Raw genomic sequence first — 52,631 nt, forward strand, 5'->3', positions numbered from 1 at the left:
ATTTATAAAAAAGACAATTTCTATATTATTTCAATAGAAATTGTCTTTTTTTCACTTATCCAAGAACTTTATGTCCCAGACTCTTATTTGTGTTATTTATCTTTATTGAAATTATGACTTACTTCATCTTTGGCATTCTCAGATTTTTGTTTAACATTGTTTGTAACATTATTTGAATGTCCTTCAACATTGTTTTTAGAAGGTTGATGAGTATTGTCAATTTTTTGTTGATTACTCAATGTTTCATTTTTATTAGTTACGCTTTTATCTTTATTTTTGTGCTTTTTCTTCTTCTCGTTAGTAGTTTTATTTAATTTTTCACCACGTTTTAAGAAGTACTGAACTGCACCCATCATAAGAACAAAATAAAGGATTAATCGTAATACAACAATAATTACTTGTGCTACATACAGAATGACTGTAGCAACTTTTTGAGACATGTTTCCAGTTGTTACAGAAAGAATTGTACCAAGTGGTTGAGTAATGATAATAATAATTAAATTGATTAAAAGAACAGCTATAAAGAATTTAAACCAAGTTTTATGGCCATTTCTAATACCTCTAAAGCCATCTTTAAAGTGAGACATGGCACTATAGTTAGATTCTCTTACTAATGAAACAGTATAATTAATCATTAAAATGAAAAAGAACCATGATACGATTGATGTAATTAATCCAATAATAATTAAAATAATGATTTGAATTGTTAGTAAAATGGCAATTGCATTATCAGATGAACTTACAGCTGACTGTAATGATGTAAATAAAGGTGTTAATGCTAAATTAAATAAATAATTTAATGCCATTATGATTAAGTACATCACTATAAATAAGCCAATTGAGATTAATGATAAAATTAAACTCTTACCATATTTACCTTTTTTGAATGCAACAAATAAGTCATTGAAATGAACATCTTCTCTTGAAATTGCTTTTGCAATAACATTAATTGCACCTGCTAGTAATTGATAACCTGCAAATATAAAGAATAATAATCCCAATAATAAAGCCAGGATCATAATAATTAAATACGGACCCGATGATTGTTGTAATTGCGCTGCTAGCTGCATTTGCATGAAATATTGCATAAAGAAAGTTCTAGCAACAGCAAAAACCGCAAATACTACAATGAAACTAACGATACTAAACAAAATCGTCTTAAGAATTTGCGGTTTAGCATTTTTTAATGCCAAACTATGATATTTGAACAAATATAAGCACTCCTTTACTTTAATATAAATACAATATCAAAATTTATACTTTTTTTAAAATAATATCTAACATATTTGAAGATTAAGTGTTAAAATATGCTAATGATTAAATTTTGAAAGGAGATATCATCATGAAATTCGCGATTATTACAGATGTGCATGGTAATTTCGATGCATTACAAACTGTCTTAGATGATATTGATAATAGAGAAGACATCGATAAAATTTACAATCTCGGGGACAATATCGGAATTGGTCATGAAACAAATAAAGTACTCGATACAATATTTGATCGTGATGATATGGAAATTATAGCTGGTAATCATGATGAAGCGGTTATGTCATTAGTAAATAACACGCCTTATCCTGAAGATTTGAAGGATAAATTTTATGAGCATCATCAATGGATAGAGAGTCATATGGATGAAGATTACTATGACCAGCTTAATTTATTACCTAGATATATCGAAAAAACTATTTGTGGAAAAAAATTACTATTCATTCATTATGAAATTGAGAATCAAAAATTGGAGACTGGTATTGAAGGACAGCCGTTTAGTCCAATTACTGAAAATAGTAAAGAAAATATTATTGAATTATTTAAAGATAAAGATGCTGATTTGATTGCATTTGGCCATAATCATCAAATGCATTTATATGATGATAATAAAACAATTTATTTTAATCCTGGCGCAGTAGGTTTAAACAATGGAGCCAATGCCGTGTACGGTATTGTAACGATTAATGATAACGAGTTTTCAATCGAAAGAATTAAGCTACCTTATGATAATGAAGAATATTTACAAGGGTTCGATGAAAAACAAGTGCCAGCGAAGCAACTCATTTTTGAACATTTTTTATAAGTTGTAAAAAATAGGGGTTAGACAGAATTCAATTCGAATTCAACGTCTAACCCCTGATTAATTTTTAATAGGTTATACTAATGTGAGTGTTGATGCATAAATCCAGAACATAAAATTGATTCGTCATGTTGATGTTTTGGTGTTTCTAATTGAATCGTCATATGTTGTATATTAAGATGTGCTAATTCATGTTCTATTTGTTTAAGTAATTGCTCACAAGCCTCTATCGTAAGTGATTTATCTACAACTGCATGACAACTTAATGCATTCATATCATTAGAAATAGTCCAAACATGATAATCATGAACATTTTGTATTTCCTCATGACCCATTATTGTATAGATGACTTGTTCTAAATCTATGTCAGAGGGCGTTCCTTCCATTAAAATATTAATAGATGATTTCGTAATTCCGTATGCACTTTTCAAAATTAGCAGTGAAACCACTATACTCGCAATTGGATCTGCAATTGTAAAATTAAATGTCCATATGAGTATTGAGGCAATAATTGCACCAACAGATCCTAATAAATCTCCTAGTACGTGTATAAACGCACCACGCATATTTAAATTGTGATTGGTATCTCCGCCTTTAAACATAATAAGTGCTACTACGATATTAACTATTAAGCCTATTAAACTAATAATAAACATTTCTGTTGATTGAACTTCGGGTGGTGCAAAAAATCTTTTAATTGCTTCAACGATAATAACTATACTAATAACAAATAAAGTGACGCCATTAAACAATGCAGCTAAAACTTCGAAACGTTTATAACCAAATGTTTTACTAGATGTGGCATTCTTTTCAGCATAAATAAATGCAACAAGGGCAACACCTAGAGAAACTGTGTCGCTGAACATATGTAGTCCATCAGATAATAATGCTAAACTATTAGCAATAAAGCCACCTACAATTTCTATCACCATGAAAAGCCCAATAATAATAAAGGAAATGGCTAAAATTTTTTTATTATTAGTGTGTACATGTGAATGGTTGTGTGAATGTGTATGAGAATGATTAGTCATTTGAAACTTCACCTCTTAGATGTTTCGTATGATGAATGGCTTGTTTCAATAGGGTTGAAACATGTTGATCATCAATCGAATAGATTTTTGATTGACCTTGTCTTAAGGATTTAACAAGTCTAGCTTGTTTAAGAATTTTAAGTTGATGAGAAACATTAGACTGGCTCAAGTTTAGCGTATGTGTAATATGACCAACGCTAGATTCCTCTTGCTCTAACAATAATAGAATTCTTAATCTATTTGTATCACTTAGTGCTTTAAAAATTTCAGTAGTCTGTAATAAGGTAGCATCTTCGTTCCAATTGCTTAAAGATACATTCAAATAAATCACCTCTTAAATATATGAATATATGTTCATATATTAATTTAATATACATGATTGACTATGTCAAAAATGACTTACGTTTTAATTTTTATTTAAGTGGTAAATTGATGGAAGTAGTAATATTAAGGAGGACGATTTGAATGAGTTTATTAGTTATAGGTGCTAACGGTGGAGTAGGTTCTAAATTAGTAAAGCAACTTAAAGAAGATCAGGTAGATTTTACAGCTGGTGTACGTAAAAACGAACAAATTGAAACATTAAAGCAAGATAATATTGAAGCAACTTTAGTTGATGTAGAAAAAGATAGTATTGAAGACTTAACTGAAACATTTAACGGTTATGATAAAGTTTTATTTACTGTGGGTTCTGGTGGCAGTACAGGTGCTGACAAAACGATTATTGTAGATTTAGATGGTGCCATTAAGACAATTGAAGCTAGTAAACAAGCCAATGTTAAACATTATATTATGGTGTCAACGTATGATGCTCGTCGTGAAGCATTTGATCCAAGCGGTGATTTAAAACCATATACAATTGCTAAGCACTATGCTGATGAACACTTAAAAAATTCTGGATTAAATTATACGATTGTTCATCCAGGTGCGTTAGAAGATAAAGAAGGAACTTCTAAAATAGAGACTGATTTATACTTTGATGGAAAAGGTTCTATACATAGAGAAGATGTGGCATCTGTGTTAAAAGAGGTTGCTTTATCTGAGAATAAATTCATTAATAAAGAATTCCAAGTTATTACAGGTAATCAAACAATAAGCGAAGCATTGTCTTCATTTGAATAAATGAGTTGTTTAAAGATAATCATTGAGTTAAAAAATGCTTTCATTAAACTTTAACTAATAGTAATTATTTCAGTTGTGGTGGGATAATGAATTCTAATTGAATTCTATCCCACTTCTTTATGTGTTTTATCATTTAAATAATTTCTATTAAAATAGAGATAAAGTTGATATAATAAAGATACGAATGGTAACACATGTGATGTTGAATAATTATTTTGAATATAATTACACTTTTACATAATTAACGTTTAAGTTTTATACATATAAATCAGATATTATCATTTACTTTAGAAATAGAGAATATAGCCTTTAATGGTTTTAGGGGGTGCAACTATGCCATTATTTTTAAAGCCTATTTTTTTCGAGAAAATTTGGGGCGGTAATAAATTAACTCAATTCAATTATGATATACCTAGTGAATCCACAGGAGAATGTTGGGGGATTTCTGCACACCCAAATGGAAAGAGTATGATCCTTAACGGGCCTTATGCTGGACAAACATTAGACCAAGTTTGGACGCAACATAGAGAATTGTTCGGTGATTTTCCAAGCAAAGATTTTCCGTTATTGTGCAAAATAGTTGATGCGAATGAGCCGCTATCGATTCATGTTCACCCAGATGATTCTTATGCTTATGAATTTGAAAATGGGCAATATGGCAAATCAGAATGTTGGTATATTATTGATGCAGAAGAAGATGCTGAAGTTTTAATTGGTACTACGGTTAACTCTAAAGAAGAACTGGAAAATCAGATTAACCAAGATAATTTATTGGAATCTTTAAAAAGAGTTAAAGTACAACCTGGGGAATTTTATTTTATTCCTGCTGGTACTATACATTCAATCGGTTCAGGTATAACTGTATATGAAACAATGCAATCTTCAGATATTACATATAGATTATATGATTATAATAGACAACGTGAAAATAGTTCTTCATTAGATGTTGATAAAGCATTAGATGTTATTCAATATTCTCAAGAACTACCTAGTATCGTTCCTGAAAATGAAATTATTGAAAATCATAAATGTAGTCACATTGTGTCTAATGATTTCTTTACAATGGTTAAATGGGAAGTTAGTGGGACATTAAATTATATGAAACCTAGAGAATTTTGTCTTGTTTCAGTTTTAAATGGTGATGGACAAATTATTATTGATGGAGAAATCTTCAAGATTCAAAAAGGTTCCAATTTTGTGCTGACTTCAGAAGACTTAGATAGTGTCTTTGAAGGAGACTTTACACTAATCATTAGTTATATTTGATTTTTATTGTTCGTGTTATAAATGATTCATTGTATTAAAGAGGAGTGTGAATATTGAAACAGTTTTTATATATCTCTTTAGTATGTGGTGTGATAGCTGGGGCAGGTGTCTTTTTCAATATGCCACAATATCCTTCACTTGTTATTCCTAGAGTTGTTGCTATATTAGGTATTATAAGTGCAATTATTACCATTAAAGATAAAGATTTAAGTGGATTACTAAAACTTGGTGGCATCATGATCAATCTAATGCCATTATTAGGTAGTTTACTAGCACCTCATTAAATTAATGCATAGGGGAATATTTAGAATTATTAATAATGGATTCTGAATGTTCCCCTTTTTAGCAACTTATTAAATTGAGATAAAATACTAAAAAAATTAAACATAAATAACGACGATATGTTAAGATTTATAGCATAACTTACTAAACATAGCATTTAATTAAAATACAATGAAATCAATTAAAATACATAATAACTTTCGAGAATTAATTTAAAGGAGACCCACAATGGAAGAAGAAGTAAATTACTTTTGGCTTAACTGTGGCTATACTAGATGGAATCACAATGAACCGTTAGTAGGTCAAACAACATTATTTGAATCTGGAGCTCAATTCAACCCTACTCAAGGTTTTAGAGCCTTCAAAAAGGCTAAGACAGGGGATCAAGTTATATTTTATCAAGTCCAAACAGATACTGGATTACTTGGTATTGGAGAAATTATTAGTGTTCAAACAGGTGCTCAAAATAAAATTAGAGTTGAATTTAAATTTAATGAACTATTAAAACCACTTACTACTGATTATTTAAAACGTAGTGAAACGCTTGATTTTCGCATGAATAATATGCGTGAAACATTAATTAATCAATTAACTAAAGAAGAGTATGATTTAATTGTTTCTCTAGGTAAAGGTGAAGAGAAACTTCCACGTTATTTCTTCCTTTCTGAAACTGAGTCATTTGAATCAGGAGAATATTATACTATTTATACTCATACGTATAACGGCATTAAACGTAATGGATATCATTTTTACAATCAGTTAGAAATAGGAGATAATCTTATCTTCTATAATAAATATGAAGATCAGTCAGTGGTAGGTATTGGAGAAGTTTCTCGACATATTCATGAGAAACCACCTATTCCTGGGAGAACAAATAGTACTGCCATTGAAATATATTATGATAAGCATATTACTCCAGTGACATTAGGTGCATTAAATAAACATCCTAAATTAAAAAATCTTTATTTTTTACAAGAAAATGCGAAACAGGCCATCGCAAGCATGAGTCAAACTCAATACGATGCTATTATTGAAATGAGTAATAATGATGGTGTGAAAACACCTTTTGAAACAATTAAAAAAACTGAAATTGATTCAGCAAGTCATGATGATTCAATAAAACCTTTTATATTGTTGGTTGTAGAACAACGAGAAGAAGGATTGAAAGCGGCAAATAATTTATTACAAAAGACAAATGCAAATCCTGTAATAACTAGTGGACATCCGGATTTTACAGAGGACATGTTATATGGTAAATATTTACCAAATGAAACTGGTGCCTTATACTATCGCGAAGGTTTTATCACTCAATTAATGCCTAAAAATGATAAAAGTTATTTAGTCATTGATAATTTTAATAGAATTGATCCTGACATTTTCCAAACATACATCAATGTGTTAGAAGGATATGAAGTAACTTTACCTAGATATAATAAAGAGGGACAAATGGTAAAATGGTCAAGAGAAAAAGATTCATTCTATCATTTTAATCCGAACTGGCATATTATTGGTGTAACTTACGACCGTCTAGAAGATATAAAACGCAAATATTCAAATCAATTTCTTAAATATACAAGAATTGTAAAAGTAAATCATGAATAACTTAAGATAACTAAACCTGAGACGTTTTACTATGTCTCAGGTTTTTAATTTTATTATTATGGCTTTAATATTTTATATCAAATTTAAAACATTCATAGTTAAAGGCATGCTATGCTATGGACATTTTTAGTGTTTAATGTAAGGCATAGCATGGAATATTAATAATAAGACTTAGAGGAAGGTGAAAGAAATGCCTATTATTTATTACGATGGTAATTGTGTTTATTGTTATAACTATTGCATTTGGTTAATACAGAATGGACTTCCTAAGAGTTATGAATTCGCAACTTTAAAAGGGGAAGCAGGGCAACACTTATTTGAACAACATCCAGAAGCATTAAATAAAAACAGCGTGATTTTACAACGTGGTCAACATTTAGAGTTTAAATCCAATGCGATTGCTAGTCTTATCATGACTACAACGAAATACAAGTGGTTAGGATTGTTAATTAAAGTTATTCCACGTCAAATAAGAGATCTAGCGTATAATTTATTTGCAAATAATCGAAATAGGATGTGGAAGACGCATTGGCATAATCCAAATGAATATGAAAAATCCTTTTTCATAGATGATAAACGCATCTAATTGATAAAATATTATCATAATTGATAATGAGTGGTTTGTTAGTAAATATATATATTATTTTAGTTGCTGATGCAAATTACTTTTCAAATACTGTTATATAAGTTTTAATAGTTAATAAGAAAAGGTAGTTATAAAAATTAGTGATAAAAAAGTTAAGCATAACTATTTACAGATTATAATCATTATAATATAATAATAATTGTAATAAAGAGAAAACAATTTAGAAGTACAAGGAGAGAATATAATGAGTCAACAAGATGTAGTAAAAGAATTAAATCAACAAGTTGCAAACTGGACAGTAGCATATACTAAATTGCACAATTTCCATTGGTATGTTAAAGGACCTAATTTCTTCTCATTACATGAGAAGTTCGAAGAGTTATACAATGAAGCTAGTCAATATGTAGATGACTTAGCAGAACGTATTTTAGCAATTGGTGGAAATCCAGTAGGTACATTGAAAGAAAGTCTTGAAATTTCTATCGTTGATGAAGCGGGTAAAAATTACTCAGCTGAACAAATGGTTGAAGCCTTCTCTAATGATTTAACTCATATCTCAGAGCAATTAGTTAAATCTATAGAAGTAGCTGGAGAAGCTGGCGATGATGTTTCAGAAGATATGTTCATCGGTATGAAAAATTCTGTTGATAAACACAATTGGATGTTCAAATCATATTTAGTTTAATTAATATATAAAAAGGTGCTTGAGATTTCATTATCGTCTCAAGCACCTTTTATTATCTATTAGAATTTGATATTACTCGGCGATTTCCAATGCTATTTCCATCATTTGAGTAAATGAATTTTGTCTTTCTTCAGCTGTAGTTGCTTCGTCTCTTAGAATATGGTCACTAACTGTAAAAATACCTAACGCTTTTTTACCAGCATTAATTGCATTCAAGTATAAACCTGCTGATTCCATTTCTATACCCAATATACCCATTTTTTGCCAATTATCATTGAATGTTTTATCAGCATTGTAGAATGTATCTGAAGATAAAACATTACCTACATGGCTTACTGCTCCTATTTCATCTGCTACATTTTTAGCTTTAGTGATGAGTTCATAGTCAGCTATTGGAGCAAAGTGACCAGGTATATTAAATTGATCAACATAATTAGAATTTGTAGATGCTGCTTGAGCAATAATGACATCATATAAATTTACATTCTCTTGTAATGCGCCACATGAACCTACGCGAATAATAGTATCAACATCAAAGAAATTATATAACTCATAAGAATAAATACCGATACTTGGTATTCCCATCCCTGATCCCATTACAGAAACTTCTTTTCCTTTATATGTACCTGTGTAACCAAACATATTTCTAACTTCATTAAATTGTTCAACATTTTCTAAAAAGTTATCAGCAATATATTTTGCACGTAATGGATCGCCAGGCATTAAAACAGTCTTTGCGATTTTTGTTCCGTTAGGTTGAATATGAGGTGTGCCATTTGTCATTAATATCTTCTCCTTATCATGATTGTTAAGATTAAGATAACATTTGTTTAACTTTTTTGCGAATTTTTGTACTATAGAAATGAGAGGACTATATTAATTTAAATAGTTAATATTCCAATTAGATGGAATATCATTTAAATTTAACAACATATTGGAGGAAACTACTATGAATTATGCTAAATTTATTGATCACACATTATTGAAACCTGAATCTACACGTCAACAAATCGATCAAATTATTGATGAAGCCAAAGAGTATAACTTTAAATCTATTTGTGTAAATCCTACACATGTAAAATATGCAGCAGAACGATTAAATGATTCTGGTGTATTGGTTTGTACCGTTATAGGTTTCCCACTTGGTGCTACTACAACTGCTACTAAAATCTTTGAAACTGAAGATGCCATAAAAAATGGCGCAACTGAACTTGATATGGTTATCAATATCGGCGCACTTAAAGATGGAAGATTTGAAGATGTTCAAAAAGACATTGAGGGCGTAGTTGGAGCAGCAAATGGAAAAACAGTAAAAGTGATTATTGAAACTGTGCTTTTATCAGATGAAGAAAAAGTTAAAGCAAGTGAATTAGCGAAAGCAGCTGGTGCTGATTTCGTTAAAACATCAACTGGTTTTGCTGGGGGAGGCGCTACACCTGAAGATGTGAAATTAATGAAAGATACAGTGGGAGACGAATTAGAGGTTAAAGCATCAGGTGGCGTTCGCAGTTTGGAAGATTTCAACAAAATGATTGATGCAGGTGCTACGCGTATAGGTGCGAGTGCAGGTGTTCAAATTATTCAAGGCTTAGAGTCAGATTCTGATTATTAATAATGCAATTAACGTAACAGCACACAGATACAACAGCTTATTTTGAGAGGGGTTCAGAATTATGAGAATGGTAGATATTATTGAAAAAAAACGCGATGGTAAATCATTATCAAAAGAAGAAATTGAATTCTTTATCAAAGGTTACACGAATGGGGATATTCCAGATTATCAGGCATCGAGTTTAGCTATGGCTATCTTTTTCCAAGATATGAATGACGAAGAGCGTGCAGCATTAACTATGGCAATGGTTAATTCAGGTGATGTGATTGACTTATCAAAAATCAATGGTATTAAAGTTGATAAGCATTCAACAGGAGGCGTTGGTGATACCACTACATTAGTATTAGCGCCTCTAGTGGCAGCAGTGGGTGTCCCAGTAGCCAAAATGAGTGGTCGTGGCTTAGGACATACGGGTGGAACAATTGATAAATTAGAATCAATCAAAGGATTTCACGTTGAAATCTCTGAAGAGGATTTCATTAAACTTGTTAATGAAAATCAAGTTGCTGTTATTGGACAGTCAGGTAATTTAACTCCAGCTGATAAGAAACTTTATGCATTGAGAGATGTAACAGGGACAGTTAACTCAATTCCTTTAATTGCATCATCTATTATGAGTAAAAAAATTGCTGCGGGTGCTGATGCTATCGTCTTAGATGTTAAAACTGGTAACGGTGCTTTCATGAAAACATTAGAGGACGCTGAAGCGTTAGCACATGCTATGGTTAGTATAGGGAATAATGTAGGTAGAAATACAATGGCTATTATTTCTGACATGAGCCAACCACTTGGTCGAGCAATTGGTAATGCTTTAGAATTGAAAGAAGCTATTGATACATTAAATGGTAAAGGACCAGAAGATTTAACTGAACTTGTATTAACACTCGGTTCTCAAATGGTAGTTCTAGCTAATAGAGCAAATACACTTGAGGAAGCACGTCAATTATTAAATGAAGCAATTGAAAATGGTTCAGCTTTAGAAAAATTCAAAACATTTTTAGAGAATCAAGGTGGCGATGCCTCAGTAGTTGATGCGCCTGAATTATTACCAACAGCAACATATCAAATCGAGTATAAAGCTCAATCAAGTGGCGTAGTTTCAGAACTTATTGCTAATGAAATTGGTGTTGCTTCAATGATGTTAGGTGCAGGGAGACAAACTAAAGAGGATGAAATAGATTTAAGTGTTGGGATTGTATTAAACAAGAAAGTAGGAGACGTTGTTAAAGAGGGAGAATCTTTATTAACCATTCACAGTAATCGTGAAAATGTTGACGACGTTATTAAGAAACTTGATGAAAGTATTGAAATTCAAGCACAAGCAACAACACCAACATTAATTCATAAAATAATTACAGAGTAGGAGTGTTAAATATGACTACACCATTCAAAAGAGTACATTTAATTGTTATGGATTCAGTAGGTATCGGTGAAGCACCTGATGCTGCAGCTTTCAATGATGAAGGATCTCATACATTAAAGCATACATTAGAAGGATTTAACCAAACGCTACCTAATTTGGAAAAATTAGGATTGGGTAATATTGAAGAATTACCTGTGGTCAATAAAGTTGAACAACCAGGTGCTTTCTATACTAAACTTAGTGAAGCTTCCGTGGGTAAAGATACCATGACAGGACATTGGGAAATCATGGGTTTAAATATCATGCAACCATTTAAAGTATATCCAAACGGATTTCCTGATGAGTTAATACAAGAGATTGAAGAAATGACAGGTCGTAAAGTTGTAGCAAATAAGCCCGCTTCAGGGACAGCCATTATTGATGAATTAGGTGAGCATCAAATGAAAACTGGGGACTTAATCGTCTATACTAGCGCTGACCCAGTACTTCAAATTGCTGCACATGAAGATATTATCCCTCTTGAAGAATTATATGATATTTGTGAAAAGGTTCGAGAATTAACTAAAGATCCTAAATACTTAATTGGTCGCGTAATTGCACGTCCGTATGTAGGTGAACCTGGAAACTTTACACGTACTTCTAATCGACATGATTACGCGCTAAAACCATTTGGCAAAACTGTTATGAATACATTAAAAGATAATAACTATGATGTTATTGCTATTGGAAAAATTAATGATATTTATGATGGTGAAGGTGTAACTGAAGCAATAAGAACAAAAAATAATATGGATGGTATGGATCAATTAATAAATGTCGTAAAAAAAGATTTTAATGGCATTAGTTTTTTAAATTTAGTTGATTTCGATGCATTATACGGCCATCGTAGAGACAAAGAAGGTTATGCACAAGCTATTAAAGATTTCGACGAGCGATTACCTGAATTAATCGACAATCTTCAAGAAGATGATTTAGTTATTATCACGGCTGATCACGGAAATGACCCTATTGCCGATGGTACTGATCATACTAGAGAGTATATCCCAGTACTTATGTTTAGCCCTAAAATTGATAAATACCATGAATTATCAGGAGACAGTACGTTTAGTTCAATCGGTGCGACCATTGCAGATAATTTCAATGTGGAATTACCTGAATTTGGTAAGAGTTATTTGAATGAAATGGGAGTTGAACATTAATGAAAGTATTGCGTTATTTATTAGGTTTAGCTTTTGGAACAGCTGGCGTTCTACATTTTACAAATGAACGCTCATTTAGAAATATTGTTCCAGAATACTTACCATTACGTAAAACAGCTGTTTTGGTAACAGGTATATTTGAAATTTTCTTTGGCATTATGTTGTTATTAAAACGTCCTGCTAATTGGTTAAAAACAGGTATAAATCTTTTCTTACTAGCTGTATTACCGGCAAATATATATATGGCACGAAAAGAATTACCTTTAGGTGATAAACAAGTACCTAAATGGGCATTATACTCAAGACTACCAATGCAATTTGTTTTAATTGCACTAGTAAAAAAATTATAAAAGAGAAAAGTAAAACCACCAATACTTAAATATACTTAAGTATTGGTGGTTTTTATTTTAAATATGAAATTTATTTACCTTCACCAAAAATATCTGACCATTGATTGCGTTTATCTAAAAATGCTTGCGCAATTTCTTTTGCACCTTCAAGTGAATGACTTGCTGCCCAACCGCATTGTACTTCATTGCAAGCGGGTATCTCAGTAGCTTCTAAAACATCATTTAGTGTTTTTTCAATTATATTTAACACATCTTCATAGTCGTCATGATTAATAAATGAAACATAAAAACCAGTTTGACAACCCATTGGACTTAAATCAACAACTTTATCAGTATGATTTCTAATGTTTTCAGCCATTAAATGCTCTAGTGAGTGTAACCCAGGCATTTCCATGTGCTCTTTGTTAGGTTGTTTAAAGCGAATGTCATACTTTTTAATAACATCACCATTTAAGCCTTCCATTGTACCAGCTAAACGGACGAAAGGTGCAACAACTTTAGTGTGATCAAGATTAAAACTTTCAACGTTCATTTTAGTCATGATAAATCCTCCTATATTAAATAAGCTTAATTATTAAGTTAACGATTTGATTGTATCAATAGTTAAGGGTATTTACAATTTTCAAAATTATAGTTAAACAAAGTGAACTGTGAGAAAATTTCGTAAATATAAGGTTAATTAATGACAACAATCTTTAAATCCGATAAAATAAGTAATAATTAATTGAGAAACGATATGGTTACAATATCCAAAATATTTTTAAAGATTTTTACAATAATAAGGGAGTTATGATTTATGAGTAATAAACAAGGAATTTTAGATTATATAGAGAATAATAAATATGATTATGTTGAAATTAGTCATAGAATACATGAACGCCCTGAATTAGGCAATGAAGAAATTTTCGCGTCTAGAACGCTTATAGATAAATTGAAAGAGAATGATTTCGATATAGAAACGGATATTGCTGGACACGCTACTGGATTTATAGCTACATATGATTCTGGACAAGAAGGCCCAGTTATTGGCTATTTAGCTGAATATGATGCATTGCCAGGCCTAGGTCATGCGTGTGGTCATAATATTATTGGAACTGCTAGTGTACTTGCGGGTTCAGCATTGAAACAAGTTATAGACCGCATCGGTGGTAAAGTTGTCGTGCTCGGTTGTCCTGCAGAAGAAGGTGGCGAAAATGGTAGTGCAAAAGCTTCATATGTTAAGGCTGGTATTATCGATGATATCGATATAGCATTAATGATTCATCCAGGTAATGCAACTTATCCAACCATTGATACACTAGCGGTGGATGTATTAGATATAAAATTTTATGGCAAAAGTGCACATGCTTCTGAAAATGCTGACGAAGCTTTAAACGCATTAGATGCAATGATTTCATATTTTAACGGTGTAGCACAATTAAGACAGCACATTAAAAAAAGTCAACGCGTACATGGTGTTATCTTAGACGGAGGAAAAGCTGCAAATATTATACCCGATTTTACACATGCTCGATTCTATACACGTGCAACCACTCGAAAAGAACTAGATATTTTAACAGAAAAAGTTAATCAAATTGCTAGTGGTGCTGCAATTCAAACAGGTTGCGATTATGAATTTGGCCCTATACAAAATGGTGTGAACGAATTTATTAAGACACCTAAATTAGATGAATTGTTTGAGAAGTACGCGCTCGAAGTTGGTGAAGATGTAAGTCATGATGATTTTGGTTTTGGATCAACAGATACGGGTAATGTCAGTCATATAGTACCTACGATTCATCCTCATGTGAAGATAGGATCTAGAAACTTAGTTGGTCATACACATAGATTTAGAGAGGCTGCGGCAAGTGTACATGGTGATCAAGCGTTAATTCATGGTGCGAAAATCATAGCATTAATGGGGTTAGAACTAATTGAAAATAAGGGAATGTTTGATGAAATTGTTCAACAGCACTCTCATATAAAGGGGCAGTCAAAATGACGATAAATGAAAAAGGTCTAAAATTAACTTTAAGTGACTTATATAATGAAAATATTGTGTATAACTCGAGACCATCTTATGTTTCAAATCCATGGTTAAAGCCTGAGGAACATCAATCTAATTTCTTAACTGGTCGTGAAATGCTTATTGCAGATTCAATGCCAATGATTGTACATGAAGCAAGTATTACTGAAAAATTAGATCAATTATTTAATCTTGTTGGAAAAAAAGTTCCCACAAATACGTATCAATTTAAAAACCATGAAACATATGAAGCACTATTAAATCGAATTGTTAAAGAAGAAGGTAAAGATATATATTTTCAATATATTCATAGTGAAGATGTTGTTTCAGATAAATGCTACGCTGTAGATAAAGAGACCTTTGTAGCTTTAAACAATAAAGCACGAATACCAGAATGGACGAATCATAAATATTTGCCAGAGCGAGAAATTGTATCGATAAATGATTTTAAAGCGCGCATAAAAGAATGGGATTTCCCTTTTGTAATTAAACCAGGTGATGACTTACCAACAGCTGGTGGATACGGTGTAATGATTTGCTATGATGAAGAGGACTTAGCTAAAGCAACCCAACGTATTTTAGAAGCAAGTGATGCAACGGATAATTTAATAATTGAACAAAAAATTGAAGCGGTAAAGAATTATTGTGTTCAGTATGCTTATTCTGAAGAAATAGGTGTGACTTATTTAGGCACTGCATATCAAATCACTGATAAATATGGATTTTATGCTGGAAATGAAAATGTACATGATGTCCCTCAACAAGTCATTGATGCAGGAAGAGAAATTATGGAAAATGGTGTAAAGCTGGGTTTCTTTGGTGTAGCTGGTTTTGATTTACTATTAGATAAAAACGATGATGTTTTTGCCATCGATTTAAACTTTAGACAAAATGGCTCTACAAGCATGTTATTATTACAAGAAGAATTAAATTCATCATATCAGAAATTTTATAGCTACTTCTCTAATGGTGATAATGAACATTTCTTTAATACAATTTTAAAATTTGTCAAAAAGGGCGTATTATATCCATTATCTTATTATGATGGTGATTGGTTTGGAAAGAATGCAGTTAACTCTCGTTTTGGTTGTATATGGACTGGAGATTCAAAAGAAGCCATAGAGAAAATTGAAAAATCCTTTTTAGCTGAATTAGATAAAAATTAATTTACCCTAATCAATATCCATGGATAGGTATATAGCAATAATTTTAAAAAGTATAATTTCAATTCTTATCATTTAAATGAATCAAAAGATATTAATTCAATATAGTTATAGCTCAATGCGTCAATTTGGGAGCAAGACATGGCATTCATCAAGAATACAGTCTTGGTCCCTTATTTTTTAGTATAGAAATTTGACGACATAAGTATTGTCATTTAGTATTTTAATAGTTGCAAATTAGAAATGGAGGGTTATGCATTGTCTTATAAGAATGAGGCGTACTTTAAAGATGTACTGATTAATGAAGTGTTTTATGTTGCTAACAAAAATAAAAAGCTAGTCAGACTAAATAGTAATAACCAAGATTATGTTGGCGTTTGGACTCAAGAAGGACAAGCGGAAGACTATTTAAAACATGCGTCAATCGATTATGACCGTGTGCTAAAAATTGATATTGATACATTCGTTACATATGAATTGGATGACTTATTTGATGAGGATGATCAAGTTATCATTAATCAAACATCACAAGAAACTGGTCAAATTGTAAAAGTCGTAAAAATGACTGATGAATTAATGTCAGAGTTGGATAAAATTCGTATTAAAGAGTTTGTAAAAGATGTTGCCAAAGAAGACCAAGTATTTGGTTTATCAAAACATGATGAAAATCATTTTATATTGATTAGTGATGATAGTGAAGAAAAACCTCAAATCATGCCGGTTTGGAGCTTGAAAAATAGAGCACTCAAAGTTCGTGATGAAGATTTTGAGGAATGTGAATTAATTGAAATTGAAGGTAGTGTATTTAGCGAATGGTTAGATAAGTTACGTGATAATGACCAAGTTGTCGCAATTGATTTGAAACCTGGTGTGGTAGGAACAGTCATTTCTGCACAAAAATTATCAAATGAATTAACTTTTTAATTTGAAGCACGTAACATTTAGTGAAATTTTGTCTTTATATATACATTATTAAATAGTCGATGTTAAATCTGTCGATGCAGTTGAGATTTAGATGAATTGTTAAACCCTTAATCACATCTTTTGGTGATTAAGGGTTTTTTATAAATATTAAAAGTATTTAATTTAAATAAATTGCGCCAAGTGCTCCTGAAAAAGCACCATTCTCAATGTAATATGGTTTGAAACCACGTAATACCGTATAATCTTCAATTACTTCACGTAAAAGTGGATTATTGTTGAAAGAAGACCCGATATATACAACATTCTCAGTTTTATTTTCACGAGCAACGGTTATGGCCATAGTAGTTATTACTTCACCAACGACTCCAACCACTGATGCTAATTTATTAGCTGGTGAAAAATCTACGTCTAAATTATGTAAGACGTTTCCAAAGTTAGCAGCTGTTAATTCACCTGGAATAGGTGGTTCGGTATCTTTGTAAATATGCTTAACTTTAAGATCAATCGTATCTCTATCTCCAGATTGAGCTAGATTTGTAAGTGCTTCATAATCTGTAATTTGTGATAATAAGTATCCCAGTCCTTGAATCATACCTCCACCAGTACCCACACCGCCTACACGACGTTGTTGTTTGCCATCGAAATAATGTAACGAAGTGCCTGTACCGACATTAGCGAATATATATTCGTCAATATGATGACCTTGCTCTTTAAGAAGCATACCCAAACCTTTAGATGATGCATCGAATTCAACAAATATAGTTGCATCCACATTTAAATTTTCAGCAATAACACCTGCATTTCCGCCAGTAAGACTGATTGATTCAAAAGTGTTTGCGTTTAACCATGCAATTACCTCTGAAATGTTTGTAGTAAGTTTTGTTTCATACGAACGTCCTTGTTGAGATTCTTGGACGATTTTTATTAGCGTACCACCGGCATCTATACCGACTTTCATTCTAGTTCACCTCGTGATTTTATATGTCATATTTATAGTAAAGCAAATTAGCTAAATTTCAATAGATTATTTTTAAATTGTAAAAATTTAAAACAATTGTAGCTAATTAAAGTAGATTTTATTTTGATAAGTGTAAAAAAACAATTATAATAAAATTGATTAATTAAAAGAGGCATAGGGGTTAGTGGTTATGACTATAAAAAAGCAATTTGAAAATATAACGATTCAAGAATTTGAAGAAAAGTATAGACAGGATGTAGTTAACTTTGAATTAAGTGAGAGACAACAAATATACTCATCCTTGCCGAAATCAGTATTAGACGATGCACTTACAGATGAGAATAGAGTGGCTAACATTGCTATTAATGAGTATGGTGATGTTGTTGGTTTCTTTGTATTACATCAATATTATCAACATGAAGGGTATGATACACCTGAAAATGTCGTATATGTAAGATCATTATCAATAAATGAGAATTTTCAAGGAAATGGGTATGGAACTACGATGATGATGTATTTACCTCAATATGTACAAGATTTATTCCCTGATTTCAATCACTTGTATCTGGTTGTCGATGCTGAAAATAAAGGTGCTTGGAATGTGTATGAACGTGCTGGTTTTATGCACACTGCTACTAAAGAAGAAGGTCCTATTGGTAAAGAACGCTTATATTATTTGGACTTAGATTCAAAACATGTGTCTTCACTACGATTAACGGAAAATGAAGCATCAAGTATTTCATCTTATAGTGTTGTTGATTTACTTAAAGATAACCAAAAAGTAGGTTTTATAGCACTTGAAAAAACGGATAATCGAATTAATATTGTTGCTATTGAAGTGTATAAAGAACAACGAAAAGAAGGTATCGCTGAAAGTGCATTAAGACAAATTCCTACATATGTACGAAAGCATTTCAAGCAAGCTAAAACGATTATGATTACGTTATTTGGTGAAAACAATGAATTAAAATCATTATGTGTAAATAGTGGTTTTGTAGAAATTGACCAGTCAGATGATTTAATTATTTTCGAGAAATATGTAAATTACTAAGATAATCGTAATTGCGAAATCGTGTATTGTCATTTATAATTTATTTTTGTTACTATTAATTAATGAAATCCAACGATATAATTAAAAAATTCTTCGAAAGGAAGATTAGCTATAATGAAAATCCAAGATTATACTAAAGAAATGGTTGATGAAAAGTCATTTATCGATATGGCTTATACGTTATTAAATGATAAAGGTGCAACGATGAATTTATACGATATCATCGATGAATTCAAAGATTTAGGTGGTTATGAATTTGAAGAGATTGAAAATCGTGTAGTTCAGTTCTATACAGACTTAAATACAGATGGACGTTTTTTAAACGTTGGTGAAAATCAATGGGGATTACGTGATTGGTATTCTGTAGACGATATTGAAGAAAAAATCGCACCTACAATTCAAAAATTCGATATTCTTGATGATGAAGATGAAGAAGATAAAAATCTTAAATTATTGGGTGATGACGAAATGGATGATGACGATGACATTCCAGCCCAAACGGATGATCAAGAAACTTTAGACGACCCTGAAGATGAACAAGTAGAAGACGAGATTAGTGAATCAGATTTAGTAATTGAAGATGACGAAGATGATGAACTCGACGAAGAAGACGAGGACGAATTCGAAGACTAAGAAGATTTTAAAACTAAATTTTAGTTTTAATTGACTTTTACTTAAAAAATGATAGAATTTTATTCGGGCTCCTTTAAATAGGACACGTGTATAAATCATATACGCTCCCCTTACAGATATGTGAGAGGGAGCGATTTTTTTATTTTTCAAAAGTGATTATTTAAAATTAATAAATAGGTAAGGAAGCATCCCTTTATAAATTAGGAGGTCAGGAAATGACAAAATTTATTTTTGTAACGGGCGGAGTAGTATCATCATTAGGAAAAGGTATCACAGCCGCTTCTCTAGGTAGATTGTTAAAAGATAGAGGCTTAAAAGTAACAATTCAAAAATTTGATCCATATTTAAATGTTGACCCAGGAACTATGAGTCCGTATCAACATGGAGAAGTATTTGTTACAGATGATGGTGCTGAAACTGACTTAGATTTAGGACACTATGAGCGTTTTATTGATATTAATTTAAATAAATATTCAAATGTTACAGCTGGGAAAGTTTATTCACATGTACTCAAGAAAGAACGTCGTGGTGATTATTTAGGTGGAACAGTTCAAGTTATTCCACATATTACTAATGAAATTAAAGAACGTTTATTACTTGCTGGTGAGAGTACAAACGCAGATGTAGTTATTACTGAAATCGGTGGTACAACTGGTGACATTGAATCACTTCCATTTATCGAAGCAATTAGACAGATTAGAAGTGATTTAGGTCGTGAAAACGTAATGTATGTACATTGTACATTGCTTCCATACATTAAAGCTGCTGGTGAAATGAAAACAAAACCAACACAACACAGTGTTAAGGAACTACGTGGTTTAGGTATTCAGCCAGATTTAATTGTAGTGCGTACAGAATATGAAATGACACAAGATTTAAAAGATAAAATTGCATTATTCTGTGATATTAATAAAGAGAGCGTTATAGAATGTAGAGACGCATCATCTTTATATGAAATTCCATTACAATTAAGTGCACAGGATATGGATGATATTGTTATCAAGCGATTAGATTTAGATGCTAAATATGAAACTCAATTAGATGAATGGCAATATTTACTAGATACTGTTAATTCACTTGATGGTACAATCACGATTGGATTAGTAGGTAAATATGTTAGCTTACAAGATGCATACTTATCTGTTGTAGAGTCATTGAAACATGCTGGCTACCCATTGAAGAAAGACGTTGTAGTTAAGTGGATTGATTCTGGCGAAGTTAATGATAATAATGTTGAAGACTATTTAAAAGATGTAGATGGCATTCTCGTGCCAGGTGGTTTTGGATTTAGAGCAAGCGAGGGTAAAATTGCTGCAATTAAATACGCTCGTGAAAATAATGTTCCATACTTTGGTATTTGCTTAGGTATGCAATTAGCGACTGTTGAGTTTGCACGCAATGTACTAGGTTTAGAGGAAGCACACTCAGCAGAACTTAATCCTAGCACACCTTATCCAATTATTGATTTATTGCCTGAGCAAAAGGATATTGAAGATTTAGGTGGCACGTTACGTTTAGGATTATATCCATGTAAAATCAAAGAAAACACATTAGCACATCAAATTTATGACGCAGTTAATATTGAGGAAAGACACCGTCATAGATATGAATTTAATAATGAATTTAGAGAACAATTAGAAGCTAATGGTATGGTGTTTTCTGGTACTAGTCCAGATGGACGATTAGTAGAAATGGTAGAAATTCCAGAGAATGACTTCTATATCGCATGTCAGTTCCATCCTGAATTCTTATCAAGACCTAATAGACCTCAGCCTATTTTTAAATCGTTTGTAGAAGCGGCCTATAAACATCAAAATAAATAATATAATAAATCAACCCTTACGTACTGAAATGGTGACGTAAGGGTTGATTTTATAATGAATATTGATATATGACATTACAACTCTAAATCTCGTGTCATTTCAATCATTTGAGTGTAAATTTCATAGTATATGTAATTAAAAGATATCGTATGAGGTTGAACCACTTTATCATAATCTTCAGTGTAAACGATTGGTCTAGGGGTAGCTAGATTGATGAAATGTATAAAGTGTTCTGGTATTTCTGAATCTTTGGGTCGATTACAAATTAAGACAACATCAATATCATTATCTACTAATGTTTGTACATCTTTAGCTACTTCTTCAGTGTAATATGGTGAAAAGAGTAACACGCGATCTGTTGAATCTATATCATCAAATGTTGTGAGCGTGGATAATAATTTACTAGATTTAAGGTGCTCTTCACTTTCTATAACAAAAGGCTCGAAAAATTTCAAATCGCCATAGCCTTTAATGTATACATAACCTTCGCCACCGATTGCTTGTATTAGACATTGAGCAGCCATTTGAATATCTAAAGCTTGATCTTCTAACCGATTAAATATACCCGTTAATTGAGTTTGTAATATTTTAGACATGTTGTTCCTCCGTTTCATATGTATTGTAAATAAACTCAAACTTATGTGCAATGAAACCGTTCATATATTGAAATATTAATAATTTAGTATTTAATAGTAAAAGTTTATTTTAAATCAAGCATGCATTCACATGCAATTCAAAAAAATATCTGATATAATGATTTTAAAAATTGTGCAGTTGCACACAAGGAGGAACTTTCATGCCATTAGTTTCAATGAAAGAAATGTTAATCGATGCGAAAGAAAATGGTTATGCGGTTGGTCAATACAACTTAAATAACTTAGAATTTACTCAAGCTATTTTAGAAGCTTCACAAGAAGAGAACGCGCCAGTTATCTTAGGTGTTTCAGAAGGTGCTGCACGTTATATGAGTGGTTTCTATACAGTAGTTAAAATGGTTGAAGGTTTAATTCATGACTTAAACATTACTGTACCTGTAGCTATTCACTTAGACCATGGTTCAAGCTTTGAAAAATGTAAAGAAGCGATTGATGCTGGATTCACTTCAGTAATGATTGATGCTTCTCATAGTCCTTTTGAAGAAAATATCGAAATCACTTCAAAAGTTGTAGAGTATGCTCATCAACATGGTGTATCAGTAGAAGCTGAATTAGGAACAGTTGGCGGACAAGAAGATGATGTTGTAGGTGGCATTATTTATGCTGACCCTAAAGAATGCCAAGAATTAGTTGAAAGAACTGGCATTGATACTTTAGCTCCAGCATTAGGTTCAGTTCACGGGCCATATAAAGGTGAACCTAAATTAGGATTTAAAGAAATGGAAGAAATTGGTGCATCAACTGGTTTACCATTAGTTTTACATGGTGGTACTGGTATCCCAACTAAAGACATTCAAAAAGCAATCCCTTATGGTACTGCTAAAATTAATGTTAATACTGAAAACCAAATTGCTTCAGCTAAAGCAGTAAGAGAAGTATTAAATAATGATCAAGATGTATATGATCCACGTAAATATTTAGGACCTGCTCGTGAAGCGATTAAAGAAACAGTTAAAGGTAAAATTAGAGAATTTGGTACATCTAATCGTGCTAAATAAATAATGTAATTGAAGATGTTTTGAACTAGGAGTGAAACGTTAAGTCGTTTCACTCTTTTTCTTTATAATTTGAGTATTCATATTTAAATATTTTTCAAAAATGATTTATAATATTTGTATATATAATTCTCGAATTAGTTTTATAAAGTTTGAATCGATAATTTTAATAATTGCAATTATCATTAATTCGTAATAATTTATGTTTTACAAATAAAGAATATGTATTTTATAATGCTACTAATGTATTATTTTAAATAAATGAGAAACAAAGGAGATAAACTTATGACTCAAGAGGTAATAAAAATTCGCGGTGGTCAAACACTAAAGGGAGACGTTACGATAAGTGGTGCCAAAAATAGTGCGGTAGCAATTATCCCAGCAACATTATTAGCTCAAGGCCAAGTTAAATTAGATGGCTTACCACAAATTTCCGATGTAGAGACGCTAGTTAGTTTATTGGAAGATTTAAATATTAAAACCCATTTAAATGGAAAAACTTTAGAAGTAGATACTTCAGAAATTGAAAATGCACCACTGCCTAACAACAAAGTTGAATCTCTTAGAGCATCTTATTACATGATGGGAGCAATGTTAGGGCGTTTTAAAAAATGTGTAATAGGTTTACCTGGTGGTTGTCCATTAGGGCCACGTCCAATTGATCAACATATTAAAGGTTTTAAAGCATTAGGAGCAGAAATAGATGAATCAAATGATACATCTATGAAAATTGAAGCTAAAGAACTACATGGTGCTAATATCTTCTTAGATATGGTTAGTGTAGGCGCAACAATCAACATTATGTTGGCAGCTGTTCATGCAACTGGTCAAACAGTCATTGAAAATGCAGCTAAAGAACCTGAAGTTGTAGATGTTGCTAATTTCTTGAACAGTCTTGGCGCAGATATTAAAGGGGCAGGGACAAGTACGTTAAAAATTAATGGTGTTGATAGCTTACATGGTTCTGAATATCAAATTATCCCTGATCGTATTGAAGCAGGGACATACATGTGTATAGCGGCAGCAGTTGGAGAAGAAATTACTATTAATAATATTGTTCCAAAACATGTTGAAGCACTTACTGTTAAATTAAAAGAACTTGGTGTAGACATTCAAGTAGATGGTGATGCTGAAAAAGCAATCATCAAACGCAAATCATCTTATAAAAATGTAGATATTAAAACATTAGTATACCCTGGGTTTGCAACAGATTTACAACAACCAATCACGCCTTTATTGTTTATGGCAGATGGCCCTTCATTTGTAACAGAAACAATATATCCTGCGCGATTTAGACATGTCGATGAGTTAAAAAATATGGGTGCTAATATTGAAGCCGATATGGAAACTGGAACTGCTACAATTAAACCATCATCACTTAATGGTGCTGAAGTATATGCAAGTGATTTGCGTGCAGGTGCATGTTTAATTATTGCAGGTCTTTTAGCTGAAGGCGTTACTACAATTTATAACGTTAGACATATTTATAGAGGCTATACTGACATTGTTAAGCATTTAAAAGAATTAGGTGCAAATATTTGGACTGAAGAAGTCTAAAGGTATTGATAAGTTAATATTGGCAGTTTCAACTCTCGACATATTAGCTTTTTCTGGTATAATAATTATATTAGATACTAATAAGATTTTGGCTTATAGATATCATTAAAGCCTATACAATGTTTATATTTATAAGCGATTTTTAGTACCTACAATCTAAAGAAGTTTTGAATAGAGGTGAAGACAATGGAAATCTGTCCATATCTTGAAGAAACCTTTAAAATTGTTGGTAGAAGTTGGAACGGTTTAATCATTAATTATCTATCACGATGCACTGATTATACTGCGCACTTTTCCGATATGAAAAGGGATTTAAAGACCATTACACCACGTGCATTAAGTATTAAATTAACTGATTTAGGTGAATGGGGATTAGTTGAAAAGAAAGTAGTCTCAACTAGTCCAGTTTCAATCATTTATGAATTGACTGATAAAGGTAAAGCTTTAGCAGAAGCTTTAAAACCCATTGAAAAATGGGCTCAAGAACATGTAACACTTGAAGAAGTTAAATCTAAATAATATAATAAAGAGTTTTGTGCCTTATATTGAATGAATAATGACTTTTATAATTGTTCATCATTGCCAGGTGCAAAACTCTTTTGCTATTTCATACTAAGATGGTATGTTTAATTTTCAATGAAAAAAGGTACACAAATTATATAACGATTCTTAAGGAGTGAAGAATTGATGAGAAATTATACTCAACAATATATAAATGGCGAATGGATTGATAGCGATAGTAATGAAACGATTGAAGTAATCAATCCAGCAACTGAAGAAGTTATTGGTAAAGTAGCTAAAGGCAATTCTAATGATGTGGAAAAAGCAGTAGAAGCTGCAAATAACGTTTATTTAGAATTTCGTCATAGCTCAGTGAAAGAAAGAAAAGAACTATTAGATAAAATTGTAGAAGAATATAAAAATAGAAAACAAGATATTATAGAAGCCATAACGGATGAATTAGGTGCACCTTTAACATTATCTGAGAATGTCCACTACCAAATGGGACTAAATCATTTTGAAGAGGCAAGTAGAGCACTAGATTCTTTCGAATTTGAAGAAAGACGTGGAGATGCATTAGTTACTAAAGAGGCAATTGGTGTTTCAGGATTAGTAACACCTTGGAATTTCCCAACTAATCAAACTTCATTGAAATTGGCAGCCGCATTTGCAGCAGGTAGTCCTGTAGTTCTAAAACCTTCAGAAGAAACACCATTTGCTGCAGTTATTTTAGCTGAAATATTTGATAAAGTAGGCGTACCAAAAGGTGTATTTAATCTTGTTAATGGTGACGGCGAAGGTGTAGGTAATCCACTAAGTGAACATCCAAAAGTTAGAATGATGTCATTTACTGGTTCAGGACGCACGGGTTCAAAAATAATGGAAAAAGCTTCTAAAGATTTCAAAAAAGTATCACTTGAATTAGGTGGTAAATCACCTTATATCGTATTAGATGATGTTGATGTTAAAGAAGCAGCGAAAGCAACTACTGGCAAAGTAGTTAATAACACAGGTCAAGTATGTACTGCAGGTACTCGTATTTTAATTCCTGAAAGCAAAAAAGAAGACTTCTTAACTGCACTTAAAGAAGAATTTAGTAAAGTTAAAGTTGGAGATCCACGAGAAGAAGGTACTCAAGTTGGACCGATTATTAGTAAGAAACAATTTGATACAGTCCAATCATATATTGATAAAGGTATTGAAGAAGGTGCAGAGTTATTTTACGGTGGTCCTGGTAAACCTGAAGGATTAAATACTGGTTATTTCGCGAGACCAACTATTTTTATCAATGTAGACAATGACATGACAATTGCTCAAGAAGAAATCTTTGGACCAGTTGCTTCTGTAATCACATATAATAATTTAGATGAAGCAATCAAAATTGCTAATGATACTAAATATGGATTAGCAGGATATGTAATAGGTAAAGATAAAGAAACACTTCAAAAAGTAGCTCGTTCAATTGAAGCAGGTAGAATTGAAATCAATGAAGCTGGCAACCAACCAGATTTACCATTTGGTGGATATAAACAATCTGGAATTGGTCGTGAGTGGGGCGATTATGGTATAGAAGAATTCTTAGAAGTGAAATCAATTGCTGGTTATTTCAGTTAATTTAAAAAATTAATTTATATATTATTTATAACAGTTCATGGAATATTTTTAGTTCCATGAGCTGTTTTATTTTTGGAAATTTAATAAAATCGTTTTGTATTTAAATTGAAAATTTGCTATATTAATTCTAGTATTCAAGACTTTTAATATTATTTTATGAGATATCTCAAATAGATTTAGTGAGTTCTTGAAATGAAACTATTTAAAATATCTCTTTTCTAATCAAATTGAAGTCTTTATAAATATATAAGAAATGGGTGCAATTTATGCCTGAAAAAGTACGTACATCTCCACAGTATGAGTCGTTTCATGAATTGTATAAAAATTACACAACGAAAGAATTAACACAAAAAGCAAAAACATTAAAACTTACTAATTATAGTAAATTGAATAAGAGTGAATTAGTTTTAGCTATCATGGAAGCCCAAATGGAAAAAGATGGTAACTATTACATGGAGGGTGTCTTAGATGATATCCAGCCTGATGGTTATGGGTTCCTAAGAACAGTCAACTATTCAAAAGGTGAAAAAGATATTTATATATCTGCAAGTCAAATACGACGTTTCGAAATTAAACGTGGTGATAAAGTAACCGGAAAAGTTCGTAAACCTAAAGATAATGAAAAATATTATGGTTTATTGCAAGTTGACTTTGTTAATGATGAGAATGCTGAAGTTGTAAAAAAACGCCCTCACTTTCAAGCTTTAACGCCTCTCTATCCTGAGGAAAGAATCGTTTTAGAAACAGATCCCCAAAATTATTCAACACGTATAATGGATTTAGTTACGCCTATTGGTCTAGGTCAACGTGGACTTATTGTTGCACCTCCTAAAGCGGGTAAAACGTCTTTATTAAAAGAAATTGCAAATGCGATTAGTAAAAATAAACCTGATGCAAAATTATTTATTTTATTAGTTGGGGAACGTCCGGAAGAAGTAACTGATATTGAAAGATCTGTTGAATCTGCTGAAGTAGTGCACTCGACTTTTGATGAGCCACCAGAACACCATGTTAAAGTAGCTGAATTATTATTAGAACGTGCTAAACGATTAGTTGAGATTGGTCAAGATGTTATTATTCTGATGGACTCAATTACTCGATTGGCAAGAGCGTATAACTTAGTTATACCGCCAAGTGGAAGAACATTATCAGGTGGTCTTGATCCTGCTTCATTACACAAACCTAAAGCATTCTTTGGTGCTGCACGTAACATTGAAGCAGGAGGAAGTTTAACGATATTAGCCACTGCATTAGTTGAAACTGGATCACGCATGGACGATATGATTTATGAAGAATTCAAAGGAACGGGAAATATGGAACTTCATCTTGATCGTAAATTATCTGAACGTCGAATTTTCCCTGCGATTGATATTGGAAGAAGTTCTACGCGTAAAGAAGAATTACTAATTAGTAAATCTGAACTTGATTCACTATGGCAGTTAAGAAACATGTTCACAGACTCTACAGATTTCACAGAAAGATTTATTAGAAAATTAAAACGCTCTAAAAGTAATAAAGAATTTTTCCAACAGTTGCAAAAGGCTGCTGAAGAAAGTACAAAAACAGGAAAACCGATTATTTAACGAATGTCAGTTTGAGGGTTGCGTTTTAATCTAATAACTATTATAATTACCAAGTATTGGGTAAAAAACTCACAAATAACTCTGTTCCAGATGGTTCAGGGCAAAGGAGCTGAAAATTAATGAGACAAGGAATCCATCCTGATTATCACAAAGTTATCTTTTTAGATACAACTACTAACTTTAAATTTTTAAGTGGTTCAACTAAAACATCTTCAGAAACAATGGAATGGGAAGATGGTAATGAATACCCAGTTATTCGTTTAGATGTATCTTCTGATTCACACCCATTCTACACAGGACGTCAAAAATTCGCTGCTGCGGATGGTCGTGTGGAACGTTTCAACAAAAAGTTTGGTCTCAAATCAAACAACAACTAATTATAAGTTTAAACTGTCTGCCTAATCTATTTTATATAGAAATGCGTAGACAGTTTTTTTAAATTTAAGTAGTATTTAAAGAGATATTTATAATACATAGAAATATGATATAATTAAGCGATTATGTTTTTGTAAAAGGTGGAACTTATAATGTATGAAACTTACCATTCCGGTTGGATTGAATGCATTACTGGAAGTATGTTTAGCGGTAAGTCAGAAGAACTAATTCGTAGACTAAGAAGAGGGATATACGCTAAACAAAAAGTAGTAGTGTTTAAACCAGCGATTGATGATCGTTATCATAAAGAAAAAGTTGTTTCTCATGACGGTAATGAATTAGAAGCAATTAATATTTCTACTTCAAGAGATATATTATTACAGGATTTGTCTCATGTTGATGTCATTGGTATTGATGAGATTCAATTTTTCGATAAAGAAATTGTAAATATAGTGGAGAAGCTTGCTGAAAATGGCCATCGAGTAGTGGTTGCAGGCTTAGATATGGATTTCAGAGGGGAACCATTCGAACCCATGCCACAAATCATGGCGGTAAGTGAACAAGTTACTAAATTACAGGCTGTATGTGCAGTATGTGGTTCATCATCAAGTAGAACACAACGCTTAATCGATGGACAGCCAGCTAAAGTAGATGATCCTATCATTTTAGTTGGGGCGAATGAAAGTTATGAACCGAGATGTCGTGCACATCATATCGTAGCACCAAGTACAAGTGACGAGGAGGAAATGTAGTGTTTGATCAATTAGATATCGTTGAAGAAAGATATGAACAACTCAATGAAATGTTAAGTGACCCTGAGATTGTTAATGATTCAGATAAGTTACGTAAATATTCAAAAGAACAAGCTGATTTACAAAAAACAGTTGATGTATATAGAGATTATAAAAGTAAAAAAGAAGAAATTGCTGAAATTGATGAAATGTTAAATGAAACAGAAGATAAAGAAGAAATTGAAATGTTGAAAGAGGAAAGTGCTAGTTTGAAAAGTGCGATTCCTGAGTTGGAAGAACAACTTAAATTTTTATTAATTCCAAAAGACCCTAATGATGAGAAAGACGTTATCGTTGAAATCAGAGCAGCAGCAGGTGGAGATGAAGCGGCAATCTTCGCTGGCGATTTACTAAGAATGTATAGTAAGTATGCAGAATCTCAAAACTTTAAAACTGAAATTGTTGAAGCGGCTGAAAGTGACCATGGTGGTTATAAAGAAATTAGTTTCTCAGTTTCAGGTAGCGGTGCTTATAGTAAATTAAAATTTGAAAATGGTGCACACCGAGTTCAACGTGTACCTGAAACAGAATCAGGTGGACGAATTCATACTTCAACAGCGACAGTTGCTGTTCTTCCTGAAGTTGAAGATGTTGAGATTGAAATCCGTAATGAAGATTTGAAAATAGACACATATCGCTCAAGTGGTGCTGGTGGTCAGCACGTTAATACAACTGACTCAGCTGTTCGTATCACTCACTTACCTACTGGTGTTATTGCAACTTCTTCTGAAAAATCTCAAATTCAAAACCGTGAAAAAGCGTTGAAAGTTTTAAAAGCACGTTTATATGATATGAAATTACAGGAAGAACAACAAAAATATGCAGCACAACGTAAATCAGCAGTGGGTACAGGAGATAGATCTGAAAGAGTTAGAACATATAACTATCCTCAAAGCCGTGTAACTGACCATAGAATAGGATTAACTTTACAAAAGTTAGATCAAATTATGGAAGGTAAATTAGATGAAATTATTGATGCATTAACTTTATCTGAACAAACTGAGAAGTTGAAAGAACTAAACAATGGTGAACTTTAAAGAACAATTAGATTATGCGATTAAACAAGCTGTAGATAAGGGTTATGAACAATCGAGAGCAGAATGGTTGATGCTTGATTTATTTGGGTGGTCAAGAACTGATTATTTAATTCACATGTATGATGACATGTCAAAAGCAGAAGAAATCAAGTTTTCACTCGCGACTGAACGGATGCTTTTAGGTGAACCTATACAATATATTGTTGGTTTTCAATCTTTCTATGGCTATCAATTTCAAGTTAATGAACATTGTTTAATTCCACGTCCTGAAACGGAGGAAGTGATGTTGCATTTTCTTGAAAATTGTAAATCAAGTGCTACAATCGCTGATATTGGAACTGGCAGTGGTGTTTTAGCTATTACTTTAAAAAAGTTGAATAAAGATTTCACTGTTTATGCAACAGACATTGTTCAAGAGACCTTAGAAGTTGCATCAGATAATGCACATTATCATGAGGTAGCTGTAACTTTTTTAAAAGGCAATGCATTGAAACCTTTCATACAAAATAATATAAAATTGGATGGTATTGTTTCTAATCCACCATATATCGATGTCGATGAGATGGAAATGATGGAGAACATAGTTGTTAAGTATGAACCTCATAAAGCATTGTTTGCAGAGAATAAGGGTTTCGCTATTTATGAATTAATCCTTAATGATTTGCCTAAAGTTTTAAATAAAGATGCTTATGTCACCTTCGAAATTGGTTATAACCAAGGTGAAAGGTTAAAAAATATTATTTTAGAAAAGTATCCAAAACTTGATGTTAAAGTTATTAAAGATATAAACGGTAATGAAAGAATAGTGTCATTTAAATGGTAAAACTCAAAGTTACTTATCTGATAAAATTTAGATGAGTAACTTTTCATATATATGAATAAAACAATAATGAAGGAGTGAGCTTGATGAAAACTGAGATATGGGATATGCGTGATTATCAAAAATCGCCATTAGATTATCCAGAATTGGAAAATATAAAACAGGTATATAATGATGGTGGGTTAATTGCAATTCCAACAGAGACTGTTTACGGATTGGGTGCAGATGCTCGAAACCAATATGCAGTTTCAAACATATATCAAGCTAAAGGACGTCCTTCTGACAATCCATTAATTGTACATATACATGATAAATCTCAGCTTGATCAAATTGTTTCTCATTTGCCTGAAGAAGCCAAATGTTTGATGGATGAGTTTTGGCCTGGACCTATTTCATTTATTTTACCTTTAAGACAGGGTTATCTTTGTGAGAAAGTAACAGGTGGCTTACAATCAATTGCGGTAAGAATGCCAAGTCATCCAATAGGAAGAGCTATACTTCAATACATTGATATACCTATCGCTGCCCCTAGTGCTAATGTAAGTGGGCGACCTTCTCCTACAACCTTTCAACACGTTTTTAATGATTTAAATGGCAAAATTGACGGTATAGTCAATGGTGATCAAAGTGAAGAAGGATTAGAAAGCACTGTGCTAGATTGTACACAGTTTCCTTTCAGAATAGCAAGACCAGGATCAATAACACAAGCAATGCTTAATGATGTTTTTCCAGGAAGCGTTGAGGAATATCATTATGACGTCAATAGCCAACCAATAGCACCTGGAATGAAGTATAAGCACTATGCCCCTGATACACCAGTAACGATGCTAATGCATCTTAGTAAACCTATTAAAACAATTAAAGAATGGAGTAAAACAGCTTTTATTTTACCGGAAACTTTGAAGCAGTATGCTCCAAGTGATGCACTATTCATTAAACTTTGTAAAGATGAAAAAGATATAAGACAAGCTAATCATAACTTGTATCAAATACTTCATAGTATTGATGAAAATCCATCAATAGATCAAGCATATATTTATGCTTTTGATAAAACAGATGAATCTGAAGCAATAATGAATCGGATTATTAAAGCTACAGGTAATCACATTGTTCGAGGTGATAACTTATGAGAATAACATTTGTATGTACTGGAAACACTTGCCGAAGTCCAATAGCCGAAAGTATCGCGAAGAAAATGCTTGTAGATGACACAATTAATTCTAGAGGACTGTTCGCGATTGATGGTCAATCCGTATCACCAGAGTCATTAGAAGTCATTATGGAGCATAATTTGCCTGAACCTACTGTAGCTAAGCAATTTAGTGAGAAAGATTTGAATAGTGACTTAATTTTAACGATGACAGATATGCATAAACAACAACTGGTTTCTCATTATGGTGACAATGGTCGCATTTATCAACTCAGTGAATATGTTGGAGAAATAGGTGACATTGTTGATCCTTTTGGTGGTAGCATAGATACTTACCGTCAAACGTTTGAACAACTTCTGTATTTGATAGGTAAGTTACGTACAAATTCATAAGCCAAATATTATACAATTAGTATATGTTAAGCTTTAAATAAGTTATAATGAAGAAGTATAGCTAGTTTGCTATGCTTCTTTTTAATTATGTATTTAAGGTGGAGATTTTAATGCAAGAACTTAAAACTTTGCTTGATGAACTTAAATCGCAATCATTTTTCAATGAAAATGAAATTTGTGTGATAGGATGTTCGACTTCTGAAGTTATAGGACAGAAGATTGGTTCTGTAGGGTCAATGGAAGTTGCTGAAGCGATCTTTAATGCATTAGAAGAAGTGAAACAAGATACTGGTGTTTCTTTTGCATTCCAAGGTTGTGAACACATTAATAGAGCAGTCACAATTGAACGTGAAGATTTCAACCCTCTAACTATGGAAGAAGTCACTGTTGTTCCCGATGTTCACGCAGGAGGTAGTCTTGCTACATATGCTTATAAGCATATGAATGACCCAATCGTAGTTGAACATATTTCTGTACCTAAAGGTATTGATATAGGTCAAACATTAATTGGAATGCATATTAAACACGTTTGTGTACCGGTTAGGACAAGTGTCAAACAGGTTGGTGAAGCAATTGTAACGATAGCAACCTCAAGACCTAAGAAAATCGGTGGTGAACGAGCTAAATACGAATAAGCTTGAAAGCGTAGGAGGGGATTTTTATGTCTTATATCCAAAATCAAGATAAAGCTGTCTATGAAGCGATTCAAAATGAATACAATAGACAAAATAACAACATTGAATTAATAGCATCTGAAAATTTTGTATCTGAAGCGGTAATGGAAGCACAAGGTTCTGTAATGACTAATAAATATGCTGAAGGCTATCCTGGTCGTCGTTATTATGGTGGTTGTGATTATGTAGACGTTACTGAAACAATTGCTATCGAACGAGCTAAAGCATTATTTGGTGCTGAACATGTAAATGTGCAACCACATTCAGGTTCTCAAGCAAACATGGCAGTTTATCTTGTCGCTCTAGAGATGGGTGATACTGTTTTAGGAATGAATTTAAGTCATGGTGGTCACTTAACACACGGGTCACCAGTTAATTTTAGTGGTAAATTCTATAACTTTGTTGACTATGGTGTAGATAAGGAAACTGAAAAAATTGACTATGAAGTGGTGCGTCAATTAGCACATGAACATAAACCGAAATTAATAGTTGCAGGTACATCAGCATATTCTAGACAACTGGATTTTAAAAAGTTTAAAGAAATCGCTGATGAAGTTGGTGCTAAATTAATGGTTGATATGGCCCATATCGCTGGTTTAGTAGCAGCAGGTTTACATCCAAATCCTGTTGAACATGCAGACTTTGTCACTACAACTACTCATAAAACATTACGTGGCCCACGTGGAGGCTTAATTCTTTGTAAAGAAGAGTATAAGAAAGATATAGATAAAACAATATTCCCTGGAATTCAAGGTGGCCCTTTAGAGCATGTCATTGCAGCTAAAGCAGTTGCGTTTGGTGAAGCGCTTGAGCAAGATTTTAAAGTTTATCAAGAACAAGTAATTAAAAACGCTAAAGTACTTTCACAAACATTGCAAGAAGAAGGCTTTAGAATTGTTTCAGGAGGGACTGATAATCATTTACTTTCTGTAGATGTTAAAAATTCAGTTAATGTTACTGGTAAAGAAGCTGAAGCGACTTTAGATTCTATTGGAATAACATGTAATAAAAATACAATCCCATTTGATCAAGAAAAAGCTTTCGTAACAAGTGGTATACGTTTAGGTACACCTGCAGTGACTACGAGAGGCTTTGATGAGGAAGCGTTTAAAGAAGTAGGTCGTATTATTAGCTTAGCACTAAAAAATCCTAATAATGATACTAAATTAAAAGAGGCAAGAGAAAGAGTAAGTCGTTTAACTGCTAAATATCCGCTATATGAATAATTTATAAAATTTTGGAGGAAATATAAATGAGTAAAGTACATGTATTTGATCACCCACTAATTCAACACAAATTAAGTTACATCCGTGATATGAATACGGGAACTAAAGAATTTAGAGAACTTGTTGATGAAGTAGGCATGTTAATGGCGTATGAAGTTACTAGAGATTTAGAACTACAAGATGTAGAAATTAAAACGCCAGTAACAACAATGACTGCAAAAAGATTAGCTGGTAAAAAATTAGCTATCGTTCCAATTCTTAGAGCTGGTTTAGGTATGACAGATGGTGTGTTAAGTCTAGTACCAGCAGCTAGAGTAGGTCATATTGGTCTATATCGTGATCCTAACACATTAAAAGCAGTAGAATACTTTGCTAAACTTCCACAAGATATTGATGAGAGACAAATCATTGTTGTAGATCCAATGCTAGCAACTGGAGCATCAGCAATTGAAGCCATCAATTCATTAAAGAAACGCGGTGCAAAAAATATTAGATTTATGTGTTTAATTGCAGCACCAGAAGGTGTAGAAAAGATGCAAGAGGCGCATGATGATGTAGATATTTATATTGCAGCATTAGATGAAAAATTAAATGACCAAGCATACATTACGCCTGGTTTAGGTGATGCTGGGGACAGATTATTTGGTACAAAATAGTATTTAGGAGCTTAAAGTATGAAAAAAATTATGACAGTCTTTGGTACTAGACCAGAAGCAATTAAGATGGCACCTTTAGTAAAGGCACTCGAATATGATGCTGAGTTAGAACCAATGATTGTTGTAACTGCTCAGCATCGTGAGATGTTAGATTCAGTATTACATACTTTTAACATTAAGCCACATTATGATTTAAATATTATGAAGGAAGGTCAAACACTTTCCGACATTACCTCAAGAGCTATGACGAAACTTGAAGATGTTATAAAAAAAGAGAGACCAGATATGGTATTAGTTCATGGCGACACAACTACAACATTTTCTGGTGCTCTTGCTGCTTTTTATAATAAAGTTGCTATTGGTCATGTTGAAGCAGGTTTAAGAACGCGACATAAATATGCGCCATTTCCAGAAGAAGTGAATAGGCAAATGGTTAGCAATTTAGCCGATTTACATTTTGCACCTACTAAAGGGGCGGCTAATAATCTACTTCAAGAAAACAAGAGTCCTGATTCAATAATTATTACTGGAAATACTGCTATCGACACACTCGAACTAACAATACAAAAAGAATATACTTCAGATATTATAAGAAAACATCAAGGTAAACGTATTATATTATTAACTGTCCATAGACGAGAAAATGTCGGACAGCCAATGATTAATATTTACAAAGCGATGCGCAAAATTGTGGATGAATATGAAGATATCGTTATTGTGTCTCCATTGCATTTAAATCCTAAAGTAAGAGAACTAGCTTACGAGTATTTAGGAGAACATGAACGTATAGAATTAATTGAACCACTCGATGTTGTAGATTTTCATAACTTTGCAAATAAAGCATATTTAATTTTGACTGATTCAGGAGGGATTCAAGAAGAAGCCCCTTCACTAAATAAACCTGTTCTTGTTCTAAGAGATGTAACTGAAAGACCAGAAGGTGTAACAGCAGGTACTTTAAAGGTTGTAGGTACTGATTTTGATAATGTTTTTAAATCAACAACAGAAATCTTAGAAAATCAAATGATTTATGATCAAATGGCGCTAACTCAAAATCCTTATGGTGATGGCAATGCATCTTTGAGAATATGTGAGAGTATAAAATATTATTTCGGCTTAACTTCAAAAATGCCAAAGTCTTTCAATTCATAAAATAATCATAATTGTGAACATTTTGTGACAATTAAAGAGTTAATTTTTACAACAATTTGAATAGAATTGACACAGTATTTACCCTATATTATTATTAAATTTGTATGAGTGGAACGGTTTACATGGTTGTCATAAGTTAATTTGGAGGAAAAAAATGAGGCGTTTCAGCATCATATTTAAACAATTCATTCAATATTATATTTATTTTCTAATTTTATTGGGTGTTTTGTCTATCATTATTCCAAAACCTTTTATTCTTGGATTGATAATCGGCACAGTTGGATCTTTAATAAATACTTATATTTTCGAATTATATTTATCTCGGGCAAAGCAACCAGATAACATACATATTTCTACGGGCAATACTTGGAGGTACTTAGTCGCTATCATTGCGTGCGTAATATGGTTTTTATTAAAAGATTATGTCAATATTATTGGAGTAATGATAGGACTTATGTTTTCTTATGTTTTAATCATACTACGCTCTCTACTGCTAAAGAGTTAAAATTTTAAGAACGAAAGAGGTGAGTACATGCATCACAAAAACCCGCTCGTGAGTTGGAATGTGTTTGGTTTTGATCTCGTTTTCAATTTAGCAAGCATCATGATGTTAGTTATTACAGCAATCATTGTTTTTCTTATAGCTATTATTTGTACACGTAATTTAAAGAAAAGACCATCAGGTAAACAGAATTTTATCGAATGGATCTTTGACTTTGTGAGAAGCATCATTGAGAGTAATATGGCTTGGAAAAAAGGTGGTCAGTTTCACTTCTTAGCTGTAACATTGATATTATTTATCTTTGTTGCAAACATGTTAGGGTTACCATTTGCTATAGTGACTAAAGATCATTATCTATGGTGGAAATCTCCAACAGCAGATGCAACAGTCACATTGACATTGTCAACTATGATGATATTACTTACACACTATTATGGTGTGAAAATGCGTGGTACTAAGGCATACATAGGTAATTACTTCAAACCATTCTGGCCTTTAGCAATTATCAATGTTTTTGAAGAATTCTCTTCAACACTAACACTTGGACTACGTTTATATGGTAATATTTTTGCCGGTGAATTATTACTTTCATTATTAGCCGGTTTAGTTGTAAGTAGTGCTTGGGGTTGGATTATAGGTATTCCAGGTTTAATCGTATGGCAAGGATTCTCAATCTTTGTTGGCTCAATCCAGGCATATATATTTATCATGCTTTCAATGGTTTACATGTCCCACAAAGTAGCGGACACACATTAACTTAAACAAACATTTTAGGAGGAATTATTAATATGGGTTTAATCGCAGCAGCAATTGCAATTGGTTTATCAGCACTAGGCGCAGGTATCGGTAATGGTCTTATCGTTTCAAGAACAGTAGAAGGTGTAGCTCGTCAACCAGAAGCACGTGGACAATTAATGAGTATCATGTTCATCGGTATTGGTTTAGTTGAGGCATTACCTATCATCGGTGTTGTAATCGCATTCATGACTCTTTTCCAATAAGAAAATTTCATGGCGAAGTCACTTGGATCTTCGCCGTTCGTTTTATTTAATGGCAAGTGGTGATTAATTATGAAAGGAGTGTCAAATGCCAGTGAATGCATTAACTAATTCATTCGTTCTAGGTGCAGCAGGTGGTGGTGTTGAATGGGGTACTGTCATTGTAACAGTTATCACATTTGCTATATTACTAGCACTACTTAAGAAATTTGCTTGGGGTCCATTAAAAGAAGTAATGGATAAACGTGAACGTGACATCAACAGAGACATTGATGAAGCCGAAGAAGCAAAATTAAATGCACAAAAACTTGAAGAAGAAAATAAAAAGACACTAAAACAAACTCAAGATGAAGTTCAACGTATTTTAGAAGATGCTAGAGTTCAAGCACGTAAACAACATGAAGAAATCATTCATGAAGCAAATATTCGTGCAAACGGTATGATTGAAACTGCTCAAAGTGAAATCAATAGCGAGAAAGAACGTGCATTAGCGGATATTAACAATCAAGTGTCTGAATTATCAGTATTGATTGCTTCTAAAGTACTTCAAAAAGAAATTTCAGAACAAGATCAAAAAGAACTTGTTGATAAGTATTTAAAAGAGGCAGGCGATAAATAATGGCAAATGTAGCAAATAAATACGCTAAAGCATTATTTGACGTCGCTATTGATAAAGACAGATTAGATTTAATGTATGATGAATTGAGTGAAGTTAGTGAAGCTACAAAAAACTATGGTGAAGATTTAAGAGCAATTGACTCAAATCCAAACCAACCAGCTTCTGAAAGACGCAAATTTGTTGGTATCGTTTTTGGAGATGCTAATTATTACTTAAAAAATATGCTAATGATATTAGCTAATAATCGTCATTTAGTACTTATCAATTCAATTTTTAAAGAATTTAAAAGTTTATATAATGAATATCATAATGAAGATTCAGCAATTGTTGAATCAGTTTATCAATTAAGTGATGAAGAACTTGATCGCATTAAAGACTTAATTTTAAAACAAACTAATTTATCACAAGTACATATTACTACGAAAATAAATCCAGAATTAATTGGAGGATTTAGAGTTAAAGTTGGTACTACTGTGCTAGATGGCAGTGTTAAAAAAGATTTAGAACAAATCGAACGCAAATTTAGAAGAGTAAACTAAAATAAAGAGGAGTGACATAGATGGCCATAAAAGCTGAAGAAATCAGTGCATTACTTCGCTCACAAATTGAAAATTATGAGTCTGAAATGTCTGTAACTGATGTTGGTACGGTACTCCAAATTGGTGACGGTATCGCATTAATTCACGGATTAAATGACTGTATGGCTGGTGAGCTAGTAGAGTTCTCAAATGGTGTTCTTGGTTTAGCTCAAAACCTTGAAGAATCAAATGTGGGTGTAGTTATTTTAGGACCATATACTGAAATTACTGAAGGCGACGAAGTTAGACGTACTGGACGTATTATGGAAGTTCCAGTTGGGGAAGAACTTATTGGTCGTGTTGTTAACCCACTAGGTCAACCTATTGATGGACAAGGTCCTATTAATACAACTAAAACACGTCCTGTTGAACAAAAAGCTACAGGTGTAATGGCTCGTAAATCTGTTGACGAACCACTTCAAACTGGTATTAAAGCGATTGACGCACTAGTTCCAATTGGACGTGGTCAACGTGAGTTAATTATTGGAGATAGACAAACAGGTAAAACAACAATCGGTATTGATACAATCTTAAACCAAAAAGGTTTAGATACAATTTGTATTTACGTAGCAATTGGTCAAAAAGATTCAACTGTACGTGCAAATGTAGAAAAATTGCGTCAAGCTGGTGCATTAGATTACACAATTGTTGTTTCAGCTTCAGCATCTGAACCTTCACCATTACTTTACATTGCACCTTACTCAGGTGTAACTATGGGTGAAGAGTTTATGTTCAATGGTAAACATGTATTAATCGTTTACGATGATTTAACTAAACAAGCTGCTGCTTACCGTGAGTTATCATTATTATTACGTAGACCACCAGGTCGTGAAGCGTATCCAGGTGACGTATTCTACCTACATAGTAGATTATTAGAAAGAGCAGCTAAACTAAATGATGATTTAGGTGGCGGTTCAATTACTGCGTTACCAATCATTGAAACACAAGCAGGGGATATTTCTGCGTACGTACCAACTAACGTAATTTCAATTACAGATGGACAAATTTTCTTACAATCTGATTTATTCTTCTCAGGTGTAAGACCAGCGATTAACGCAGGACAATCAGTTTCACGTGTAGGTGGATCTGCTCAAATTAAAGCAATGAAGAAAGTAGCAGGTACGCTACGTTTAGACTTAGCTTCGTATAGAGAATTAGAATCATTTGCACAATTCGGTTCTGATTTAGATGAATTTACAGCTAGAAAACTTGAAAGAGGTAAACGTACGGTTGAAGTCTTGAAACAAGATCAAAACAAACCACTTCCTGTTGAAAATCAAGTTTTAATTATCTATGCATTAACAAAAGGTTACCTAGATGATATTCCTGTAGAAGACATCACACGTTTTGAAGATGAATTGAATAGTTGGACTAAATCAAATGGTTCAGACTTATTAAATGAAATTAGAGAAACTGGTGGCTTACCATCTGATGATAAATTTGAAGCAACTATTAATGAATTCAAGAAAAGCTTTAGCAAATCTGAATAATTAAACTTTAAATTGAAAGGGTGGTGAGATAATGGCTTCATTAAAAGAGATAGATGGTCGTATTAAATCGACGAAAAAAATGAAACAAATTACCAAAGCGATGAACATGGTATCAAGTTCAAAATTACGTCGAGCTGAAAAAAACACTAAACAATTTGAACCTTATATGGAGAAAATGCAAGATGCTATTACTGCAATTGCAGGTGCTAGTAAAAATTCTAGTCATCCTATGCTTAGACCTAGACAAGTTCAACGTAGTGGCTACTTAGTAATTACAAGTGATAAAGGCTTAGCAGGTGCTTATAGTTCAAATGTACTAAAACGACTTATTAATGACATTAAAGAAAAGCATACTAGCAGTGACGAATATAGCATTATTGTATTGGGTCAATCTGGTGTTGATTTCCTTAAAAATAGAGGTTATGAAATTGAGAATTCGCTTGTTGATGTTCCTGATCAACCTTCATTTAAATCAATACAAGCAATTGCTAAACATGCGATTGACTTATTCAGTGAAGAACATATTGACGAATTAAAAATTTATTATAGTCACTATGTTAGTGTTCTTGAGAATAAACCAACAACTAAACAAGTTTTACCATTATCTCGTGAAGATTCTAGCCAAGGTCAAGGTCAAATGTCTTCTTATGAATTTGAGCCTGATAAAGAGTCTATCCTAAGTGTTATTCTTCCTCAATATGTTGAAAGTTTAATTTATGGAACGATTTTAGATGCTAAGGCTAGTGAACATGCAGCGAGAATGACTGCAATGAAAAATGCTTCTGATAATGCAACTGAACTTATTGATGACTTATCATTACAATATAATAGAGCTAGACAAGCTGAAATCACTCAACAAATCACTGAAATTGTTGGTGGTTCCGCAGCACTTGAATAATAATTTAAAGGAGGAAACAACATGAGTAATGGCCGTGTAACTCAGGTTATGGGTCCTGTTATTGACGTTCGTTTTGAACATAATGAAGTACCTGAAATTAATAACGCCTTAATCATCGAAGTTCCCAAAGAAGATGGTACTTTTGAATTAACGCTTGAAGTTGCATTACAACTAGGTGATGACGTTGTTCGTACAATTGCTATGGATTCAACAGATGGTGTTCAACGTGGTATGGAAGTTCAGAACACTGGAAAAGACATTTCAGTACCAGTTGGCGAAGTAACTTTAGGACGTGTATTTAACGTATTAGGTGACACAATTGATTTAGAAGATAAATTAGATGGTTCAGTAAGACGTGATCCAATTCATAGACAATCACCTAACTTTGACGAATTATCTACTGAAGTAGAAATTCTTGAAACTGGAATCAAAGTTGTAGACTTATTAGCACCATACATCAAAGGTGGTAAAATCGGTCTATTTGGTGGTGCCGGTGTTGGTAAAACCGTTTTAATCCAAGAATTGATTAATAATATCGCACAAGAACATGGTGGTATCTCAGTATTTGCTGGTGTAGGTGAACGTACACGTGAAGGTAACGACCTATATTATGAAATGAGAGATAGTGGTGTTATTAAGAAAACAGCAATGGTATTTGGTCAAATGAACGAGCCACCTGGTGCACGTATGCGTGTGGCACTTTCTGCATTGACAATGGCTGAGTATTTCCGTGATGAACAAGGACAAGACGTTCTGTTATTCATCGATAACATTTTCAGATTTACTCAAGCAGGTTCAGAAGTATCAGCATTATTGGGACGTATGCCTTCAGCTGTAGGTTATCAACCTACTTTAGCTACAGAAATGGGTCAATTACAAGAACGTATTACATCAACGAATAAAGGTTCAGTAACCTCAATTCAAGCAGTATTCGTACCAGCCGATGACTATACTGACCCAGCGCCAGCAACTGCATTCGCTCACTTAGATGCTACAACTAACTTAGAACGTAAATTAACTGAGATGGGTATCTACCCTGCCGTGGATCCTTTAGCATCTACATCAAGAGCATTAGAACCAGCAATTGTTGGTCAAGAGCATTATGAAGTGGCACGAGATGTCCAATCAACACTTCAAAAATATAGAGAATTACAAGATATCATTGCTATTTTAGGTATGGATGAGTTATCAGAAGAAGATAAATTGACTGTAGAACGTGCACGTCGAATTCAATTCTTCTTGTCACAAAACTTCCATGTAGCAGAACAATTCACTGGTCAAAAAGGTTCATACGTTCCTGTTAAAACTACTGTAGCTGATTTTAAAGACATTTTAGATGGTAAATATGACCATATTCCTGAAGATGCTTTCCGTTTAGTTGGAAGTATGGAAGATGTAATTGCCAAAGCAAAAGATATGGGTGTTGAAGTCTAAACAATTAGGAGGTATAGATAATGAGTACAGTTAATCTTGATATTGTCACTCCTAATGGTTCAGTCTACGAAAAAGATGACGTTGAATTAGTTGTTTTTCAAACTACAGCTGGTGAAATGGGTGTCATGAGTGGGCATATTCCGACAGTTGCCGCATTAAAAACAGGCCATGTAAAAGTGAATTTTAGAAATGGTACTGAATATATAGCTGTTAGTGGTGGCTTTGTTGAAATTAGACAACATAAAGTATCTGTCATTGTTCAAACAGCTGAAACTGCAAGTGAAATTGATGTAGAACGAGCTAAATTAGCTCGTCAAAGAGCACAATCTCATTTAGAAGATCAGGATAACAGTGATATAAACAGAGCTAAAAGAGCGTTGGCAAGAGCTGAAAACCGCTTACGCGTAGCAGAATTAAAATAATTAAAAAGGTTTGGAAACTAACTTTAGTTTTCAAACCTTTTTTATGTTGTATCATAGTCACGATTAGTATCATTCTGTGCTTATTTAATGTACAATATAGTACAGAAATCTAAAAGGAGAGAATGTCATGGATTATATAGGACAATTTGCAATAGTACACTTAATTTTACATGTTCTGTGTATTTGTATAGCTTATTGGGCATTAAACTCTCTTAAATTAGATCAATTTTTTAAAAAAGGCTATGCTACTCAAGTACAAGTTTGTCTAATGTTTTTAGCGGTATTATTGGGTACAGCTGTTAGTAATTTTTTAATTGATTTATTACAATTCTCAACACAAGTGAAATTTTTATTTCAATAATGAGGTTATTGTAAATTCTTTTTAAAAATGGATATAATAAATAAATAATTGATTGAAAATCGGGAAATGATGATAGTAATAGGAGTTTAAAGTGGAGGATTATTATGGATAAAATAGTTATAAAAGGTGGCAATCGCCTAACTGGAGAAGTTAAAGTTGAAGGAGCTAAAAATGCAGTTTTACCAGTACTAACTGCATCACTGTTAGCATCAGAAGGTCAAAGTAAACTTGTTAACGTTCCAGATCTAAGTGATGTTGTAACAATAAATAATGTGTTATCAACATTAAACGCTAATGTGGAGTATAACAAAGAAGAAGGTGCTGTATTAGTTGATGCATCTACAACATTAAAAGAAGAGGCACCTTATGAATATGTTAGTAAGATGCGTGCGAGCATATTGGTTATGGGTCCTTTACTAGCTCGATTAGGACATGCCATTGTCGCATTACCAGGTGGTTGTGCAATTGGTGCACGACCAATAGAGCAACATATTAAAGGTTTTGAAGCTCTAGGTGCTGAAATTCACCTTGAAAATGGAAATATTTATGCTAGTACAAAAGATGGTTTAAAAGGTACAGATATTCATTTGGATTTCCCTAGTGTAGGTGCAACTCAAAACATTATTATGGCTGCTTCACTTGCAAAGGGTAAAACAGTAATTGAAAATGTTGCTAAAGAACCTGAAATTGTTGATTTAGCAAACTATATCAATGAAATGGGTGGTAAAGTTACCGGAGCTGGTACTGATACTATTACAATTCATGGTGTCGAAAAATTAAGAGGTGTTGAACATTCAATTATTCCAGATAGAATTGAAGCAGGTACCCTTATCATAGCTGCTGCAATTACACGTGGTGATGTATTTGTTAGAGACGCTGTGAAGGAACACATGACTAGTTTAATTTATAAACTAGAAGAAATGGGTGTTAATTTAGATTTCCAAGAAGATGGTGTAAGAGTCACTGCTGAGGATGAACTTAAACCAGTTGACGTTAAAACATTGCCACATCCTGGATTCCCAACAGATATGCAATCACAAATGATGGCGTTATTATTAACAGCTGAAGGTCATAAAGTGATAACTGAAACAGTCTTCGAAAATAGATTTATGCACGTTGCCGAATTCAGACGTATGAATGCAAATATTACTGTAGAAGGCAGAAGCGCTAAAATACAAGGTAAGAGTCAATTACAAGGTGCTCAAGTTAAAGCAACGGATTTACGTGCAGCTGCAGCATTAATATTAGCTGGTTTAGTAGCTGAAGGTACAACTCAGGTTACTGAATTGAAACATTTAGACCGTGGTTACGTTAATTTCCATGAGAAATTAAAATCATTGGGCGCTAACATTGAAAGAGTAAATTATTAATAAGATAATTATCGTATAAACTTCTGGAGGACTTACATTATGGAAACAATTTTCGATTATAATCAAATTAAACAAATTATTCCACATAGACAACCATTTTTACTAATTGACCGTGTAGTTGAATATGAAGAAGGCAAAAGATGTGTGGGCTTAAAACAAGTATCTGGTAATGAGCCATTTTTCCAAGGACACTTTCCAGATTATGCTGTAATGCCTGGCGTACTAATTACTGAAGCTTTAGCTCAAACAGGAGCTGTTGCTATGCTAAACAGTGAAGAGAATAAAGGTAAAATTGCTTTATTTGCTGGTATTGATAAATGTAGATTTAAAAAGCAAGTAACTCCTGGTGATACTTTAATGTTAGAAGTAGAAATTACTAAAATTAAAGGTCCGATTGGAAAAGGTACAGCTAAAGCAACTGTTGATGGACAATTAGCTTGCAGTTGTGAACTAACTTTCGCAATTCAAAATGCTTAGATAATCATAGATGGGAGTAGGACAGAAATAATATTTTCTCAAAATTTATTTCGTTGGCCTACCCCGGAAAGGATGACTAGGTTTGAAAAAAGCTTGATTCAAGCGCATTTTCAAATCAGTCAGCAACTGACAAAATGATAAAGTAGGCTGAGACATTTAATTTTGTCTCAGCCTCATTTTTATTCTCTCTCAAATTTTTCTTCTTTAAGTTTTGGTTTTGATTGCATCATTCGATTGAATGTTATTTTTAACTCTTCACCAGAAAGACCTTCATCTATCAACTGTTCTAATAAACTCTCTGCATATACTTGACGTAAAGTATAAATATGGCAGTCAAATACTATTGACATTGTTGTTTCGAATTCAGAAATGCTTTTAATTGTGGCATCAAATAAAGCGGGATCATTTGAAGGACGCGTTATCACGACTCTAATGTCCAATAAAGTTTGATCATCATAATATTTTTTCATTGTCTCATAATGTGCATTTGAAATGACAACCTCTAAGAGCCAACCTGTGCCACTATTTTCTTTATTAATGATTACACCATCTTCTAACTCGAATTCAGTTATTCCACCATTTTCGTTTACGATTTGAAAACGTACAGCTTTAAATGTCTTCACTTCATCACATCCCCAAAAAAATTTAAATTATGCAAAAAATGAAATTATTAATAATCTAATATGAGTTTTACAATTATTTTCTTTAAATATATCAAACTTTGTGTATTAAGAGGAATAAAAATATTAAAAATAGAATTTTGACGCTTAAATTATAAATGAATAATATAGTTATAGAAGGAGGTGACACATGCTAAATAAAATTGTGATAGTAGGTCGATTGACCAAAAAGGCACAAATATTTGAAAACGAGGAGGTGAAAATAGCTACGTTCTGTGTTGCAACTGAACGTAATTATAAAGATGAAAATAATGAAATAGCTTGTGATTATATTTTTTGTAAGGCATTTGGTAAAACAGCAACAAATATAGAATCATATACAGACCAAGGCACTTTAGTTGGTATTACAGGACAAATGAGATCTCGTAAGTACGATAAAGATGGCCAAACGCACTTTGTGACTGAATTATATGTTGAAACAATTAAATTTATGTCCCCTAAATCTAAAAATGATAATATTCTTCCTAACACCTCATATGATGAAGACGCTTATTCCTTTGATCACCTTGAAGTGATTGATGTTAACTAATGTTCTAATAACTCCATCCCTTTTTACTATAAAAACTTCTTTTAATTATACTCATGGCCTCTCTTATATAAAGAATTTTATAAGGGAGGCTATTAAATTATCCATTTAATTATCTGAAAGATTTCATAAATATTACAAAGAAAAGATGTTTATTTACCTATTCAAAACTGTCATGATAGTTTGCAATTGAAATAATTATGGTTTTACTAATGTAATTTCTATGTAAAAAAGTCCTGTCTTTTTTTATTTCACTGTAACCTACTATGATTTTATGGATGTTAAAGTGTTACTTGTAAAATTAATTAAGACACAAACATTCTTAGGAGGATATATATATTATGAAAAAGACAATTATTGCTTCATCATTAGCAGTAGGTTTAGGAGTAGTTGCTGGCAACGCTGGACACGCAGATGCGAGCGAAGCTCAAGTAAATAAAGCAGAATTAGCTCAATTAGCTCAATCAAACGATCAATCATTAAATGATAGCCCTATCCAAGAAGGTGCTTACAATGTAACTTTTGATTATGAAGGTTTCACTTACCATTTTGAATCAGATGGTACTAATTGGAGCTGGAACTATGCACAATCAGGTCAAGCTTCTCAACAACAAGATGTAAGTGCACAAGCTTCAACTGTTTCTAATCAAACTTCAGCTGAACAAGTTGGTTCACAACAACAATCTAGTCAAGCTCAACCAACTCAAACTCAACAAGCACCTCAAACTGAACAAACACAACAACCACAAACTGAAGCTACAACTTCTAACTCAAGTTCTTCAAATAACAATGCTTCAAGTGGTTCTTCTGTAAATGTTAACAGTCATTTACAACAAATTGCACAACGTGAATCTGGTGGCGACATTACTGCTATCAACCCAAGTTCAGGTGCAGCAGGTAAATATCAATTCTTACAATCTACTTGGGATTCAGTAGCTCCTGATGAATATAAAGGTGTTTCACCAGCACAAGCTCCTGAAGACGTACAAGATGCTGCAGCAGTTAAATTATATAACACTGCAGGCGCTTCACAATGGGTAACTGCATAATATAGTAATTTAATTATTTTAAAGTAAGAGTGGAACAGTGAATTTTGTTCCACTCTTTTTTGTTTTGTTTGATAAAACGCAGTCATTTTGATATTGTTAAATTAATAAATTAATGCTACTAGGGGAGCCATAGTAAATGGCTGAGATGATTAATTCAGACCCTTATAACCTGATTTGGTTAGTACCAACGTAGGAAAGTAGTTATGTAAATGTTACGTTCTCTTTATTGAATGATAGCTACATTTCTACGTTGAAATGTAGCATTTTTTAATTTTAAGGAGGATTAATATGACATTTTCAACTGAGATTAAAGAGGCTGCGCAACCTATTATTGAAGAAATTTATAATGATGGTTTTATACAAGACCTATTAAAAGGGGATTTAGATGCTCAAGCAGTACGTCAATATTTAAGAGCAGATGCATCATATTTGAAAGAATTTACAAATTTATATGCACTTCTTATCCCAAAAGCGCCATCAATGAAGGATGTTAAATTTTTAGTTGAACAAATTGAATTTATGCTTGATGGTGAGGTTGAGGCACATGAAATCCTAGCAGATTATATCAACGAACCTTATGAAGAAATTGTTAAAGAAAAAGTATGGCCACCTAGTGGAGATCATTATATTAAACATATGTATTATCACGCATATGCACATGAAAATGCTGCGTATACTATAGCTGCAATGGCACCTTGTCCTTATGTATATGAAGTAGTAGCTAAAATGGCATTAGATGATCAAAATCTAAATAGAGATTCAGTAACATCGAAATGGTTTGATTTCTATAGCACAGAAATGCGACCATTAATCGAAGTATTTGACAATTTATTAGATGAATTAACAGCAAATTGTACAGAACAAGAGAAAAAAGATATTAAAGAAAGTTTCTTACAAAGTACTATACATGAACGTAATTTCTTTAATATGGCTTATATTAATGAACAGTGGAACTTCGGAGGCGACAAAAATGCATAAACCCAAAATTGCTTTAACAATTGCAGGAACTGATCCATCAGGTGGCGCTGGTGTAATGGCCGATTTAAAATCATTTCATGCCTGTGGCGTCTACGGTATGGCAGCGATTACAAGTATTGTTGCGCAAAACACGAAAGGCGTTCAACACATCCATAATCTTGAGATAAGTTGGGTACAAGAACAATTAGACAGTGTCTTTAATGATGAATTACCACATGCTATTAAGACAGGCATGATTGCAACTCATGAAACAATGGAGTTAATCCAACATTATTTGAAACAGCATTCAGATATTCCATACGTTATTGATCCAGTTATGCTTGCTAAAAGTGGTGATTCACTTATGGATGATGATACTAAGAAACATTTACAGAATACATTACTACCTTTAGCAGATGTCGTCACGCCTAATATTCCTGAAGCAGAGGAAATTACTGGTATCAAAATAGACACTGAAGAAAATATACGAAAAGCTGGTAACATATTTATTAACGAGATAGGTAGTAAAGGCGTCGTAATAAAAGGTGGGCATTCTGCTGATTTAAACAATGCCAAAGATTTCTTGTTTACTAAGGATGATGTATATACTTTTGAAGATCAACGCTTTGATACAAAACATACTCACGGCACCGGATGTACATTTTCAGCGGTAATTACTGCAGAACTTGCAAAAGGTAAATCAATCTATGAAGCGGTAAAAAAAGCTAAGAAATTTATTTCATTAAGTATTCAATATACGCCAGAGATTGGTCAAGGTAGAGGGCCGGTGAACCATTTTGCTTATATGAAGAAAGTAGGTTTAGATGATGAATAACTTAGAACGTTTGAGACAAGAGAACCCTCTAGTTGTATGTTATACAAATGATGTCGTGAAGAATTTTACAGCCAATGGTTTACTCAGTATCGGCGCGAGCCCAGCAATGAGTGAAGCACCTGAAGAAGCGAAGGAATTTTATAAAGTCGCTGGTGCATTACTTATTAATATTGGCACGATGACTAAAGCAAATGAACAAGACATATTGGAAATTGGTAAAATTGCGAATCAACAAGGAACACCGATTGTATTTGATCCAGTGGCAGTTGGTGCATCTTCATATCGTAAAGCATTTTGCCAAAAATTCTTATCAGAAGTGAAAGTATCAGTAATTAAAGGAAATGCCTCAGAAATTTTAACGTTAGTAGATGCGACTACAACGATGAAAGGTACAGATGGTAAAACTGACTTAGATGTTGTTGAAATAGCTAAGAGAGCCCATGAGGAATTGAATACAGCCATCGTGTTAACAGGTAAAGATGATGTTGTTGTCCAAGGTGGCAAAGTTGTCAAGTTATCTAATGGGTCACCTTTATTAGCTAAAATTACTGGTGCTGGATGTTTACTCGGTGGTATTGTAGCGAGTTTCTTATTTAGAGAAGAAAATCCAACACTACAAGTGTTAGAAGAAGCAGTGAGCATTTATAATATTGCTGCTGAAATTGCTGAAAAGGATCAACAAGTGAATGGACCAGGTACATTTTTACCCAAACTGTTAGATCAAATGTATAACATTGATTTTAATACTTACCAACAACAAGTCAAAAGACAAGAGGTTGAATAATATGTTTAATTCATCATCATTAAACGTTTATTTTATTTGCGGTACGCAAGATGTTCCAGAAGGAAAAGATATTAGAGAAATACTAAAACAAGCTTTAGAAGCTGGAATTACCCTTTTTCAATTCCGTGAAAAGGGGCCAACATCATTAGATGGTGTTGAGAAAGAACATTTAGCAATTGATTTATTAAAACTATGTCATGACTATCAAGTACCATTTATTGTAAATGACGACGTTGATTTAGCTGAGAAAATAAATGCAGACGGTATTCATGTAGGGCAAGATGATGAAAATGTGAAGTCTTTTGCTGAACGCTTCAAAGATAAAATCATTGGGCTTAGCATTGGAAATGAGAAAGAATATTATCATTCGGATTTGGAACATGTTGATTATATTGGAGTTGGACCTATGTTTGCAACAATCTCTAAAAATGATGCTAACGCACCAGTAGGTCCATCAATGATTGCTACATTAAAGAACATCAATCCTTCGTTACCAATGGTAGCAATTGGAGGCATAACAGAAGACAATATTGAACCTATTGCTCAAAATGGTGCAGATGGTGTTTCAGTTATTTCAGCGATTGCACGTAGTCATAATATTGACAAGACTGTTACTAAAATGAAAAGTTATTTCAAATAAATAATAAAATTTTTCTTTTTTTGTTTTCTAGTACACGGTTACTATGATAAAATAATCCCTATGTGAATATATCAATAGAGGTGTAAAAATGAAGAAGAAAGCGTTACTACCTTTGTTATTAGGGGTAATGGTCTTTTTAGCCGGATGTGACTATTCTAAGTCTAGTAATAGAGATGGATTTTTCTATAATACATTCGTAGAACCAATGTCTAAAGTATTACATTGGTTAGGCCATTCAGTATTTAACGATGACTACGGTATTGCAATTATCGTATTAGTTTTAGTAATACGTATTATCTTGTTACCATTCATGCTATCAAACTATAAAAATAGTCATTTGATGCGTGAAAAAATGAAAGTTGCCAAACCAGAAGTTGATGGTGTGCAAGAGAAAGTTAAACGTGCACGTACTCAAGAAGAGAAAATGGCAGCAAACCAAGAAATGATGGAAGTTTATAAGAAATACGATATTAATCCAATGAAGAGTGCATTAGGATGTTTACCTGTATTAATTCAAATGCCAGTTGTCATGGGATTATACTTTGTATTACGTTACCGTATTGGTGGCGGTATTGCAGAACATCCTCACTTCTTATGGTTTAATTTAATACATCCTGATATTTGGATTACTATCATTGCCGGTGTGCTTTACTTTATCCAAGCTTGGGTATCAAGTAAGCAAATGCCTCAAGAACAACGTCAAATGACATATATGATGATGATTGTATCACCAATCATGATTATTTGGATTTCATTAAGTTCGGCTTCAGCTTTAGGTTTATATTGGTCAGTCAGTGCGGCATTCTTGGTTGTTCAAACATACTTCGCCAATATGTACTATGAAAAAGTTGCTCAAAGAGAAGTTGCACCAATGATTGAAAAATTTAAGGAAAATAATAGTAACTCAAATAAAAAAGGTAAAAACACTCAAGTCGTTTCTAAGAATAATAAAAAGAAAAAATAAATTAGTTTAATTGAAACTAGTAAGTAAAAAGGTCGATATCCTTACGTAGGGTATCGACCTTTTTTGGCTCTATAATAAATTGGACTGATGACTAAAAATCATCAGTCCAATTTTTATGTTTGAATACAAAAATGGCGCAAT

59 protein-coding genes and 1 riboswitch are annotated in these 52,631 nt (G+C 32.7%); of the genes, 51 read left to right on the top strand and 8 right to left on the bottom strand.

What is annotated here, in order from left to right:
- Nucleotides 1-92: 92 nt before the first annotated feature.
- Nucleotides 93-1,211: a hypothetical protein gene (locus tag AC1RRU_RS08710; protein WP_016931225.1), complete on the bottom strand. Its 1,119-nt coding sequence runs from the start codon at nt 1,209-1,211 to the stop codon at nt 93-95.
- A gap of 131 nt (nt 1,212-1,342) precedes the next feature.
- Between AC1RRU_RS08710 and AC1RRU_RS08715 the strand changes: the two genes are divergently transcribed.
- A complete protein-coding gene (locus AC1RRU_RS08715) occupies nt 1,343-2,074 on the top strand; it encodes a metallophosphoesterase family protein (RefSeq protein WP_011275198.1) in 732 nt (243 codons plus the stop codon).
- Nucleotides 2,075-2,151: 77 nt separating this feature from the next.
- Here the strand turns inward: AC1RRU_RS08715 and czrB are convergent, their stop codons facing one another.
- Both czrB and AC1RRU_RS08725 read right to left on the bottom strand, forming a co-directional pair.
- Nucleotides 2,152-3,102, bottom strand: a complete 951-nt coding sequence (czrB, locus tag AC1RRU_RS08720; RefSeq protein WP_011275199.1) for a CDF family zinc efflux transporter CzrB — start codon at nt 3,100-3,102, stop codon at nt 2,152-2,154.
- Entirely contained in the window at nt 3,095-3,424 is a 330-nt protein-coding gene (locus AC1RRU_RS08725) for an ArsR/SmtB family transcription factor (protein WP_011275200.1), read from the bottom strand. Before AC1RRU_RS08725 ends, czrB begins: the two co-directional genes overlap by 8 nt.
- Before the next feature lie 143 nt (nt 3,425-3,567).
- Between AC1RRU_RS08725 and AC1RRU_RS08730 the strand changes: the two genes are divergently transcribed.
- The 6 genes from AC1RRU_RS08730 to AC1RRU_RS08755 all read left to right on the top strand — a co-directional run bounded on the left by AC1RRU_RS08730 (nt 3,568) and on the right by AC1RRU_RS08755 (nt 8,645).
- A complete protein-coding gene (locus tag AC1RRU_RS08730; protein WP_070855353.1) occupies nt 3,568-4,224 on the top strand; it encodes an SDR family oxidoreductase in 657 nt (218 codons plus the stop codon).
- A gap of 333 nt (nt 4,225-4,557) precedes the next feature.
- The gene (locus AC1RRU_RS08735; protein WP_011275202.1) at nt 4,558-5,490 is read left to right on the top strand and encodes a type I phosphomannose isomerase catalytic subunit; all 933 of its coding nucleotides are present in this window, start codon (nt 4,558-4,560) and stop codon (nt 5,488-5,490) included.
- A 53-nt stretch (nt 5,491-5,543) separates the two neighbouring features.
- Nucleotides 5,544-5,774 carry a hypothetical protein gene (locus AC1RRU_RS08740; RefSeq protein WP_011275203.1) on the top strand — a complete coding sequence of 77 codons (231 nt, stop codon included), beginning with the start codon at nt 5,544-5,546 and terminating at the stop codon, nt 5,772-5,774.
- Between the two features lie 226 nt (nt 5,775-6,000).
- Complete coding sequence (locus AC1RRU_RS08745; protein WP_011275204.1) at nt 6,001-7,374, top strand: EVE domain-containing protein; 1,374 nt, start codon at nt 6,001-6,003, stop codon at nt 7,372-7,374.
- Between the two features lie 190 nt (nt 7,375-7,564).
- A complete protein-coding gene (locus AC1RRU_RS08750; RefSeq protein WP_016931224.1) occupies nt 7,565-7,960 on the top strand; it encodes a thiol-disulfide oxidoreductase DCC family protein in 396 nt (131 codons plus the stop codon).
- A gap of 241 nt (nt 7,961-8,201) precedes the next feature.
- On the top strand, nt 8,202-8,645 hold the full coding sequence (locus AC1RRU_RS08755; RefSeq protein ID WP_029376676.1) for a Dps family protein: 444 nt from the start codon (nt 8,202-8,204) through the stop codon (nt 8,643-8,645).
- A gap of 72 nt (nt 8,646-8,717) precedes the next feature.
- Here the strand turns inward: AC1RRU_RS08755 and deoD are convergent, their stop codons facing one another.
- On the bottom strand, nt 8,718-9,428 hold the full coding sequence (gene deoD / locus AC1RRU_RS08760) for a purine-nucleoside phosphorylase (RefSeq protein ID WP_033079614.1): 711 nt from the start codon (nt 9,426-9,428) through the stop codon (nt 8,718-8,720).
- 166 nt (nt 9,429-9,594) lie between these two features.
- On the opposite strand from deoD, the gene deoC reads away from it, so the two are divergent.
- The 4 genes from deoC (at nt 9,595) to AC1RRU_RS08780 (ending at nt 13,169) form a co-directional block, all read left to right on the top strand.
- Nucleotides 9,595-10,257, top strand: a complete 663-nt coding sequence (deoC, locus tag AC1RRU_RS08765) for a deoxyribose-phosphate aldolase (protein ID WP_033079613.1) — start codon at nt 9,595-9,597, stop codon at nt 10,255-10,257.
- 61 nt (nt 10,258-10,318) lie between these two features.
- The gene (locus AC1RRU_RS08770; RefSeq protein WP_016931221.1) at nt 10,319-11,620 is read left to right on the top strand and encodes a pyrimidine-nucleoside phosphorylase; all 1,302 of its coding nucleotides are present in this window, start codon (nt 10,319-10,321) and stop codon (nt 11,618-11,620) included.
- Nucleotides 11,621-11,631: 11 nt separating this feature from the next.
- Nucleotides 11,632-12,819 (top strand): phosphopentomutase, encoded by a 1,188-nt coding sequence (gene deoB, locus AC1RRU_RS08775; RefSeq protein ID WP_011275210.1) that lies wholly within the window; start codon nt 11,632-11,634, stop codon nt 12,817-12,819.
- Entirely contained in the window at nt 12,819-13,169 is a 351-nt protein-coding gene (locus AC1RRU_RS08780) for a DoxX family protein (RefSeq protein ID WP_493196566.1), read from the top strand. The genes deoB and AC1RRU_RS08780 overlap by 1 nt, the downstream gene beginning before the upstream one ends.
- A gap of 70 nt (nt 13,170-13,239) precedes the next feature.
- Here AC1RRU_RS08780 and AC1RRU_RS08785 read toward each other — a convergent pair whose 3' ends face one another.
- Nucleotides 13,240-13,710, bottom strand: a complete 471-nt coding sequence (locus AC1RRU_RS08785) for an S-ribosylhomocysteine lyase (RefSeq protein ID WP_053020170.1) — start codon at nt 13,708-13,710, stop codon at nt 13,240-13,242.
- A 255-nt stretch (nt 13,711-13,965) separates the two neighbouring features.
- Here AC1RRU_RS08785 and AC1RRU_RS08790 point away from each other — a divergent pair, with 255 nt between their 5' ends.
- The 3 genes from AC1RRU_RS08790 to AC1RRU_RS08800 all read left to right on the top strand — a co-directional run bounded on the left by AC1RRU_RS08790 (nt 13,966) and on the right by AC1RRU_RS08800 (nt 17,261).
- Nucleotides 13,966-15,150, top strand: a complete 1,185-nt coding sequence (locus AC1RRU_RS08790) for a M20 family metallopeptidase (RefSeq protein ID WP_053020169.1) — start codon at nt 13,966-13,968, stop codon at nt 15,148-15,150.
- Nucleotides 15,147-16,340 carry an L-aspartate--L-methionine ligase LdmS gene (ldmS, locus tag AC1RRU_RS08795; protein ID WP_037559102.1) on the top strand — a complete coding sequence of 398 codons (1,194 nt, stop codon included), beginning with the start codon at nt 15,147-15,149 and terminating at the stop codon, nt 16,338-16,340. Before AC1RRU_RS08790 ends, ldmS begins: the two co-directional genes overlap by 4 nt.
- 255 nt (nt 16,341-16,595) lie before the next feature.
- On the top strand, nt 16,596-17,261 hold the full coding sequence (locus AC1RRU_RS08800) for a DUF2750 domain-containing protein (RefSeq protein ID WP_011275215.1): 666 nt from the start codon (nt 16,596-16,598) through the stop codon (nt 17,259-17,261).
- 157 nt (nt 17,262-17,418) lie between these two features.
- Here the strand turns inward: AC1RRU_RS08800 and coaW are convergent, their stop codons facing one another.
- A complete protein-coding gene (coaW, locus tag AC1RRU_RS08805) occupies nt 17,419-18,219 on the bottom strand; it encodes a type II pantothenate kinase (protein ID WP_011275216.1) in 801 nt (266 codons plus the stop codon).
- A 190-nt stretch (nt 18,220-18,409) separates the two neighbouring features.
- Between coaW and AC1RRU_RS08810 the strand changes: the two genes are divergently transcribed.
- The 3 genes from AC1RRU_RS08810 (at nt 18,410) to pyrG (ending at nt 21,726) form a co-directional block, all read left to right on the top strand.
- Nucleotides 18,410-19,270, top strand: a complete 861-nt coding sequence (locus tag AC1RRU_RS08810) for a GNAT family N-acetyltransferase (RefSeq protein WP_037559098.1) — start codon at nt 18,410-18,412, stop codon at nt 19,268-19,270.
- Between the two features lie 114 nt (nt 19,271-19,384).
- Entirely contained in the window at nt 19,385-19,903 is a 519-nt protein-coding gene (gene rpoE / locus AC1RRU_RS08815) for a DNA-directed RNA polymerase subunit delta (RefSeq protein WP_011275218.1), read from the top strand.
- 215 nt (nt 19,904-20,118) lie between these two features.
- Entirely contained in the window at nt 20,119-21,726 is a 1,608-nt protein-coding gene (gene pyrG / locus AC1RRU_RS08820) for a CTP synthase (RefSeq protein WP_493196567.1), read from the top strand.
- A 74-nt stretch (nt 21,727-21,800) separates the two neighbouring features.
- Here the strand turns inward: pyrG and AC1RRU_RS08825 are convergent, their stop codons facing one another.
- Nucleotides 21,801-22,322 carry a DUF2529 family protein gene (locus AC1RRU_RS08825; protein ID WP_011275220.1) on the bottom strand — a complete coding sequence of 174 codons (522 nt, stop codon included), beginning with the start codon at nt 22,320-22,322 and terminating at the stop codon, nt 21,801-21,803.
- 200 nt (nt 22,323-22,522) lie between these two features.
- Between AC1RRU_RS08825 and fdaB the strand changes: the two genes are divergently transcribed.
- The 27 genes from fdaB to fabZ all read left to right on the top strand — a co-directional run bounded on the left by fdaB (nt 22,523) and on the right by fabZ (nt 46,055).
- A complete protein-coding gene (fdaB, locus tag AC1RRU_RS08830) occupies nt 22,523-23,380 on the top strand; it encodes a class IIb fructose-bisphosphate aldolase FdaB (protein WP_011275221.1) in 858 nt (285 codons plus the stop codon).
- Nucleotides 23,381-23,662: 282 nt separating this feature from the next.
- Nucleotides 23,663-24,934: a UDP-N-acetylglucosamine 1-carboxyvinyltransferase gene (murA, locus tag AC1RRU_RS08835; RefSeq protein ID WP_037559088.1), complete on the top strand. Its 1,272-nt coding sequence runs from the start codon at nt 23,663-23,665 to the stop codon at nt 24,932-24,934.
- A gap of 186 nt (nt 24,935-25,120) precedes the next feature.
- Nucleotides 25,121-25,453 carry a winged helix-turn-helix transcriptional regulator gene (locus AC1RRU_RS08840; RefSeq protein WP_037559085.1) on the top strand — a complete coding sequence of 111 codons (333 nt, stop codon included), beginning with the start codon at nt 25,121-25,123 and terminating at the stop codon, nt 25,451-25,453.
- 168 nt (nt 25,454-25,621) lie between these two features.
- Nucleotides 25,622-27,049 carry an aldehyde dehydrogenase family protein gene (locus AC1RRU_RS08845; RefSeq protein ID WP_029376675.1) on the top strand — a complete coding sequence of 476 codons (1,428 nt, stop codon included), beginning with the start codon at nt 25,622-25,624 and terminating at the stop codon, nt 27,047-27,049.
- Between the two features lie 266 nt (nt 27,050-27,315).
- On the top strand, nt 27,316-28,632 hold the full coding sequence (gene rho / locus AC1RRU_RS08850) for a transcription termination factor Rho (protein WP_011275225.1): 1,317 nt from the start codon (nt 27,316-27,318) through the stop codon (nt 28,630-28,632).
- A gap of 119 nt (nt 28,633-28,751) precedes the next feature.
- Nucleotides 28,752-29,009 (top strand): type B 50S ribosomal protein L31, encoded by a 258-nt coding sequence (locus AC1RRU_RS08855; protein ID WP_011275226.1) that lies wholly within the window; start codon nt 28,752-28,754, stop codon nt 29,007-29,009.
- Nucleotides 29,010-29,159: 150 nt separating this feature from the next.
- Nucleotides 29,160-29,759 (top strand): thymidine kinase, encoded by a 600-nt coding sequence (locus AC1RRU_RS08860; RefSeq protein WP_011275227.1) that lies wholly within the window; start codon nt 29,160-29,162, stop codon nt 29,757-29,759.
- Nucleotides 29,759-30,835 carry a peptide chain release factor 1 gene (gene prfA, locus AC1RRU_RS08865; protein WP_011275228.1) on the top strand — a complete coding sequence of 359 codons (1,077 nt, stop codon included), beginning with the start codon at nt 29,759-29,761 and terminating at the stop codon, nt 30,833-30,835. The genes AC1RRU_RS08860 and prfA overlap by 1 nt, the downstream gene beginning before the upstream one ends.
- Nucleotides 30,822-31,658 (top strand): peptide chain release factor N(5)-glutamine methyltransferase, encoded by an 837-nt coding sequence (gene prmC / locus AC1RRU_RS08870; protein ID WP_493196568.1) that lies wholly within the window; start codon nt 30,822-30,824, stop codon nt 31,656-31,658. The genes prfA and prmC overlap by 14 nt, the downstream gene beginning before the upstream one ends.
- A gap of 83 nt (nt 31,659-31,741) precedes the next feature.
- The gene (locus tag AC1RRU_RS08875) at nt 31,742-32,785 is read left to right on the top strand and encodes an L-threonylcarbamoyladenylate synthase (RefSeq protein WP_011275230.1); all 1,044 of its coding nucleotides are present in this window, start codon (nt 31,742-31,744) and stop codon (nt 32,783-32,785) included.
- Nucleotides 32,782-33,198: a low molecular weight protein arginine phosphatase gene (locus tag AC1RRU_RS08880; RefSeq protein WP_011275231.1), complete on the top strand. Its 417-nt coding sequence runs from the start codon at nt 32,782-32,784 to the stop codon at nt 33,196-33,198. Before AC1RRU_RS08875 ends, AC1RRU_RS08880 begins: the two co-directional genes overlap by 4 nt.
- A 110-nt stretch (nt 33,199-33,308) precedes the next feature.
- Nucleotides 33,309-33,833 carry a TIGR01440 family protein gene (locus AC1RRU_RS08885; protein ID WP_037538819.1) on the top strand — a complete coding sequence of 175 codons (525 nt, stop codon included), beginning with the start codon at nt 33,309-33,311 and terminating at the stop codon, nt 33,831-33,833.
- 26 nt (nt 33,834-33,859) lie between these two features.
- A complete protein-coding gene (gene glyA, locus AC1RRU_RS08890) occupies nt 33,860-35,098 on the top strand; it encodes a serine hydroxymethyltransferase (RefSeq protein ID WP_493196569.1) in 1,239 nt (412 codons plus the stop codon).
- A gap of 26 nt (nt 35,099-35,124) precedes the next feature.
- Complete coding sequence (upp, locus tag AC1RRU_RS08895; protein ID WP_049394524.1) at nt 35,125-35,754, top strand: uracil phosphoribosyltransferase; 630 nt, start codon at nt 35,125-35,127, stop codon at nt 35,752-35,754.
- 18 nt (nt 35,755-35,772) lie between these two features.
- Nucleotides 35,773-36,906: a non-hydrolyzing UDP-N-acetylglucosamine 2-epimerase gene (gene wecB / locus AC1RRU_RS08900; RefSeq protein WP_016931217.1), complete on the top strand. Its 1,134-nt coding sequence runs from the start codon at nt 35,773-35,775 to the stop codon at nt 36,904-36,906.
- Between the two features lie 154 nt (nt 36,907-37,060).
- Complete coding sequence (locus tag AC1RRU_RS08905; protein WP_011275236.1) at nt 37,061-37,411, top strand: ATP synthase subunit I; 351 nt, start codon at nt 37,061-37,063, stop codon at nt 37,409-37,411.
- Between the two features lie 27 nt (nt 37,412-37,438).
- Nucleotides 37,439-38,164, top strand: coding sequence for a F0F1 ATP synthase subunit A (gene atpB, locus AC1RRU_RS08910; protein ID WP_493196570.1), 726 nt, complete (start codon nt 37,439-37,441; stop codon nt 38,162-38,164).
- A 32-nt stretch (nt 38,165-38,196) separates the two neighbouring features.
- Nucleotides 38,197-38,409: a F0F1 ATP synthase subunit C gene (atpE, locus tag AC1RRU_RS08915; RefSeq protein WP_011275238.1), complete on the top strand. Its 213-nt coding sequence runs from the start codon at nt 38,197-38,199 to the stop codon at nt 38,407-38,409.
- A gap of 85 nt (nt 38,410-38,494) precedes the next feature.
- Nucleotides 38,495-39,025 carry a F0F1 ATP synthase subunit B gene (locus tag AC1RRU_RS08920; protein ID WP_016931216.1) on the top strand — a complete coding sequence of 177 codons (531 nt, stop codon included), beginning with the start codon at nt 38,495-38,497 and terminating at the stop codon, nt 39,023-39,025.
- Complete coding sequence (locus tag AC1RRU_RS08925; RefSeq protein WP_011275240.1) at nt 39,025-39,564, top strand: F0F1 ATP synthase subunit delta; 540 nt, start codon at nt 39,025-39,027, stop codon at nt 39,562-39,564. The genes AC1RRU_RS08920 and AC1RRU_RS08925 overlap by 1 nt, the downstream gene beginning before the upstream one ends.
- A gap of 20 nt (nt 39,565-39,584) precedes the next feature.
- On the top strand, nt 39,585-41,093 hold the full coding sequence (gene atpA / locus AC1RRU_RS08930; RefSeq protein WP_011275241.1) for a F0F1 ATP synthase subunit alpha: 1,509 nt from the start codon (nt 39,585-39,587) through the stop codon (nt 41,091-41,093).
- A gap of 31 nt (nt 41,094-41,124) precedes the next feature.
- Nucleotides 41,125-41,991, top strand: coding sequence for an ATP synthase F1 subunit gamma (atpG, locus tag AC1RRU_RS08935; protein ID WP_011275242.1), 867 nt, complete (start codon nt 41,125-41,127; stop codon nt 41,989-41,991).
- A gap of 21 nt (nt 41,992-42,012) precedes the next feature.
- Complete coding sequence (atpD, locus tag AC1RRU_RS08940; protein WP_011275243.1) at nt 42,013-43,425, top strand: F0F1 ATP synthase subunit beta; 1,413 nt, start codon at nt 42,013-42,015, stop codon at nt 43,423-43,425.
- A 20-nt stretch (nt 43,426-43,445) separates the two neighbouring features.
- The gene (locus AC1RRU_RS08945; protein ID WP_011275244.1) at nt 43,446-43,847 is read left to right on the top strand and encodes a F0F1 ATP synthase subunit epsilon; all 402 of its coding nucleotides are present in this window, start codon (nt 43,446-43,448) and stop codon (nt 43,845-43,847) included.
- A 127-nt stretch (nt 43,848-43,974) separates the two neighbouring features.
- On the top strand, nt 43,975-44,208 hold the full coding sequence (locus AC1RRU_RS08950; RefSeq protein ID WP_011275245.1) for a DUF1146 family protein: 234 nt from the start codon (nt 43,975-43,977) through the stop codon (nt 44,206-44,208).
- 104 nt (nt 44,209-44,312) lie between these two features.
- Nucleotides 44,313-45,578, top strand: coding sequence for a UDP-N-acetylglucosamine 1-carboxyvinyltransferase (gene murA / locus AC1RRU_RS08955; RefSeq protein WP_033079610.1), 1,266 nt, complete (start codon nt 44,313-44,315; stop codon nt 45,576-45,578).
- Between the two features lie 39 nt (nt 45,579-45,617).
- Nucleotides 45,618-46,055, top strand: a complete 438-nt coding sequence (gene fabZ / locus AC1RRU_RS08960) for a 3-hydroxyacyl-ACP dehydratase FabZ (protein ID WP_011275247.1) — start codon at nt 45,618-45,620, stop codon at nt 46,053-46,055.
- A 179-nt stretch (nt 46,056-46,234) separates the two neighbouring features.
- Here fabZ and AC1RRU_RS08965 read toward each other — a convergent pair whose 3' ends face one another.
- Nucleotides 46,235-46,678 carry a YwpF-like family protein gene (locus AC1RRU_RS08965; RefSeq protein ID WP_011275248.1) on the bottom strand — a complete coding sequence of 148 codons (444 nt, stop codon included), beginning with the start codon at nt 46,676-46,678 and terminating at the stop codon, nt 46,235-46,237.
- 187 nt (nt 46,679-46,865) lie between these two features.
- Between AC1RRU_RS08965 and AC1RRU_RS08970 the strand changes: the two genes are divergently transcribed.
- The 7 genes from AC1RRU_RS08970 (at nt 46,866) to yidC (ending at nt 52,490) form a co-directional block, all read left to right on the top strand.
- On the top strand, nt 46,866-47,264 hold the full coding sequence (locus tag AC1RRU_RS08970) for a single-stranded DNA-binding protein (protein WP_011275249.1): 399 nt from the start codon (nt 46,866-46,868) through the stop codon (nt 47,262-47,264).
- Between the two features lie 338 nt (nt 47,265-47,602).
- Nucleotides 47,603-48,310: a transglycosylase family protein gene (locus AC1RRU_RS08975; protein WP_011275250.1), complete on the top strand. Its 708-nt coding sequence runs from the start codon at nt 47,603-47,605 to the stop codon at nt 48,308-48,310.
- A gap of 110 nt (nt 48,311-48,420) precedes the next feature.
- Nucleotides 48,421-48,523: riboswitch (TPP riboswitch) on the top strand.
- 75 nt (nt 48,524-48,598) lie between these two features.
- Nucleotides 48,599-49,288: a thiaminase II gene (gene tenA, locus AC1RRU_RS08980; RefSeq protein ID WP_011275251.1), complete on the top strand. Its 690-nt coding sequence runs from the start codon at nt 48,599-48,601 to the stop codon at nt 49,286-49,288.
- Nucleotides 49,281-50,102 (top strand): bifunctional hydroxymethylpyrimidine kinase/phosphomethylpyrimidine kinase, encoded by an 822-nt coding sequence (gene thiD, locus AC1RRU_RS08985; RefSeq protein ID WP_016931211.1) that lies wholly within the window; start codon nt 49,281-49,283, stop codon nt 50,100-50,102. Before tenA ends, thiD begins: the two co-directional genes overlap by 8 nt.
- Nucleotides 50,095-50,886: a hydroxyethylthiazole kinase gene (gene thiM, locus AC1RRU_RS08990; protein ID WP_011275253.1), complete on the top strand. Its 792-nt coding sequence runs from the start codon at nt 50,095-50,097 to the stop codon at nt 50,884-50,886. The genes thiD and thiM overlap by 8 nt, the downstream gene beginning before the upstream one ends.
- A 1-nt stretch (nt 50,887) precedes the next feature.
- Nucleotides 50,888-51,526 carry a thiamine phosphate synthase gene (thiE, locus tag AC1RRU_RS08995; protein ID WP_011275254.1) on the top strand — a complete coding sequence of 213 codons (639 nt, stop codon included), beginning with the start codon at nt 50,888-50,890 and terminating at the stop codon, nt 51,524-51,526.
- Nucleotides 51,527-51,614: 88 nt separating this feature from the next.
- On the top strand, nt 51,615-52,490 hold the full coding sequence (gene yidC, locus AC1RRU_RS09000; RefSeq protein WP_011275255.1) for a membrane protein insertase YidC: 876 nt from the start codon (nt 51,615-51,617) through the stop codon (nt 52,488-52,490).
- Nucleotides 52,491-52,631 lie beyond the last annotated feature (141 nt).

The sequence above is a fragment of the Staphylococcus sp. GW821-FHT11H10 genome (genome assembly GCF_058807855.1).

Excerpts from the sequence above, each read along its gene's own strand:
- AC1RRU_RS08715 (WP_011275198.1), top strand. The coding sequence starts at position 1,343 with ATGAAATTCGCGATTATTACAGATGTGCATGGTAATTTCGATGCATTA.
- czrB (WP_011275199.1), bottom strand. The coding sequence starts at position 3,102 with ATGACTAATCATTCTCATACACATTCACACAACCATTCACATGTACAC.
- AC1RRU_RS08730 (WP_070855353.1), top strand. The coding sequence starts at position 3,568 with ATGAGTTTATTAGTTATAGGTGCTAACGGTGGAGTAGGTTCTAAATTA.
- AC1RRU_RS08735 (WP_011275202.1), top strand. The coding sequence starts at position 4,558 with ATGCCATTATTTTTAAAGCCTATTTTTTTCGAGAAAATTTGGGGCGGT.
- AC1RRU_RS08745 (WP_011275204.1), top strand. The coding sequence starts at position 6,001 with ATGGAAGAAGAAGTAAATTACTTTTGGCTTAACTGTGGCTATACTAGA.
- AC1RRU_RS08750 (WP_016931224.1), top strand. The coding sequence starts at position 7,565 with ATGCCTATTATTTATTACGATGGTAATTGTGTTTATTGTTATAACTAT.
- deoD (WP_033079614.1), bottom strand. The coding sequence starts at position 9,428 with ATGACAAATGGCACACCTCATATTCAACCTAACGGAACAAAAATCGCA.
- deoC (WP_033079613.1), top strand. The coding sequence starts at position 9,595 with ATGAATTATGCTAAATTTATTGATCACACATTATTGAAACCTGAATCT.
- AC1RRU_RS08770 (WP_016931221.1), top strand. The coding sequence starts at position 10,319 with ATGAGAATGGTAGATATTATTGAAAAAAAACGCGATGGTAAATCATTA.
- deoB (WP_011275210.1), top strand. The coding sequence starts at position 11,632 with ATGACTACACCATTCAAAAGAGTACATTTAATTGTTATGGATTCAGTA.
- AC1RRU_RS08780 (WP_493196566.1), top strand. The coding sequence starts at position 12,819 with ATGAAAGTATTGCGTTATTTATTAGGTTTAGCTTTTGGAACAGCTGGC.
- AC1RRU_RS08785 (WP_053020170.1), bottom strand. The coding sequence starts at position 13,710 with ATGACTAAAATGAACGTTGAAAGTTTTAATCTTGATCACACTAAAGTT.
- AC1RRU_RS08790 (WP_053020169.1), top strand. The coding sequence starts at position 13,966 with ATGAGTAATAAACAAGGAATTTTAGATTATATAGAGAATAATAAATAT.
- ldmS (WP_037559102.1), top strand. The coding sequence starts at position 15,147 with ATGACGATAAATGAAAAAGGTCTAAAATTAACTTTAAGTGACTTATAT.
- coaW (WP_011275216.1), bottom strand. The coding sequence starts at position 18,219 with ATGAAAGTCGGTATAGATGCCGGTGGTACGCTAATAAAAATCGTCCAA.
- AC1RRU_RS08810 (WP_037559098.1), top strand. The coding sequence starts at position 18,410 with ATGACTATAAAAAAGCAATTTGAAAATATAACGATTCAAGAATTTGAA.
- rpoE (WP_011275218.1), top strand. The coding sequence starts at position 19,385 with ATGAAAATCCAAGATTATACTAAAGAAATGGTTGATGAAAAGTCATTT.
- pyrG (WP_493196567.1), top strand. The coding sequence starts at position 20,119 with ATGACAAAATTTATTTTTGTAACGGGCGGAGTAGTATCATCATTAGGA.
- AC1RRU_RS08825 (WP_011275220.1), bottom strand. The coding sequence starts at position 22,322 with ATGTCTAAAATATTACAAACTCAATTAACGGGTATATTTAATCGGTTA.
- fdaB (WP_011275221.1), top strand. The coding sequence starts at position 22,523 with ATGCCATTAGTTTCAATGAAAGAAATGTTAATCGATGCGAAAGAAAAT.
- murA (WP_037559088.1), top strand. The coding sequence starts at position 23,663 with ATGACTCAAGAGGTAATAAAAATTCGCGGTGGTCAAACACTAAAGGGA.
- AC1RRU_RS08840 (WP_037559085.1), top strand. The coding sequence starts at position 25,121 with ATGGAAATCTGTCCATATCTTGAAGAAACCTTTAAAATTGTTGGTAGA.
- AC1RRU_RS08845 (WP_029376675.1), top strand. The coding sequence starts at position 25,622 with ATGAGAAATTATACTCAACAATATATAAATGGCGAATGGATTGATAGC.
- rho (WP_011275225.1), top strand. The coding sequence starts at position 27,316 with ATGCCTGAAAAAGTACGTACATCTCCACAGTATGAGTCGTTTCATGAA.
- AC1RRU_RS08855 (WP_011275226.1), top strand. The coding sequence starts at position 28,752 with ATGAGACAAGGAATCCATCCTGATTATCACAAAGTTATCTTTTTAGAT.
- AC1RRU_RS08860 (WP_011275227.1), top strand. The coding sequence starts at position 29,160 with ATGTATGAAACTTACCATTCCGGTTGGATTGAATGCATTACTGGAAGT.
- prmC (WP_493196568.1), top strand. The coding sequence starts at position 30,822 with ATGGTGAACTTTAAAGAACAATTAGATTATGCGATTAAACAAGCTGTA.
- AC1RRU_RS08875 (WP_011275230.1), top strand. The coding sequence starts at position 31,742 with ATGAAAACTGAGATATGGGATATGCGTGATTATCAAAAATCGCCATTA.
- AC1RRU_RS08880 (WP_011275231.1), top strand. The coding sequence starts at position 32,782 with ATGAGAATAACATTTGTATGTACTGGAAACACTTGCCGAAGTCCAATA.
- AC1RRU_RS08885 (WP_037538819.1), top strand. The coding sequence starts at position 33,309 with ATGCAAGAACTTAAAACTTTGCTTGATGAACTTAAATCGCAATCATTT.
- glyA (WP_493196569.1), top strand. The coding sequence starts at position 33,860 with ATGTCTTATATCCAAAATCAAGATAAAGCTGTCTATGAAGCGATTCAA.
- upp (WP_049394524.1), top strand. The coding sequence starts at position 35,125 with ATGAGTAAAGTACATGTATTTGATCACCCACTAATTCAACACAAATTA.
- wecB (WP_016931217.1), top strand. The coding sequence starts at position 35,773 with ATGAAAAAAATTATGACAGTCTTTGGTACTAGACCAGAAGCAATTAAG.
- AC1RRU_RS08905 (WP_011275236.1), top strand. The coding sequence starts at position 37,061 with ATGAGGCGTTTCAGCATCATATTTAAACAATTCATTCAATATTATATT.
- atpB (WP_493196570.1), top strand. The coding sequence starts at position 37,439 with ATGCATCACAAAAACCCGCTCGTGAGTTGGAATGTGTTTGGTTTTGAT.
- atpE (WP_011275238.1), top strand. The coding sequence starts at position 38,197 with ATGGGTTTAATCGCAGCAGCAATTGCAATTGGTTTATCAGCACTAGGC.
- AC1RRU_RS08920 (WP_016931216.1), top strand. The coding sequence starts at position 38,495 with ATGCCAGTGAATGCATTAACTAATTCATTCGTTCTAGGTGCAGCAGGT.
- AC1RRU_RS08925 (WP_011275240.1), top strand. The coding sequence starts at position 39,025 with ATGGCAAATGTAGCAAATAAATACGCTAAAGCATTATTTGACGTCGCT.
- atpA (WP_011275241.1), top strand. The coding sequence starts at position 39,585 with ATGGCCATAAAAGCTGAAGAAATCAGTGCATTACTTCGCTCACAAATT.
- atpG (WP_011275242.1), top strand. The coding sequence starts at position 41,125 with ATGGCTTCATTAAAAGAGATAGATGGTCGTATTAAATCGACGAAAAAA.
- atpD (WP_011275243.1), top strand. The coding sequence starts at position 42,013 with ATGAGTAATGGCCGTGTAACTCAGGTTATGGGTCCTGTTATTGACGTT.
- AC1RRU_RS08945 (WP_011275244.1), top strand. The coding sequence starts at position 43,446 with ATGAGTACAGTTAATCTTGATATTGTCACTCCTAATGGTTCAGTCTAC.
- AC1RRU_RS08950 (WP_011275245.1), top strand. The coding sequence starts at position 43,975 with ATGGATTATATAGGACAATTTGCAATAGTACACTTAATTTTACATGTT.
- murA (WP_033079610.1), top strand. The coding sequence starts at position 44,313 with ATGGATAAAATAGTTATAAAAGGTGGCAATCGCCTAACTGGAGAAGTT.
- fabZ (WP_011275247.1), top strand. The coding sequence starts at position 45,618 with ATGGAAACAATTTTCGATTATAATCAAATTAAACAAATTATTCCACAT.
- AC1RRU_RS08970 (WP_011275249.1), top strand. The coding sequence starts at position 46,866 with ATGCTAAATAAAATTGTGATAGTAGGTCGATTGACCAAAAAGGCACAA.
- AC1RRU_RS08975 (WP_011275250.1), top strand. The coding sequence starts at position 47,603 with ATGAAAAAGACAATTATTGCTTCATCATTAGCAGTAGGTTTAGGAGTA.
- tenA (WP_011275251.1), top strand. The coding sequence starts at position 48,599 with ATGACATTTTCAACTGAGATTAAAGAGGCTGCGCAACCTATTATTGAA.
- thiD (WP_016931211.1), top strand. The coding sequence starts at position 49,281 with ATGCATAAACCCAAAATTGCTTTAACAATTGCAGGAACTGATCCATCA.
- thiM (WP_011275253.1), top strand. The coding sequence starts at position 50,095 with ATGAATAACTTAGAACGTTTGAGACAAGAGAACCCTCTAGTTGTATGT.
- thiE (WP_011275254.1), top strand. The coding sequence starts at position 50,888 with ATGTTTAATTCATCATCATTAAACGTTTATTTTATTTGCGGTACGCAA.
- yidC (WP_011275255.1), top strand. The coding sequence starts at position 51,615 with ATGAAGAAGAAAGCGTTACTACCTTTGTTATTAGGGGTAATGGTCTTT.